This is a genomic window from Dehalococcoidales bacterium (assembly GCA_035529395.1).
Lineage (GTDB): Bacteria > Chloroflexota > Dehalococcoidia > Dehalococcoidales > Fen-1064 > DUES01.
In genome coordinates this window covers 1-42,783 of record DATKWT010000080.1, presented here as the reverse complement: position 1 = coordinate 42,783, position 42,783 = coordinate 1, and the positions used below count along the sequence as shown (strand labels likewise).

Sequence of the window (42,783 nt, the reverse complement as noted above, 5' to 3'; positions counted from 1 at the left end):
CACCATCTGCACTTCCCCGCCGGATAGTGTCCGGGCGTTCCGTTTTCTGTCGGCGGTAAGCCCCACCATCTCCAGGACACGGTCAACCCGGATGCGGATGTCGCTCCGGGACATTCCTCTCCATCTCAGGCCATAGGCGATGTTATCATAGACGGTGGTGTTGAATACCACCGGTTTCTGGAGCACGAAAGCCATCCGCCGCCGCGCTTCCAGCCGGAGTCCGTCCGATTCGGTAACATCGGTACCGTCGAAGCAGAGCTGCCCGCGGTCCGGCGTGTCAATGAGGTCCAGCAGCCGCAGCAGTGTAGTTTTGCCGGAACCGGTCGGGCCGATGAGGGCAAAGACCTCGCCCCGCTCTATCCTGATGTTGATGCTCTTCAGGATATCCCGGTCACCACGCCTCTGGCACAGGTCAACGGTTTCTATTAGAGACATCTTCACCTCTGCTGCAACCTGTTGAGGACGACGTTCACTACCAGGGCAATGAATATCAGGATTATGCCCAGGGCAAATGCCAGCTCCAGATTACCCTTGGAAGTTTCCAGTGATATTGCTGTGGTGAGCACCCGGCTCAAATCCACGATATTGCCACCAACCAGGAGGGCTATACCGACCTCTGAGATTGCCCGACCGAACCCCATGATGACGGCGGCCACTACCGCGTACCTGGCTTCCATGAAGACCACGATTGCTGTCTGAACACCGCTAGCTCCCAGAGACCGGGCGGTATCCAGCATGGTCTGGTCAATCCCTCTCAGTGCCGAAATAGTCAGACCGAGCAGTATCGGTGTGATCAGCATCATCTGGCCGATTACCATAACGGTGGGCGTGAACAGCAGGCTGAGTCCTCCCAGAGGACCGGCGCGAGAGAACAAAGCAAATACAATCAGACCGATAACGACGGTAGGGACGCTGTAGAAGGTCTGGATTATACTCACCAGCACACGTTTGCCGGGGAAGCGGTTGAAGTGAATCACGCTGGCCAGCGGCAGGCATATCAGGGTGGCAAGTACGGTCGAGGTCAGTGATATCCTCAGTGACCGTCCGGTTATCGCCAGTACCGCGGGGTCGAGGGAGATGATAAGCTCAACCGCTCTGGTCAGACCGTTCCAGATTTCAGTCAGTTTCCTGCTCCCTCTCTCATTCTGTCTTCTCTAAGGTAACTTAATCCCCGAATTCCTTTTCCCCTGTAAAAGGGGAAAAGGAACATTATCCGAATAGGCTTCAGCCTCCAAGGGCTTCCCCCGTTCAGTTGGGGATATTTCGTTTCAGTCATATTCCGAGTTGCATATGATTCTGCTTCCTCATGCAGTCAGGGTGTCCTTATGAACTTGTACTCAGTGCTATTCAGGCTCGGCGCCGGCACAGGGGGTGAACAACTGCATCCCGTACTCTTTGACACCATAGTTACCAATGAGGTCCTGAATATCCGGTGAGGTAAGGAAGGTTATCAGGTTGTTGGCCCTTTCGAGGTTAACCTCACCCACGATGTCCGGACTTACGGCAATTGCAGAGTAGACGTTGAGTAGTATTCCACCCTCGTCCACGATAGGCACCAGCTCCAGTTTGCCCTTATAGGCGAGAAAGGTACCCATATCAGTGAGGGTGTAGGCCTGCTTCTCGCTGGCCATCATCAGGGTGGCTCCCATGCCGGTACCCGCTTCGATGTACCAGGACCCGGCGCCACGGACTGCCTCGTAATCATGACCGGCGGCTGCCCAGATTGCCTTTTCCTTGGAGTGCGTTCCGGAGTCGTCACCACGGGAGACGAAGCTGGCGCTGCCGGTGTCCATCAGCTTCTCAAAGGCTTTTTCAGGGGTGAGTCCCTTGATTCCGGCGGGGTCGGTCTCCGGACCGACGATGAGGAAGTAGTTATAGGCGAAGGGGACTCGCTCCTCGCCATAGTCTTCGGCGATGAATTCCAGCTCGCGGGTTTTGGAGTGGACCGTGATGATGTGGACATCACCCCGGCGACCGTACTCCAGGGCTTTGCCGGTACCGGCGTACATGACGTCCAGTTCGACGTCGTATTTCTCCTCGAACATAGGCTCGAGGTATCCCCAGAGTCCGGTATCGTAGAGGCTGGTAGTCGTGGCCACCCTCAGCCTCTGCTGTGGTGGTTGGGGCGCTGCGGAAGATGAGGAACAGCCTGCCATTGCTGCCGTGAAGCAGAGTACCAGAGACAGTGCCGCCAGGGGTCCAGCGAATTTCCACCGGTATCTGCCGCCGGTGTGTGTCCCACGAGGCATATTCCTGTGCAGCAGGAGGCTATGCTCCGGTGGATTGGGATGTGAGTGGGGTTTGGTCTTTTCCGGGGTTGTGGCGCGGACACGCGCATACGAAGTCATGATGCTCTCTCCTTTCCAAATTCGGGAGGCGTGAGGGTTTTCCCTCACACCCTATCGTTTGCCTCTCGTAGGTGGACACCCTTAGAGATGGCAACTCGGAGACCGCTATTTAGTTAAACGGGTTCTGTTTTGCCGTAAAGCCAGTATCAATATACCCTACTGGCTGGCGGCATGTCAACTGTGCCTGCCAGCCTGTCATTGCGAGGCCGTAGGCCCTACCCTTGACCATATGAGTTATAATTAGCATTGCAGCCTGATATGCTGCAGTGATGGATTTCACTATGAATCACATCTCTCAGGAGGCTTTTTTATGGAGTACATCGGCGTTTTTATTGGAGGTCTATTTGTCGGAGCATTATTTGTATTAATACTCAACAGATTCCTCAAAAAGGATACTGAAACAACATTTTCGTCGCTGTCATTTGATGCGTTAAGTAGAAATTCCGCAGAGTTTCTGAAACTGGCTAATGAAACATTGTCGAAGCAGACTGCTACCGGGGCTGGAGAGCTTGAGAGCAAGAAGAAATTGATTGACCTGACACTTGAAGGCATAAAGGGTAACTTGCTGAAAATGGAAACCCTGGTAACAGATTTCTCTAAAGACCGGGAAAAGAAATATGGCGAGTTAAGCAGTCAATTGAAGGCCACTGCTGAGCAAACCGGGAAGCTCCAGGAAACTACAAACCAGCTTCATACAGCTCTGGCAAGCACAACGATGAGGGGTCAATGGGGCGAGAGAATGGCCGAAGATATATTACGGCTCGCCGGATTCATAGAGGATGTGAATTACAGGAAGCAGAAAACCCTGGAAACAACCGCATCCCGGCCCGACTTCACCTTCATGTTACCAAAAAACCTGATACTCAATATGGATGTGAAGTTCCCTCTAACCAACTACCTGAACTACATGAATGAGGAGTCTGAATCAGGCAAACAGAACTACAAACAGCAGTTCTTGAAGGACGTAAGACAACGTGTGAAGGAGGTGACTACCCGAGATTACATCAATCCCGAGGAAAACACTGTGGACTACGTTCTGGTATTCATTCCTAATGAACAGGTCTACTACTTCATGCACGAAAACGACAGTACCCTTATTGACGACGCACTGAAGAACAAAGTGGTTGTCTGCTCCCCACTATCACTATACGCGATACTGGCCGTTATTCATCAGGCTGTTGAAAGTTTCAACATGGAGAAGACGTCGTCCGAGATGCTGGCGCTGTTCGGGTCTTTCAATAAGCAGTGGGAGGCGTTCAAATCCAGCATGGAGAAGATAGGAAAGCGAATTGACGATGCTAAGGATGAGTATAGCCGTCTAGTGTCGACTCGTACGAACCAGTTGGAGCGGCCGTTAAGGAAGATTGACGACCTCAGGCAGCAAAAAGGAATACCAGAATTGTCCCCGGCAGAAGAAGAACAACTGCTGAATACTGCGGATGAGAGAGGCCTGCTGCTTAACCCCGAGCAAGATGAATCGGAATAGAAATCCTGGGTAACAGGAGGAATTCAAGACCTGCTCTGAGGCAAATACAGGTTTCTACCCGCCGAACATATTGGCGGCGAACTCGGCGGCCTTCATGGCGAAGCCGGGGAGGATACCGATGAAGAGGACACCGAGGCAGGTGATGGCCAGTGCCACGCGTAGCGCTCCTGAGGAGGGTACCTTCTCAGTGGAGGCAGGTTCGCCGAGCCACATTACCTTGACCACTCTCAGGTAGTAGAAGGCCGATATCACGCTGTTGATAACGGCGATAATGACCAGCCAGAGAAGGTCGCTCTGCACCGCCCCGCTGAATATGTAGAACTTGGCCATAAACCCGGCTGCCGGGGGCATGCCAATCAGTGATATCAGGCACAGAGTCAGACCGAGGGCAAGGACCGGCGCCCGCTTACTCATCCCGGAGAAGTCCGCAATGAGGTCGCTGTTAATCTTGTTGGTGATGGCAATAATGGCGATGAAGGCCCCCAGGTTAGCCATCGAGTAGCTTAACAGGAAGAACATGACCGTGCTCTGATTGAGTGTGCTCGTGGCTGCTCCGACACCCATGGCGGCAAGACCGACCAGCAGATAACCGGCCTGGGCGATGCTGGAGTAACCGAACATGCGCTTGATGTTGGTCTGGGGCAAAGCGGACATGTTACCCACCGTCATACCGATGGCTGCCAGCGAGGCGAAGACCAGACCCCAGTTCATACTCAGCCATTCCGGGGTACCGAATGCGGAGAAGAAGACCCGGAGTATGATGGCGAAACCGGCCGCTTTGCTGGCCACGGACAGGTAACCGGTTATCGGGGTTGGTGCCCCTTCGTAGACGTCGGGCACCCACATCTGGAAGGGTACCGCGGCAATCTTGAAGCCGAAGCCGGCAATCAGCAGGACCGCACCCAGCATGAGCGCCGGGTTATCGCCGACGCCCGTGGCACCGAGGTTCTGGACGGCCTGTGATATTTCGGCAAGCTGTGTGGTACCGGTCGAGCCGAAGACCAGCGCCATGCCATAGAGTAATACTGCCGAGGAGGTCGCACCCAGCAGCAGGTACTTGATTGACGACTCCGTCGATTTGGGGTCTTTGAGGAACCCGGCCAGGACGTAGAGTGAGATACTGGCCAGCTCGAGGGCGATGTAGATGGTGATAAGCTCGGCACTGGCCGCCATGAGCATCATGCCCAGTGCGGAAAGGATTATCAGTGCGTGGTATTCACCCTGGAAGCGACTGAACTTGGGTGCGTAGTCGACAGAGGCCAGGATAACCAGAGCGGCAATCCCCAGGAAGAGAAGTTTGAAGAAGAGGGCAAAGTTGTCCACGGACAGCATGCCGTTGAATGCGGCCTCGGAGGTGCCCCAGAGAGCGATGGCGAACCCGGCGGATACCGCCAGACCGATAATGCTGAGAACCGCCAGCACCCCTTTTTTCTCGATAAAGAGGTCAATCAGTATCAGCACTACTGCGGTTGCTGCCAGGCTTAGTTCTGGTGCCAACAGCTCAAGATTCAAGGCCTACTCCTTAGAAACATACGCTATTTTCGCAATCCGGAGGAGCTTCCTGGTGTCTTCGTGCAGTTCCTCCCATATCTCGGGGATCTGCTCCCTGGTAACCCATCTGGCCTCACCGATATCACTGTCCGGTCTCAATGTACCTCCGGTCACCCTGGCCAGGTAGTCAATGTAGATGACGTGTAATGTAACCCTGCCGTCTTCCGACCTGACAATCCGGTCAAACGGGTGAAGTGGTGCAACCAGACTGATATCGAGATGGGTCTCCTCCTTTACCTCCCTCTTGATTGCTTCCTTTATCGTTTCCCCCGGCTCCAGCCTGCCGCCGGGGCATATCCACTTACCCTGCCAGTATCCGCCCCTCTCCGGGCGGTGCTTCACCAGCAGTATTCTGCCGGCATCATCCTCAATTATCGCCCCCGCCCCGATCATTATCGGCTCTGCCATCCAGACTCACCGCTCTAACCACCTATCAGGCCCACTATCGGCGAGATACCGAGCCTGATTATGTCTGTCATTATCGCCGGATAGATGCCGATTAGCATTATCAGGATGACAAAGGCGAACATGTAGACTTTCTCCATGTTGTCGGCATCTTTGACACCGTTGTATTGCTCCAGCACCGGGCCGTAAAACGTCCGTTGCAGCATCCACAGGATATAACCGGCGGCGAGTACTACGCCCAGCACTGCCAGGATAGTAAAGACCTCTGCGCCCCCAACGACGGTGCTGGAGAAGCTGCCGATGAAGGTGATGAACTCGGCGGCAAAGCCACTGGTCAGCGGCAGACCCAGCGAGCCGAGACCGGCGATAGAAAACACGATGGCAATGACCGGCATCTGCCTGGCCAGTCCGCCCAGTTTCCTGAGGTCACGCTCCTCGACATTGTGTATCATCAGACCGGCCATGGCGAAGAGCAACCCGGTGAGCAGGCCGTGGCTGAGCATTTGCAGACCCGCTCCGGTCAGGCTCACTTCATTGAGGGCAAAGATGCCGAGCAGCACGTAGCCCATGTGGCTCACGCTGCTGTAGGCAATCATCCGCTTGAGGTCGGTCTGCCTCAGAGTCAGCGCCGCGCCGTATAGTATGCTGATTACGGCCAGCGTCAGTAACATCGGTGCGAAGTTGCGGGCTACGTCCGGGAAGATGCTCACGCAAACGCGTATCATCCCGTAGCCGCCCATCTTGATTAGCGCCCCGGCAAGCATCACGCTACCGGCAGTCGGTGCGTCGGTATGGGCGTCCGGGAGCCAGGTGTGCAGCGGGAACACCGGCAGTTTGATAGCAAAGGCGATGATAAGAAGCCAGAAGATTGAAGCCGCCGGCATGATGGACTGCACCATGCCAAGCCCGCCCTCGGAGATATCCACCATACTCAGACTGCCGGTGGTGAAATACAGGCTCAGGATACCGGCCAGCATGAAGGCACTGCCGAAAAGCGTGTAGAGAACGTACTTGATGGACGAGTACTCTTTTCGGCCCGTCCCCCAGATGGATATCAGGAAGTACATCGGGATGACTTCTATCTCCCAGAAGATGAAGAAAAGCAGCAGGTCAAGCGAGCAGAATACGCCCAGGATGCTCGCCTCAAGGAGAAGCAACCAGGCGAAGTACTCGCGGACTCTCACGTGGACCTTCCACGAGATAAGTACCACCATGAAGCCGAGGAAGGATGTCAGTGCTACCAGCGGCAGGCTCAGGCCGTCGACCCCCAGGTGGTAGTTGGCACTGATTGCCTGAATCCAGGAGGCCTTCTCCTCGAACTGGATGCCGCCGAGTGCGCGGTCGTACCCGGCAAAGATGATAATCGCCAGCACGAAGGAGGCAAGAGTAAGGACCGCAGATATACGCCGTATCCACCGTTCCGATATTCCGGGCACAAAGGCAACCACTACCGCCCCGAGTGCCGGGAGAAGGATGATGGCCGTAAGATAGTTAAACTCCAAGCCTGCTGACTCCTATCAAATCCTTTAGCCTATAAATACTCATCCGAAGATATACAGGACAATGGCAATCGCGGCTGCCCCCAGGGCAATGGACAGCGCGTACAGTTGAAACTGTCCCGTCTGTATCTTGCGGACCACGTCCCCGCTGGACATTATAGCATTGGCTGCTCCATTCACAACCCCGTCAATACCTTTGGTATCCATCTTCTGAAGTCCGGCGAAGAACCCACCGAGCAGTGCCTTTCGTACGATCAGGTCTTCGTACAGTTCGTCCATCCAGTACTTCCGCGAGAACATGACGTATAGCGCCTGGAACCTGGCACCAATGCGTTCCGCGGAAATCTGTTTGGTATTGTACATCAGGTAGGCAAGCAGAATACCGCCCAGCGCCAGCAGTAGCGATATAATCGGCCACGGCGAGTGGGTGAATATACCGAAGAACCCCTCGATGAAGCCCTTGGTATGACCGTGCCCCATGAGCTCTCCGAAGTGCCCGAAGGCATTCCAGAAACCGGCGATGACGGCCAGGACGGCCAGGAAGACCAGGGGAGCCACCATGACCTTCGGTGATTCGTGCGGGTGACCGTGTGCCTCAGGGTCTCCGCCGCGGTACTTCCCGTGGAAGGTCATGTAGATAACGCGGAACATGTAGAAGGCGGTCATGAACACAGTTATCATTGCCAGGATAAAGAGTACCGCGTTACCGTCCAGCGCTGTTATCAGGATTTCGTCCTTGCTCCAGAAACCAGCCAGGGGCCAGACTCCTGCCAGGCTCAGAGAGCCGAGGAGGAAGGTGATATACGTCCAGGGCATTATCTTGCGCAGGCCGCCCATCAGCCGCATATCGAATGTACCGGTGGCATGGTTAACGCTACCTGCTCCAAGGAACAGGAGCGACTTGAAGAAGGCGTGGGTGGCTAAGTGGAAGATACCGAAGGTGGTGGCGGCCTTGGCCGCCTCTACTGTAACGTTTCCTTCATGGAAAAGTATGATACCGGCCGCCCCCAGCCCGAGCATCATGTAGCCAAGCTGGCTGATGGTGGAATAGGCAAGCACGCGCTTGATATCGTTCATTACCAGGCCCATTGAGGCCGCAAAGATGGCCGTAAACCCTCCGATGGTCGCCACCACGGTTACTGCCTCAAGTGAGTGGGCGAATATCGGGAAGGTGCGGGCCACCAGGAACACGCCCGCCGAGACCATCGTCGCGGAATGGATAAGGGCGCTGACCGGTGTCGGGCCTTCCATAGCATCCGGCAGCCAGATGTGGAGCGGGAACTGGGCTGATTTACCCATTGCCCCGGCGAAGATACCGATAGCCACCCAGGTGAGGGTGGCGCCGGCGAGTGCACCCGCTGCCGCCAGGCCGCTTAGTTCCGCAGTGTCAAACGTCCCCGTGTTGGCGTAGAGGGCCAGTATTGCTACCAGGAAACCGAAATCACCGAACCGGGTGACGATGAAGGCCTTCTTGGCGGCATTGGCCGCGGACGGTTTGTGGAACCAGAAACCGATGAGCAGATACGAGCACAGACCGACCATCTCCCAGAAGACGAACATCATGAGGAGGTTGTTAGCGATGACCAAACCCAGCATGGAGGCGGTGAAAAGGGACATCCAGGCATAGTACCGGGTGTAGCCCGCTTCATCATGCTGCATGTAGCCCAGCGAGTATATCTGCACCATCAGGCTGACGATGGTGACCACGACCAGCATCACGGCGGTCAGCGAGTCCATTATTATGCCCAGATTGATTGTGAAGGTGTTGCCAATGGCTACCCAGGAGATGTCCGGGATAGCAATCTCGTGGTTCGGTGCTCCCATCACTTCGGTCAGTGCCCAGATGGAAAGTACAGCCGAAGCACCAATGGCCGTAATAGCTATCAAGCCCGATACGCTTGATTTGGAGTTAACGAACGGTCTGATAAAGAGGCTTATCAGCCCAAACGAAATCACGGGCAGCAGGAATATGAACCAGTATGCTTGGTCCGGCATCAGAGTTTCCTTAACACCTCGCTAATCACGTGCTCCTTATCCTGAGGTACCAGGATGCGGTAGGTGGTCGCTTCCTGGCCTATCGGCAGGCCAGACTCAGGCATAAGCCGGGTGGGTATACCCTCACCCTCGAAGAGCTCTTTCCACATTTCCGCCATCATTAGATTAGGCGCTTTCTTAATCTCAACCCACATTGTCTGTTACCGTTTCATCAGGTTTATTTCCGTGGAATCGACGGTCCCACGCTGGCGATAGAGCGCAATGATTATCGCCAGACCAACGGCGGCTTCGGCTGCCGCTACCGCCATGATGAATATCACGAAGACCTGCCCGGTCAGCTCTGCCGGTGCGATGTACCGGGAGAAGGCTACCATGGCGATATTCACCGCATTCAGCATTATCTCAATACACAGCAGGATAGCTATCATGTTACGCTTAGCAAGTACCCCGTAGAGCCCTATGGCGAACAGGACTGCCGAAAGCACCAGGTAGTGTTCCAGACCTACAGACATCTTGCTTACTTCTCCCTGACCAGGACGATAGCCCCGAGAATCGCCGCCAGCAACAGCACGGCGGTAATTTCCACGGACAATATATAGCCATTCTCACCGAAGAGCTTGCCCGCCAGTTCCGTAGTGGTCGGTTCCAGTGGTGCCACTGCGGATATCTGCCACGGGGTATTGAACACGGCAAAGCATACCGTTCCCAGGAATACCATGGCGGCAGCTACCGCGGGAATACGCAATTTATTGGCCGGATTGCCCCGCTGGATATCGCGGGTGAGCATGATGCCCAGGATTAGAAGTATCGAAATGGCACCGACATAGACCAGGATTTGCACTGCCGCCAGGAAGTCGGCACTCAGTGTAATGTAGAGTCCGGCCACAGTTATAAAGCACAGCACCAGGGAAAGCGCTGCCCGGAAGACGTCACGCAGCAGGACTACCGCCAGCGCAGCGGCCACGCCGACAACGGCCAACAGCCAGAATGCAACATCCAGTGGCATCAGTGCCTACTCCTTCCTGTCAATCAACAGGGTCTGCTCCGGCAGCGTCTCATCGAGCTCGGGACGGAAATAGCTGCTGGGTATCCTGCCATCCGCCTCAAGCTGGTCCCTGGTGAGCACCAGGGCACCCCGCTGGTATTTTGCCAGTTCAAAAGCGTAGCCCATGAACAGGGCGTTGTACGGGCAGGCCTCCACACAAAGGCCGCAGGATATGCAGTATCCCGTGTCCACTTCAAACTTTTCAACCGTGTAGTTGTTCTCCTCACCCGGGGACGTCTCGATATGGATGACCCCCTGAGGGCAGGTCTTGGCGCAGGTAGCGCAACCGGTGCACTTCTCCTTGTCCCAGACAAGCTCATTACCACGGGTCCGGCGAGCAACCACCAGCCTCTGTTCCGGGTACTGAGTGGTGACCCGACGCCGGACCAGGTTCCTGAGGGTAACCCTCATACCCTTGGCTATGCCGATTCCGTATCGCTCAAACTTCAACTCTACCCCATCCTACCTTGAACAACTTGGACCCCAGTAGTATCAGGGCCGCCGTTATGGCGAAATTAAGCGGGATAATGTACAGCGGCAGGTCTCCAGGCCACGCCAGGATTTCCAGTGCCGTAACCAGCAGGTTAATCAGCGCCAGCGGGAAGAGGAACTTCCAGGCAAACGCCATCAGCTGGTCTATCCTGACACGCGGTAACGTAGCCCGTGTCCACACCATGGTAAAGAAAACGATGAGTATCTTGACAATCAGCCAGAGCCAGGGTGGCAAGACCGGACCCTGCCAACCACCAAGAAACAGCGTGGCGATAATGGTAGACATCACCACTGCCTCGCCGTACTCTCCCAGGTAAAACATGGCAAATTTCATGCCGGAATACTCGGTGTGGAAACCGGCGGTAAGCTCAGAATCCGCCTCCATGAGGTCGAATGGACTGCGGTTTATCTCCGCGCACCCACCAATGAAAAGGAGCAGGAAACCGAGGGGCTGCATAACGATGAAGGGCACTCTCTCCTGTGCCAGTACGATGTCATTCAACGAAAGCGAACCGGCCAGCAGCACGACTCCGGCGATAGAGAGGACAACAGGCATCTCGTAGCTGACAACGGCAGCCACGTTTCGCATCGCACCTAGCAGGGAGTATTTGTTGCTCGAACTCCAGCCGGCCATAAACACGCCGATAGTGGATATCGAACTGATGGCGATAACGAAGAGGACGCCGATGTTCAGGTCAGCCATCATGGCACCATTCTGGAAAGGCACTACGGCAAATATCATTATCGTCGGGGCGAAGACCACCGCCGGCGCCAACCAGTAGACCAGCTTATCGGCATTGGACGGCGTGATATTTTCCTTGAGCAGTACCTTGATGGCATCCGCTATTGCCTGGAGCACACCGAAGGGGCCGGTCCGGTTGGGGCCGACCCTGGCGGCAAAGAATGCTATACCCCTACGCTCAACATAGATGACGACGATAATCATCACCAGCACAAAGGCAATGCAGATGACGGTGAAAACCAGCCAGTGCCACCACTCGTTTCCCGGCCAGTCCGGGGGCACGGCATCCAGGTGGCGCATAGCGCCGGAGAAAGCAGCATCAACCGCGGTCACTATCTGTCAACCTCACCCATAGTAATAGCAAAACTCCCAAAAATAACAATCAGGTCCTGTATCTTCCAGCCAATTATCATATCACGCAAGGCTGTCAGATTCATCAGGCTGGGTGCCCTGATATGGCACCGATACGGTGCGATGGAGCCATCAGACACCACATGGAAACCCACCTCTCCCGTGGGTGCTTCGACGTGGGCATAGGCTTCACCAACCGGAGGACGGATGAGATGGGGTACATCAGCCCGCACCTCTCCCGCGGGTATCTGCGCCACTGCCTGCTCAAGGATACGCAGACTCTGTCTCATCTCTTCTATTCTGACCCGGTAGCGGTCGTAGCAGTCGCCCTGGATACCGGTGGGAATATCGAATTCAAATCGGTCGTAGATGGAGTAAGGGTCTGCCTTACGTATGTCCCACTTCATTCCGCTGCCGCGAAGCACCGGCCCACTGGCGCCGATATTAATTGCGAGGTCGCGCGGCAGGATGCCCACGCCCTTGGTGCGAGCCAGCAGTATCTCATTCTCCTTGAGATACTGGTCATACTCATCTATACGTCCACGGATGTGTGGGATTATGCGTTTCAGCGCTGGCATGAACTCATCAGGAATGTCCTGGCTGACACCGCCGATACGCATGTAGTTATAGAGCAGGCGCTGTCCGCATACCATGTCAAAGAGGTCGCAGATGTTCTCCCGTTCGCGGTACATGTAGAGGAACGGGGTGAAATAGGCACCGCAGTCGTTGAAGAATGAACCGACGGATACCAGGTGAGCGGCGATACGCTGTAGCTCGGACATGATGACCCGGAGGTATTCGGCCCGCTCCGGAACGGAGATACCGGCCAGCTTCTCCACGGTGAGGACATAGGCCAGGTTGTTGGTCATCGAAGCCACGTAGTCGAGGCGGTCCGTCAGCGGGATAACCCCGCCATAGGTGCGCTCCTCGGCCAGCTTTTCAATGCCCCGGTGCAGGTAGCCAAAGACCGGGTCCAGGTCAAGAACGACCTCTCCGTCGAGGGTGGCCCTCATCCGGAATACGCCGTGCGTACTCGGATGCACCGGTCCGATATTGAGAACAAACGGTTCTGTTCTCAGTTCCATCTACATGAAGTCCTTTCGCTGCGGGTGTCCTTGAAAGTCCGACCAGAGGACGATACGTTTCATGTTCGGGTGGCCTTCAAACGTAATTCCCATAAGGTCGTAGATTTCCCGTTCCTGGTGGTCGGCACTCCGCCAGAGGCCGACAAGTGACGGCAGTGTGAGGTTGTCGCGACCCTGGCAGCGGGTTTTAATGACCAGGCTGTGGTTGTGTTCCATGGAAACGAACAGGTAAACAACCTCGAAGTACTGGTAGTAGTCAACCGCCGTGATTGTGGTCAGGTAGTCGAAATCGAGCCCCGGGGTATTCTTGAGAAAGGCGCCCACATCCAGCAAGGAGTTGCTGTTAACGAGAATAGCAGTGCCAGCAGCGTCAATGACTGCATCCGGCAGTCGTTCGCTAATTTGTCCGGCAATCTCCCGGGTGGATAGAGAAGTAGTCATCTGCCTTTCTTATCGGATAGTGCTTTTTATATTTTCTCCAGCTCGGCTTCAGGAAAAGCCATGTTGTAGCCGGTGCTGTCCGCCTTCATGATGACATAATCGGCGGGGTCTTCCTTTACTTCAACAATTTCGCCTTCCCAATTGGCGATTTTGTATCCTCCGGGCCAACCCGGCCTATCCAGGACCCTGGCCCTGTCACCCACACTGAACTTGTCCATCGCCTCCCCTCCTCGTTCTAAGGTTAGTATGCGGCAGGCTATTCCTTGATGATATTGGTTCTCTTGGCTATCTTCTCCTGCAGCATCTGTATGCCGTGCAGCAGGGCTTCGGGACGCGGCGGGCAACCGGGCACGTAGACATCAACCGGAATTATACGATTATACCCTGGTACTACGTTGTAGGAAGAGCGGAAGATACCGCCGCTGATGCCGCAGGCACCCATGGCGATAACCCATTTCGGCTCCGCCATCTGGTTATATATCCGTCTTACGTTGGGTGCCATCTTCCAGGTCAGCGTGCCCGCGGTAATCAATACGTCTGCCTGACGCGGCGAGGCACGCAGGATTTCCATACCAAAACGGGACATGTCGAAACGGGGGCCCATCACGGAAATAAACTCAAAGGCGCAGCAGGCCGGGAAGCAGATGACCGGCCACAGCGAGGAACGCCGCCCCCAGTTGATTAACCAGTCGGCGGTTGTCAGCAGTATATTCTGGCTCAGTTCTTCGTCCAGCCAGGCATCAGGGTCCGAGAGCGGCTCCGTGGCACCGGCCTTCAGTTCTTCAATGACCTTGCTCTCGGACTGGTCGAGCTCCGAATCCGAATAGACGTAGTCCCTGGCTCTGCTTACTTCCATTCTAGAACTCTCTTCCTCCAGGCGTAAAGGTAGCCAACAACAATGAGGGCGATGAAGATAAGTACTGCGGTGAAACCGGAAGTCCCGAGGTCCCTCACGTTGACCGCCCACGGATAGATAAACGCAACGAGTACATCCAGGGCCAGGAAAATCAGGGCATAGAAGTAGTAGCGGAAGTTAAACTGCACCCACGTCTTCCCGATGGTTTCCATGCCGCACTCAAACGTGGCGTTCTTGACAGCGTTGGGATGGTGAGGGACTAGCTTGAGGTACCTGAATACAACGGGGAGAATAATTAAAAGGAGACTAAAAAGAACGGCAACGATGATGAAGAGCCCGACGAAACCGTAATCAGAGAGCAACTGTTACCCCCCTTTGTTACAAGCCAACAGTGAGTATACCACACGCGATTTAGTAAAAGCAAGATGGTTTCGGTAACAGTTTCTTTTAACGCAACACGGGGGCTTACCTGGTGTTTTTTGGACTGGATGAACTGTAGTCAGTAGCACGGAATCTTGCCGGTTGTTTGGATTACTTCACTGTCTATTCGCTCCGGCCCATAATTTAATCCTGGAACGATAGGCGGTATTTATGTGAAATGTCACCGTAATATTGGCCCAGTACACCTACTTGATAAATCGGTGAACTCGGGTTATAGTGGTGAAGTATTATGAGCGGGCTGCCGCGAGACTCTTCATGGTAGCCTGTTGACCAGGAATGATAGCCGGATGATGGGATTGAAGTCTGGCGAAGAAGTCAAGGAAGGCTTCTTCGATACCAAAATAGATACCGGGGTCGGGTCACTACTGGGCGCGGTGGGCAACCTTCTTAACGAGCGGGGGGTTCAGGCGTACCTGGTGGGCGGTTTTGTTCGTGACGCACTACTGCACCGTCGTACCGCTGATATCGACATTGCCGTGGCCTCTGATGCGCTGGCGATTGCCCGGGTGGTGGCTGGTGCACTGGGTGGCAGGTTTGTTACACTGGATGAAGAAAACGGGGTAGCACGAATAATACTGGTGGGTGGTGATGTATTCCCGGGCGAAAACCAGTGGCAGGTAGATTTCTCCACATTCCGTGGTAGTATCGAGGAGGACCTGGCACGACGTGATTTTACGGTAGATGCGATGGCAGTTGAACTCAACCAGATAACTACAACCGACCGAGCAGTACGGCTGGTGGACCCCTTCGGTGGTCGGGAGGACATCAAGAGCGGTGTCATCCGGAGTGTTTCCGAGGCCGCCTTTGAGTCTGATGCCGTTCGTCTGCTGCGAGCCGTGCGTCTGGCTGCCGAGCTTGGCTTCAGTATCGATAGCGTTACCGAAGCCCAGGTCCAGCACCATGCCGGCCTCATCGCCGGTGTTGCCGGGGAACGTATCAGGGAAGAGCTGCTGCGCCTCCTGGCCGTTCCCGGCAGTGGGCGTTTCCTGGTCTACCTGGACAGTCTGTGTCTGCTTACAGCACTGATTCCGGAACTGGTCGCCGCCAGAGGAGTGGAACAGCCCAGGGAACACTTCTGGGACATCTTCGAGCATTCTCTGAAGACCGTGCTCGCAGTCGACTTCTTGCTGCAGGAAGGGTCCTGGGAGTATGGCGATGATGTACTTTTGGCAACGGTCCCGTGGTCATCGGAACTGGCCGCACACTTTAGCCCGGAGGTCGGCAGCGGGAGCACCGGAAGGTCGCTCCTGAAGCTGGCGGCACTACTGCATGATATTGCCAAGCCGCAGACCAGAAACATCGATGAAGACGGGCGGATGCGCTTTCTGGGGCACGCCGGAGAGGGGGCCTCAGTAGCTGCCGGTGTCCTGGAGCGACTGAGGTTCAGCAACCGGGAGATAAAATTCGTGGAAGCAATAGTGCTGCACCACCTGCGCCCGATGCAGATGAGTCATGGCGGGCTTCCCAGCCGGCGGGCGGTCTACCGTTATTTCCGTGATACCGGGGATGCTGCTATGGAGATACTCTTCCTTAGCCTGGCTGACCATCTTGCCACGCGGGGCCCGCACCTAGAGATGGCTGGCTGGCAGGAGCATATCGATATTGTGAAATACGTTCTCGCTCAGCATTTCGAGCAGGAGAGCCGACCGCAGCCGGTTAAGCTGATAGATGGTCATGACCTGATAAACACCTTCGGCATGAGTCCTGGAATCAGGCTTGGCAAACTCCTCGAGGCGGTAAGGGAGGCCCATGCCGCCGGGGAAGTAACCACACGACAGGAAGCACTGGAATTCGTCGGCAGCCATTTGTCTACTGAGGAAAGAGGATAGATGCTCAGAAGAAACACCTGGGTTCTCATCACCATTATAGTAGTGTTCGCTCTGGCCCTCTGGGTGTTGCTCCCTATCGAGGGAGAAAGGTTCGGGCGTCAGGGAATCCAGTTCGGGCTTGACCTTAAGGGGGGCGTCCGTCTTGTCTACCAGGCCGATTTATCAGGAGTGACGCCGGGTACTGAGGGCGAGATAATGGACGGTGTGCTGGCTGTTATTGCCAACCGCATCAATCCGCTGGGTGTCACCGAGCCTGACTTCCACAGACGCGGTGATGACCAGATAGTGGTTGAACTCCCCGGGACTGACATTACCGATATCCAGAAGGAACGCATCGGACGTACCGCGTTACTTGGGTTCCGCGAGTGGGTACAGGTGCCCGTCGGGGGTGAGGAAGTAGAGGTTGAAGTGGGGACTGAGGAGGAGGCGTCTGAGGAAGGTGAGGAACCGGTTGACAGCGGAGAAGAGGAACAGGCCGAAGAAGGTGAAGGCGATGTAGAAGAGCCGGTTGATGAGGAAGAGGAAAGAGAGCCGGTAACGATAGGGATGTGGGTACCGGCTATGGGCACGGTTAACGGTGAGGAGAAGGCACTCAACAGCAGCTACTTCAAGGAGAACACCTATATCGACCGCGGACAGTTCGGTGAGATAGAGCTGCACTTTGAGTGGAACGAGGAGGGAATAGAACTATCCGAGCAAATTACCGGTCGGCTGGTGGTAGGCAATCAGCCACTGGGTATCTTCGAGGGGGACCAGCCGCTACTCGGTGATGACGGCCAGCCGATTGCTCCCAGAGTCCAGGCGGTAATCACAGATAGAGGCATCATTACAGGGTTGAGCATGACGGAAGCCACGGAACTTTCCAAGCAGTTAAACGCCGGGCGTCTGCCGGTACCACTTACCAGAGTGGGAGAAATGACGGTCAAGCCCAAGCTCGGGGAGGATTTCGTTGACCTCAGTGTCCGGGCAGGCTTAATTGGCATTGTTCTGGTGATGCTCTTCATGATTGCGTACTACCGTATCCCCGGACTCATGGCCAGCCTGGCCCTAGTCTTCTATGGGGCGATAGTATTGGCGCTATTTAAGCTGCTGGGGGTTACACTTACCCTGGCGGGTATCGGTGGTTTCGTCCTGTCCATTGGTATGGCTGTGGATGCCAATGTGCTCATCTTCGAACGAATGAAGGAGGAGTTCCGGATGGGCCGGGCATTAGGTGCCGCCACTGAAGCCGGGTTCAACCGTGCCTGGACGGCGATAAGAGACAGCAATATCACTACAATGATTGTCTGCGGTATTCTCATCTGGGTGGGTGGGTCTATTGCCTTCGGCGGCTCGGTGCAGGGTTTCGGTGTGACTCTACTGATTGGCGTGACAGTCAGCATGATTACGGCCATCGTCGCAACCAGGACGTTGCTGCGGCTTTTTATAGGAACCAATCTGGCAAAGCAAACACGTCTGTTCACCATATACTCAGGAAAGAAAAATGTTTGATATCGTCGGTAAGAGGCCAGTTTTCTTCGCCATTTCTGCGGTTCTCCTTGCAGGTAGTGTCATCGCCCTGCTGGTGCTGGGACTGAACCCGGGGATAGACTTCAGCAGTGGCTCAATCACGACGCTGAGCTTCGAGCAGGCCGTGGACCCCACCGAAGCGGAAGAGGAACTAGCCGCTCTGGGATTCAGCGGCCGGATCGATGAGTGGCAGGGTGACTTGGTTATCCACACGGTTCAGTTGACTGCCGGGGAAAAGACCAGTCTCAGGGAAGGCCTTGAGGAGAAGTTCGGACCTGCTGAAGAGATGGGTTTTGAAAGTGTCGACCCGGTGATTGCCGAAGAGACGGCAGGAACCGCCGGTATCGCTGTGTCCGTGTCGGCGGTAGGGATACTACTCTATCTCACCTGGGCCTTCCGCCGCATGCCGAGACCATTGCACTATGGTGCCTGTGCCATCATAGCGCTGATTCATGATGTCGTCATTGTGCTCGGAGTGTTCGCCATCCTCGGCGGCATATTCGGCTGGGAAATCAACCTGATGTTCATCACCGGCATACTCGCCGTGATTGGTTACAGCGTGAATAATACCGTGGTAGTCTTTGACCGGATACGGGAAAACCTGCAGCGGGGAGTCAGCCCGGACTTTGAGGTGGTAGTCAACAGCAGCCTGGTGGAAACCATGAGCCGCTCGTTGAATACCAGCCTGACGACACTGGTGGTGGTGATGGCCCTGGTGCTGTTTGTCGGTGTATCAATACAGAACTTTGCTGTGGTCCTGCTAATTGGTGTTATTGCCGGGACTTATAGTTCTCTCTTTGTAGCGCCCCAGTTGCTCGCGGTCTGGCACAAGGGGAAGTGGCGGGGCTTCGTGCAAGGCCCGACCCTGACAACACGATAGGTCCGGGAGGGAGGACGCCCCGGGGAGGAACAAGGCCGTATGTTCTCCACGAGAAGTGGTGCTGCCAGACTCGCCCTCGGGACTATCATTGTCCTGATTGCCGCTAAGGCGATTGTGGCGATGGTAACCGGCAGCATCAGCATTACCGCCCAGGCGACAGACAGCTTCCTTGACCTGATTGCCGTAGTTATCACCCTCTTCGCGGTCCGCATTGCCGTGATGCCCGCTGATAAAGACCACCCTTTCGGTCACGGTAAGATTGAGGGTATTGCTGCCATTGTACAGGCGGTGCTGATTGTCGGCGCCGGTGGCTTCATCGTCTATTCTGCAGTCAGGCGGATAGTAGACGGTGCCACGGTGGAAATGACTGAGGCCGGCATCGGTGTTATGCTCTTCTCCACGGTCGTCAGTATTTTCCTGGCGCGTCATCTGTCCCGGGTATCAAGGTCCACCAGGTCGTTAGCGCTGGAAGCGTCTGCCCGCAATATCACCGCCGACATCTATTCCGCCGCCGGTGTCCTGCTGGCGATGGTGTTGATACGCCTCACCGGACTGGCCATTCTTGACCCTATCATTGCCCTCGGCGTTGCTATCCTGATATTCAAGTCCGCCTATGATGTCATCCGGAAGTCTGTAAGCGAGCTGGCTGATGCCCGGCTGCCGGAGGAAGAGGAAAAAACACTGACCGCCACTATCATCGAGCACCGTGGCCAACTGGCCGGTTTCCACGCGATACGAAGTCGGAGGGCAGGGAACCAGCGCTTCATTGACCTGCACCTAGTAATGCCCCGGAATGCCAGCCTGGAAGAGGCGCACGCTATGTGTGACCACATCGAAGAGGACATCAAGACCAGGCTGCCCGGTACCAGTGTCACCATCCATTGTGAGCCCTGCCAGGTGGAGTGCGCAGAGTGCCGCGTACTCGGTTGCAGTCTCCGGCAGTACTAGCCTACACCCTACGGCAGTAGGAGCCTACACCGCCTGCTGGATACCGGACACGATGAACCAGCCCCCGAAGCCCACCAGCAGCAGGCTGCACGCGATAAACAACCCTTCCTGGAACCGTTTCCCCCACAGCGCCTGTGTCCTGTATATCAGGACGGACACGATAGACAGCCACACCAGGTCGCATGACCAGTGTACCGCGGTGAACGCCACCAGTCCGGCAGCACCATAGTCGACCACCTTCATGATGAGCATACTGCCCACGGTCGCCCACCAGAGCAGAAAGAACGGGTTGAGGGCGCTGAGGACGATGCCGGCAGTGATTGCATTGTAGGACAGGTCCCGGCCCTGGTGGACCACCTCGGTGCGGGCGCGGAACATGCCGATGCCGAGCCAGATAATCATCACTCCCCCGGCTATGCTCAGCACGAGTTGCACCGTGGTGTTCTCAAAGAACCGGGCAAAGCCGAAGTATATCAGCAGTATCAGAGGGACTTCTATCACGGCGTGGCCGATGGCTATCAGCGGCCCTGCCCAGGGGCTGCGGTAGCTCTTGGCCACGGTGATAGCAAACATCGGTCCGGGCATCATCACGCCGGACAACGAGATTACGGCTACACTCAGCAGGACTGGCAGCAAGGCGACACCCCTCCCAGATTGTAACATACTGACTTTATTTCACACACTGAAGTTATACGTTCTCCTTGAGTTCACCGGCCTGATTCACTATACTTTCGGTATAGTACGGGTTGGCATTCCTTGGGGGTGGCCGATATGTCCCTGGACCTTACGAAGCTCATTTCCCAGGTGGGCGATATGGTGGCCCGGCTGAAGGCCAGAGGCCGGGAGCGTCAGGAACGCCTTGAGCATGCCCGGGAGGCCCTCGGCAGGTACGCCGGTGACGTGGAAGCCCTCAAAAATAAGATTGATGCCAGCCGGACGACCTGGCTGGTGGCCGGTCTGGTGGACGGGCTTGACGGACATCACGAGGCGCCTGCAACACCTGCCGACTTCACCGTGGTTGCCACTGACGGCTCCCATATTGACGTTGACCGGCACCGTGCTGCCCGGTGCTACCTGATAAACATCGGCTCGGTGGTGCTGCGCTACGGTACCAGTCCGGCGGCCGTTCTGGACAGCCAGCCCAGCCTCTATTCCGGGGATGAAGACCTGGTGATTGCCGCACCCGGAGTGCGTGGTCGTGAGCAGGTGATTGAAGGCGCGCTCCTGGGCATGAAGCGTGCCGTCGATGAAGCCCGCCGGTTGTCCGAGCTGGCGGCCGAGGCGTCAACGGATAGCCCGACCGTGGCACTGCTCGACGGCTCTCTGATACTCTGGGGGCTGGAGCCATACCCTGAGTTCGTCACCGAGGAGTTGCTGGACAAAGGGTTCCTGAGGTGTCTGGAGGGGCTGCGCAAGCTGAGCGGGGAGAGACAGCTTGCTGTGGCGAGCTACATCAGCTTTCCCCGCAGTATGGATGTCGTCAATGCCCTGCGGGTGGCGCTCTGCCCCCGGGAGACAGTCGACAGCGACCACTGTCCAGCGTGTGAGACCAGGGAGTGTGATGCCGTGGCCGGTGTGCGCGACCGCGAGCTTTTTGCCGGGCTGCTTGAGCCGGGGGAGAGGTCGGACACCTTCATCAGCTCTTCCAAAATCCAGAGTCGGTACGGCCCCCACCAGGTGCACTTCTTCTACCTGAACCTGGATGACGAGGTTGCCCGGGTCGAGGTGCCTTACTGGGTGGCCAACAACGACAGTCTGCTTGGCCTGGCCCACAGCCTTATCCTTGACCAGTGCCGGCGCGGGCATGGTTACCCGGTGGCGCTGAGTGAGGCCCACGAGAAGGCGGTCGTCACCGGCGCCGATGCCGCCGGCTTCTGGCGGCTGGTGGAATTGTCCCTGGTGGAGGAGAAATTACCCACTACCGGCTCGGCAAAGAGCTGGAGCAAGAGAACAAGGTGGGTATAGATGGCTTCTACACCGTGTGTCATTGCGAGGAGCGTGCCGACTTTTCGTCGGCCTGTCGCCAGGCCGCTGGTTTCAGCGGCACGCAATCTACAAAGATGAGATTGCTTCAGCTTCGGCCTGCTAGCAAAGCCAGTAGATAAGCTCGCAATGACAGGGGGTCTGGCCGGAACAAGAGAACGAGGTGGATCTAGCCATTACTTACGGAAGTACATCTTCGTAGTAAGGAGAAAACGGCTGTGGACGACTTGAAGAATCTCATGCCGGTGGGAAAGTCAGGAGTAAAACCTGCGGCCCGGGTTCTATCCCGTGCGTTTCAGGATTCCCCGATATTTACCCATCTGCTTCCGGACCCTGTGGAAAGGAAGAACAAGCTGCACTACCTTTTCGAAATAGTGGTCCGCGATAGTATTCGCTATGGAGAGGTTTACGCGACTTCTCAGAACCTGGAAGGTGTAGCCGTGTGGATACCATCGGAAAGGGGCGAGAATATGTCCCAGTGGAGAATGATACGGGCTGGCGCATTGTCTCTCCCATTCAGATATAGCAGAGACTTCCTGTCAAGGCAGAGCCCCGTTACCGGTTTCATAGATGCGGCGCACAAACGTCATGCGCCTTTCCTCCACTGGTTTCTCCAGGCTATCGGTGTGGACCCCGCTTATCAGGGAAAGGGGTATGCCAGTAGACTGTTGAAACCCATGCTTGCCAGAATAGACAGGGAGAATCTGCCCTGCTATCTTGATACCGAAGAGGAGAAGAATGTTTCCATTTACCAGCATTACAACTTCAAGGTACTTGAGGAAGGGGAAATCCCGAGCACCGATATTGTTCTCCGGGCCATGTTGAGGGAGAAGTCCCGTCAGCAATAGCACCCTGTTGCACCGGTCGACCGTGTGGGTATAGAATACGCAGACACCACCTACTTTGTTGTAGAATATCGTGGATTATACCAACTGTAGTCACAGAGCGCACCAACAGGGAGTCGAAGAGGGGCGCAGCCCCTCTTACATAAATCCTTCCCTTCCCCTTGAAGGGGAAGGGAAAGGCGGCCCACCTGGGCCGCACGGGGATGGGGTCCCCGGAATCATAAATTCTACCGGGAGGTAACAATGGGCACCAAGGGCAGAAAGAACGTCAAGAAATCCAAGCAGAAAAAGGAGAAGAAGGAAGAGAAGAAGAAGTAGAGAACCGGGAATGACTGAATCAGCGGAAAGAGTCGGTGAGGTAATCGAGGCCAGTACCACCCAGCTCGTCGCCGAGTGCTACGAGCTCTACCAGCCGCCGCCATTGGGCAGCCTGGTGCAGGTGGGCGATGTCGGAGAAGAGCTTCTCGGCGTTGTCTATTATGCCGCCACGGCCAGCCTGGAGCCGGGACGGCGTCCCATCGCCCGCGGCAAGGATGAAGCTACCGAGGAGGCGGTCTACCAGGCCAGCCCCCAGCTTGAGAAGCTGCTCCGTAGTGAGTTCAGCGCGTTAGTAGTGGGACATGCCGAGGGGGGCAAGCTGCTCCAGTACCTTCCGGCACGGCCGGCCCGCATCCACAGCTTCGTCTACCGGTGCCCCCCGGACAGCGTCAGGGACTTCAGCACTTCATTTGATTTCCTGAGCCTGCTGCTCGGCACAGCGCTACCGGTAGCGGTGGAGGAACTGGTTGCGGCAACCCTGCGCCAAATGAGCGAGGCCCACGAGGACAACCGGGGCTTCCTCGTTGCGGCGGGGAAGGAACTGGCGACGCTTCTCAGTGGCGAGTACGGCCGGCTCAGGGCGATTCTGGAAAGGATTGTGCCGCCGGAATAGGAGTGCTGTCTGTAATGAACGATTTCAGGTTCAATGACTACGGAGTACTGACTGACGGCGAGATAGAGATCGTTGTCAGTCAGAAACGGCCTGCCAATCCACAGAAGGAGTATCTACCGGTGTACGAGTTTGATATTCACCTGTCGGGTAAGCCCGGGGCGATTGGCGGCGTCAGCCTGCGGATTGGGAATACGGAACACGTGATAAAGTATGCCGGTCACATCGGGTACGGGATTAACGAGAGATACCGGGGCAACCGCTATGCCGCCAAGGCTTGCAATCTCGTCAGGCAGGTTGCTCTAGACCACGGCCTCAACGTATTGTGGATAACCTGCGACCCTGAGAACCATCCGTCGCGCAGGACGTGCGAAATACTTGACTGTGAGTTTGTTGAGATTGTTGACCTGCCGGAGGATACCGACATGTATCGGGAGGGTGAAAGGCAGAAGTGCCGCTACAGATGGGACCTGGAGGAGTAGGTAGTGACTGAAGAGAATATCAATCAGCGACTCGGTATCGTTGTTTCCGGTTCGGTAGACAAAGGCACTGAGGTCAGGCTGGATAGCGCGGCTTCGGTAGAGGATATGGTGGTCGGGCGCTATGTCACCATCGAGGGACGACAGCGGCGCTTCTTCGGCATGATTACCGATATCAGCCTCGGTGTGACCGACCCCGAGCTTACCGTTGCCCCGCCCCGTGAAGGCGATTCTTTCCTGTCCGAGGTGCTTAACGGGACGGCCACCTACGGGGCTCTCCACGTCCTGCCCATGCTGACGATGGGTATCGAGGGGCCGGAGCCGGTGAAGACCGTTCCCAGCCATTTCTCGGCGGTGAACCTGGCTTCGGACACGGATATGGAGCTTATCTTCGGTGAAGAGGACGATACTCGCTTCAACGTCGGCAACCCGCTGGACATGGAGACCAAACTGTGCCTCGACCTGCCGGAATTTGTCAAGCGCTCCAACGGCATCTTCGGCAAGAGCGGCACCGGCAAGACCTTCCTCACCCGGATTCTGCTCATCGGTATGCTCCAGAAGAGCAAGGCGGTCAATCTGATATTCGACATGCACAACGAGTACGGCTGGGAGGGGAGCAGCGAGGAGGGCCATCGTAAGGTCAAGGCATTGAAGCAGCTATTCCCGGACCAGGTGGCCGTGTTCACCCTGGACGAAGAGAACTCGCGACACCGGGGTGTGAGTACCGACTTCGTGGTCAGAATAGGGTATGACGAGATTGAGCCGGAAGACATTGTATTACTCCGCCAGACACTGAACCTTACCGAGCCGGCGGTTGAGGCAGTCTATCAACTGCATCGCAGGTTCCGTGGTGAGTGGATAGAGAGGACGCTTGCCCTGCAGGACTCCGATGAAATACCGGAAGGTCTGAACATACACGAAAGCACCCTGAAGAATCTCCAGAGAGGTCTCCAGACAATCCGGCGGCTGCCCTTCATCCAGCCCCATGTACCCACCAATGCTGTCCGCACCATGCTGGAATACCTAGACCGCGGCATGAACGTCGTCCTCGAGTTCGGCCGGTATCGGGATATCACCGCCTATATGCTGGTGGCCAACATGCTCGCACGGCGCATCTATGCCCAGTACCAGGAGAGGATGGAGCGAGCGATGGGTGAGGGTCTTGCCCAGCCGAATCCCCTGGTTATCACCATTGAGGAAGCGCACAAGTTCCTCAACCGGGAGGTTGCCAGCCAGGCTATCTTCGGTACAATCGCCCGTGAGATGCGCAAGTATAATGTCAGTCTGCTGGTAATCGACCAGAGACCGAGCGGCATCGACGAAGAGGTTATGTCCCAGATGGGCACCAAGATAACCTGCCTGCTCGACAACGAGAGGGATATCGACAGCGTGCTTGCCGGTGTTGCCGGGAAGAATGAGCTGAAGTCGGTGCTCTCCAAGCTGGCCCCGAAGCGGCAGGCGCTCATCTTCGGCCACGCCGTGCCGATGCCGGTGGCGTTCCAGCCCCTGGAGTACGGCTCGGCGGAGTCTTACAAGCGCTTTATGCCGGCCGGAGATACCGGCCAGCGGGCGCAGAAGGACATCGAGGAGCTCTGGGACTGAAATGTCTCCCCCTGGTTTCGAGTGCATCGAGCTTGTGGGGGACAGGGTCCGGCTTCGTCCCGCGCAGCCCACTGATACTGCGGACGCCTACCGTCTCGTGTCCGACGAAGAGGTGCTATCACGCCTGTTGTGGGAGGGCCCGGCGGACGAAGCAGAGATGTCCGACGTCTTCCGCCGCTATCAGGCAGGACTGGAGACCGGCGAAGGCTGCAACCTGGCCATTGAGCGTACCGACCACCCCGGACTGATAGGATGCATCGGCTCTCGCCTGAAAGAGCACCCTTTGCAGGCCAACGTCGGCTACTGGCTGGGTGCGCCCTACTGGAACCGGGGCTACATGACCGAGGCGATTCGCCTTGTCTGCCACTTCTCCTTTGAGTATCTCGGTGTAGTGCGCGCGCATGCGGGTGTATTTGTCGGGAATGTGGGCAGCAGACGGGCGCTGGAGAAGAACGGTTTTTCCCTGGACGGTACCTTGAGAAGCGACGTCATCAAGCGTGGGGAGTGGCGGGATGAATGGTTTCTCAGCCTGCTGCGCTCCGAATGGGAAAGGGACCGGGAGAGGTTCCGACCCCGACACGAGGATGTTGTCGTAATGAGGAGCGGCGAATGACTCCTGCCAGTCGTCCTCGACCGGAAAGGGAATCGCTTCTTGTGCAGACCAGACGGTTGCTGCGTCATGCCGGTCTGCGAGCAAGAAAGGGACTGGGACAGCACTTCCTCGTCGATGAAAGTGTACTGCGGCTGATTATCGAGTCTGCCGAGCTTGCTTCGACCGATGTTGTTGTTGAGATTGGCCCTGGGCTGGGCGTCCTGACCCGTAAGTTGGTCGAAAGGGCCGGCCGGGTGGTTGCCGTCGAGCTGGATGACAGGCTTGCCGCAGTCCTGAAGGAGTCCCTGGCTGCTTTCGATAATATTACCATCATCAATGGAGATATCCTTAAGATAGACCCGGCAGTCCTTCTGCGGGAAGCCGGGGGGCCTGAGTACAAGGTAGTGGCCAATCTGCCCTACTACATCACCTCGCCGGTACTGCGACACTTCCTGGAGGCTTCGACAAGACCGAGGACTATGGTGGTGATGGTGCAGAAGGAGGTGGCTGAAGTCATTGCCGCAAAACCGGGCCGGATGAGCCTGCTCAGCGTGGGCGTGCAGCTCTACGGAGAGCCGGAGATTGTCGGCCACGTACCGGCAGAGTGCTTCTATCCGGTGCCGGATGTTGATTCCGCAATACTAAAGATAAGCGTGTCCACCGAACCGATGGTGGCGGTGAGTGACGAGGCGGGTTTCTTCAGTGTGGTGCGGGCCGGGTTCAGCGCTTCCCGCAAGCAACTGGTCAACTCCCTGGTGCGGGGACTGGGGTTACCCAGAGCAGAGGTGCTACGTATGCTGGAAGAGTCCGGAATCGAACCGAAGCGGCGGGCGGAGACCCTGTCCCTTGAGGAGTGGGGGCGACTGTGGAAAGTATATTCCGGAACTTACTACTGAAGCTATCCGAAAAAGGAGGGCGGCAATGCATAATGTTTGGAAGAGACTCTTCATAGTAGCAGTAATTCTACTGGTTACGTGCGCTGCTCTCTGTGGTTCCTTCTGGTATCAGTTAGAAGATACCAAAGCCCAACTTGTGAATACCAGGGTTGAATTAGATATTTCCAACAAACAACTTGCTGAAACTAAAACCTTGCTGGATAATACTGAGGTTCAGTTAGTGGATACTGAGGCTCAGTTAGTGGATATTAAAGCTCAGCTGGATACCACCGAAACAGAGTTGGATGTCACCAAAAATCAGCTGGTTAATATCACAGCCCAGCTGCATTCCACTAAGAACGAACTTACTTCAACTCAAAGTAATTTAGGGACAGAAAAGAACAAGAACAGTCAAATGGCAAATCAGTACAGCAGCATTAGAGACGAAATTAATGTTCGGCTGGGATTAACACCACAAGACGAGCAAAGCTTTATAACCCCTGACAACTTGTTAGTATCGGCAAAAGTGCAGGAAATTGCTGGCGGTTATTCTGAGAACGTAAATGAGTATTGGAGCGATTGCGAGCGATTGTATCGCTGGGTAGTAAACAACATATCATATGCTAAAGACAGCTACATACCGTTCCTTCCGGAAATCATATCCGGTGAATTATCATGGCGCAACGAGTGTTGGCGAACGCCGGAGGAGACTCTTGAAGATGAGACCGGTGACTGTGAAGATATGGCAGTGCTACTCGCAAGCATGCTACGGAGTTATAACGAAGGAGAATATGACATCTGGGTTTTAACAATTCATTCTAGTGTTCCTGAAGTCCAGGGCCATGCAGCGGTTGCTTTCCCGGTTGCTGGCGGTAAACTCACTATTCTTGACCCGGCGGGGAATTACTATACCGGCTATCAATACGGAACTCTCCGGTCTGAGAGTGTCTCTATTGCCATCAACCAGTGGTTATCCTACTGGGAGAATGACATTCCGGGAGCAGAAATAGTCACAGCTTTCTCAGAGACTGACCATCAACAGTTTTCCAGCACAGCGGAGTTCATAACGTGGACAGAAGAGTAACCTCCGTGTAAATCTGGAGCTTGGATAAGAAGATATTTGCACGAGTGGAATCACCATGCTGACTTTACTGGCACCGGCCAAGCTGAACCTGACTCTTGAGGTCGTCGGCAAACGTGATGACGGCTATCACGAAATCCGCAGCGTCGTCCAGACGATAGGATTGTGCGACCGTCTCCTCTTTCAAGCCAGCCGACAAACGGAATACAGTTCGAACATGCCGGAGTGGCTCCCTGAGCAGAGCCTGGTACCGAGGGCAGTCGACCTGGTTCGTGAGGCTACCGGGTGCAATCTGGGAGTGGAGATTCAGGTCGAAAAGTACATCCCGCTGATGTCCGGTCTGGGCGGGGACAGCAGTGATGCCGCCGCCGTACTTCGCGGACTCAACGGGTTGTGGGAGCTCAACCTGTCTCAGGAGAAGCTGCGGGAGCTGGCATCAAGACTGGGCTCCGACGTAGCCCTGTTCCTGTACGGAGGGACGGTAATGATAGAGGGCCGGGGGGAGAAGGTCACCCCGCTGCCGTCGTTGTCGACAATGTGGGTTGTCCTGGTGTTGCCGGAAGTGCCACGGGAGCCAGGGAAGACCGGTCGTGCCTATGCGAACCTGCAAGAGGCGGACTACACAGATGGTAGAGCCACCGAACGGCTGGTGGAGACACTGAAGACCGGCAGGGACTTCGCTCCGTCGCGGCTATTCAATACCTTCGAGCGCAGCGCTTATACCAGTTCCTCGGAACTGGTGGCTTGCCGGGAGCGGATGCTCGCTGCCGGTGCTGATAACGTCCACCTCACCGGGTCAGGACCGGCGCTGTTTACGCTGATAAAAGATAGGACCGAAGCTGAGGGACTGCACGACCGGTTAAGCCGGCCGGGGATGGAGGTGTATCTGGCGGAGATGCTGGCGACCGGAGAGTGGCTAAACTAGTTCAGCGGCTAGAATAAACCACCCGCACCAGCTATAATTGACTACAGGAGAGAGTTCGCGCAGACGCGCAGAGAGTTCGCGCAGACACGTTAAAGGAGTATGATATGACCGATACTGAGAAAAACCTGCATGTTGCCTTTGCCGGAGAGAGCCAGGCTAACCGCCGCTACATTTTCTTCGCGGAGAAGGCGCAAAAAGAGGGCCACTCGCAGATAGCCAGGCTGTTCCGAGCCGCTGCCGAGGCAGAGACAATTCACGCCCGCAATCACTTCAATGCCATGGACGGCATCGGCTCAACCAGGGATAACCTGACCGCCGGCGTTATCGGCGAGCACCGTGAGTTCACCGGGATGTACCCTTCGTTCATAGAGCAGGCCAGGATTGACGACTACAAGCGGGCGGAGAGAACTTTCGACCTGGCCAACCAGGTGGAAGAGGTCCACTACAACCTGTTCCAGGAGGCGCTGAAGGCCTTGGAGTCCGAGCAGGAGATAAAGGACGAGCCTGTTTTCGTCTGCCAGGTATGCGGCTACACCGTGGCCGGAGAAGCCCCGGAAAAGTGTCCGGTCTGTGGCGCGCCGGCGAAGTCATTCACGCGGGTGGAGTAGCGGACGTTAACCGGGCGACTGGTCTTGCCAAGTCTGGTACCATCGTGTACCTTCCACCCTCCAAGGAAAGGCCGGGGCACGGCGAAGCTCAGTCTCGCCATGTTCGTCGAATTGATATGCCTGAATGTACTGGAAGTCCTTACCCGACGTGTACTTGGTAGACTCTTCGACGTCGATGAGAATGAGTAAGAGAGGCCATTTTGCATCTTCCCATTGTGATTGGACGTAATCGCAAACTTTCTTTACGTTAGGTGGGTGAGTGTAGGTTACGAGAACCGCGTATCTCAGGGGCCTTTTGTCGTCTCCGCTCTCTTTGCTCCATACGTGGTGCTCTCGCAACTTTTTGATTTCGTTCGCCCCCCAAACGCCTTCCCACTCCCATTCGATATCGATTTCATCGCCCGCAGTGCTTCTAAGCACTGCGTCCTTTCTCCCGCCACTCTCGAATCTGGTTACCAATCCCATCAGGTCAGCCACGTTACGAACCACGATCCCGACATGAATGGTCCAGTCGCTACGCTTCCCGCCCCTGGATATCTCGTCTATGGGGAAATCACGGTACCATAAGTACTGGAATAGTGTGGCGAAGTCCTGCAGGGAGGCCCAGTCTACGCTAAGTGGCATGCCCTACTCCAGCTTCCCATGCCCGTGCGACAGCAGGTAATCCTCTATCGCCGCCAGTCTCGCGTCCTCGGAGAGGTCTTTCGTGTCTTCCAGCAACTGGTCGATTTCCTCTTCGGGGACGAGTATTGTCCCCAAGTATCTGATAGGGGAGCTGGTAAAGGAACCCAGCAGACCACCGATAAGGAAAATTCCCCTGGTCCGCTCTATCTGTTCCAGCCGGCTCAGGACGAAGTCCGCGTTTGCACTTATCCTTATGTCTACCGGCCGGAAGTCGTAGACACTTTCAGTACCGGATACCGGGAGGGTGAGTGTCAGCTTGAAGTCATCCACTTCGTCGGGCACCGCGTAAGCAATATAGCCCGTTTTGGACTCACCGCTTGCCAGTGTCGTTTGCCAGAGCTCATTATCAAGGGACTTGAGGGGAACAGGATCGAAGAAGTCGTCACCGCTTGCCAGCACTATCTGTTCGTTCCACTGCCGCTGAGCATCCCTCTGGCTATGAAGGTTTTCAACCTCGTACTTGATGATGAGAAAGGTATTCCCCTCGCCCGGTGTATCCCCATCAAGCTTGTCGATAATCTGTGCGCTGTGCAGCAGGAAAGCGTGGGCTTCGTCGCTGGTCCGGTCGCCGCGGGTAAGACCCGATGAACAGGCCGTGGCCGTTGCCAGGACCGTTATCATTGCCACCAGGAGTATCTTTGTCATCTTCGTCGTTCTTTCCGGTCCGTCAGTCAGACCTGCCCCGGTCTGGCGAAAGCCCCACTTACCGTAGAATACACCCAGGCAGGCCTGATAATCAACCGCGCTCCCGTAGCCACTCCGTAACCATCTCCCGTTCTCCCTGCCGGGTGGTCACCTCTCCGTCAAGCCTGGCGGCGCGCAGACGTTCGAGGAATTCCTTCACTCCGGGGCCGGGTGCCACGCCCATCTGTATCAGACAGTTACCGGTCAGGGACGGTTTGACGTAACGCAGCCAGCCATAGAACAGCCCGATGTTCCGGCTGACTGTCGTGGAGTCGGTGGCTACCGCGCTGACGAGCAGCGCCACCGGGGCATAACCCTGAAGAGCGGTATAGACACGGCTCGGGGCGAGATTGGCAGTGGCCAGAAGCTTGAGTTTGGTCTTGAGGTTCTGGCTGTCCCGCATGATCTTGGCCGACCTTCCGGGTACTCTGAGGAGTGAGATGAAGTCCTCCACCTCCTTGTCGGTCAGAGGGTAGGTCAGCAAAGCCAGGTAGACGCTGGCTAGTCGCGACTCCGATGAAGCCAGTTCGCTGGCAAGTCGCGACTCCGATGAAGCCAGTTCGCTGGCCAGTTGCGACTCCGGTGAAACCACCTCGCGGGCCCGTTGGAACCTTGCCGAGAGAGTGTGACCGGCCTTCAGCGCGGGGTGGAGTCGGGATAGCACCTTCAATTCCTTCGCCCGCCGGAGCACTTTCTCCGGCTGTGCCTCTTTCAGAACCAGGTCCAACTCGTGCCGTATGCGGTCACTGCTGATGGTGTCCAGCATGGGTATATCCCGGGCAAGCAGCCTGCGGGTATCCGTTTCCAGATGGAAATCCAGCCGCTGCTCATAACGCAGGGCGCGCCAGATGCGGGTGGCGTCGTCGGTGAAGCTCTTCTCGTGGAGTACGCGGATGTACTTTTTCTCCAGGTCTGCCCGGCCACCATATATGTCAATAACCTCGCCGTAGCAGCCGGGATTGAGGTTAATGGCCATTGCGTTGATGGTGAAGTCGCGACGGAAGAGGTCCTCGCTCAGGGAGCCGGGGGTTACCCGTGGCAGGGCACCCGGTCGGTCGTAGGTCTCGGAGCGTGCCCGGACGAAGTCGATGCTCCATTTGCCCCAGCGAAGCCTGGCGGTGCCGAAGCGACGGTACACGGTGAGTTTTCCCTGCGTGACGCTGGCTGCCTGTTGTGCCAGGGCCAAGGCATCGCCTTCAACCACGAGGTCGAGGTCAAGGTTGCTGCGGTCGAGGAGAAGGTCGCGCACAACACCGCCAACAAGGTAAAGGTGGTGTCCCTGGTAAGCGGCAATAGCGCCAACCGCCTGCACAAAGTTGACCAGCTCCGACGGCAGGTACTCTTTAATTCTGCTCGACAGGTTCCTCGTTTCTGACATTCTCCGCTTTTATCCGACGTAATCTTGCCCGAATTATAACACACGTTCCGGCTCCGTTTATTCTGGTTGTGTGCCATACACAAAGCTGATAGGATGGATTGTATATACTGTCGGGCGATATCGTGCGTCGCCCGACAAGTCTGTTTTGTGGAAAGACCAGTGGAACCTGAGAACCCCGGACAACTACAGGATACTACCGAGCGTCTCGGCACGGAGCGGCTGAGCAAGCTGCTGCTGCGTTTGAGCCTGCCCAGTATTGCCTCTATGCTCACAATATCGCTCTACCACCTTACGGATACCTTCTGGCTGGGCCAGCTTAGCTATCAGGCGATTGCCGCAGTGACGGTTACCTTCCCCTTTTTTATCCTGGTCATCGCTGCTGGTGTCGGCACCGGCGTGGGGGCCAACGCACTTGCTTCGCGGTGCTTCGGCGAGAAGGATATTGAGACTACCAACCGCGTCGCGGGGCAGTTGTTTCCACTGACTGCGGTCCTTGGTATCTTACTTGTGGTGGTAAGCTCGTTTCTTGCCCGGCCGATTGCGACCCTGCTGGGCGCTGGCGAGGATATCGCGGACATGGCGGCCGACTACATATTCTTCTTTGGGTTTGGCACGCCTTTCATGCTCTTCCGCCTGATGACGCGCAACGTTTTTCAGGCTTCGGGGGATGCCATCAAACCAATGATGTTCACAATTGCCGGCGCCATCGTTAATGTGGTACTGGACCCGTTCCTCATCTTTGGCTGGGGACCGTTTCCGGAGATGGGTGTCGGTGGGGCGGCACTGGCAACATCGATTGCCGGCGTGGTCGGCGCCGCGTTTAGCTTCTACTATCTGGTGGGTAACCGCTCCGTATATCGCCTCAAACTGCACCATCTCAAGCCGGATTTTTCCATAATAGCGCAGATATACCGGGTGGGCTTACCTTCAATGATGATGGAGCTCACCGAGACTATTACCTTCGCTTTCTTCAACCGGATTGTCGCCGGGTTCGGCTCGGTGGCACTGGCAGCACTGGGGATAGCGATAAGGATATCGGACCTTGCCTTCATGCCCATTATCGGCGTGGGGCACGGATTGCTGCCGATTGTCGGTTACTGTTTCGGGGCCGGCCTCTGGAAACGGCTCTGGGCAGCGGTGCGACTGGCTTCACTGAGCCTGGCGGTACTGCTGGGCCTCGCCACGGTATTCCTGGAGATATTCACCCCGCAGGCAATCGGTATATTCAATAACGACCCGGAACTGATGAGTGTCGCCGTGCCGGGGATGCGCCTCTTTATCTCCACCCTTATCCTGATAGGCCCATCGATTATGTTTATCACTACCTTCCAGGGACTGTCAAAAGGGAAAACGGCGATGGTGATGTCGCTGGCACGTCAGCTTCTCTTCTTCATTCCGGCCTTACTGCTGCTGCCGAGGTACATCGGTATTAACGGCGTCTGGTTGTCGATACCGATATCAGACGGACTCGGCAGCATTGTGTCTGCTGTCTGGTTGTATCACGAGTACCGACATCAGCAGCGGAGTGGGGTGTGGGATGTTGCGCCGGTAACCGAGATTGTCCCGGAATCAGTGCCAAGGGGTCGGGCCACCCTGGATTGACGGTAACCAGCCAAGCTGATAGCATGGGCTGGAAACCCACACACGGAGGGTTCATGGCCATTATCGTCACCCGCAATCTGTCCAAGAAGTTCAAGGACCTGCTGGCGGTCGACAAAGTCGACCTGGAGGTGGAGGAGGGGGAGTGCTTTGGCCTGCTGGGGCCGAACGGCGCGGGCAAGACCTCACTCATCCGCATGATCACCGCCGTCTCGCCACCGCTCAGCGGCGACATCTGGGTCGATGGTATGGACGTCAGGAGGCATCCGCGGCAGGTGAAGGCCGTCCTCGGTGTGGTGCCCCAGATGGACAACCTGGACGAAGACCTGACCGTCCTCCAGAACCTGACCACCTTCGCCCGGTACTTTGGCATAACCAAGGCGGAGGCGAATGCCCGGGGGCTGATTAATCAGCCGCGAATCGCCATCCTGGACGAACCGACGGTAGGTCTTGACCCGCAGACCCGGCACCTAGTCTGGCAGCAGCTACGCGAGCTTCGGGCGCGGGGGGTCACGCAGCTTCTCTGCACCCAGAACATGTAGGAGGCGGCCGTCCTCTGCGACCGCGTGGCCGTAATGCACCAGGGACGCATACTGAGCCTGGATTCACCGCGGGCCCTGGTCCTGGAGCACGTCGGCGACCGGGTGGTGGAGATAGCGGTGGACTCGGGGAGCCGGGACCGTACCGTGGAGGCGCTTACCCGGACCGGGCTGGAATTCCTGGACCTGGGCAACTCGCTTCAGGTGCTGGACGTTGACCACGAGCAATTGCCGGAAGGACTGACCGTGGAGCCGGAGCAGTTGAGGGAGAGACCGGCCACCCTGGAGGACGTGTTCTTCAGACTCACCGGCAAGACACTGGACGCGGAATGAGGATGTTTAGCTGGCGTTTCTGGCGCATGTGGCAACGCAACCGTGACGTCTTCCTGCGACTGTGGCACACGGAGGCGCCGGGCACGATAGTCGAGCCGATTATCGTCATACTGGCGATGGGTCTCGGTCTGGGGGCCTACGTGGGACTGGTCGGCGGGCAGGACTACATGGAATTCATCATCCCAGGAATCGTAGCTTCCTATGCCATGTTCACTGTCTTCGGCGAGTGTACCTACGGCACTTTCTTCCGCATGGAGGAGCGCAAGACGTTCGATGCCATTATCGCTACCCCGCTCAATGTCGAGGACGTTGTTGCCGGGGAGATATTCTGAGGGGCGACACGCGCCCTGATGACCGGCACCGTCATTCTGGTGATTGCTGTTGCTTTTCAGCTGATGGACTCGTGGTGGACACTGCTGGTACCGGCACTTTCCTGTCTCCAGGGGCTGATGTTCGCCGCCATCGCCGTGCTCGTGACCTCCCTGGTGCCTTCGTTCTATACCTTCAACCACCTCTTCACCCTGTTCATCACACCGATGTTCTTCTTCAGCGGGGTGTTCTTCCCGCTTTCGCGTTTTCCGGTGGTGGTGCAGAACCTCAGCTGGATTGCCCCGCTGATACCGGTGGTTACCCTTACCAGGGCGCTCTTTCACGGGTAGTTCCACGCGGTCCATCTGGCCGCTCTGGGGTACATCGTGGTCGTGGCGGCAGTCTTCTTCGCCCTGGCCCTGTTCACCATGCGCCGCCGACTGACGGTATGAGGCCGACCGGCCTCGCGAGACCGGGGCAGGGAGCCTGAGTTAACTCAGGCCTTTGCTTTCCGCCAGGGCACTTGCCTATAATGGTGACGTATGAAGGTTGTTTCTGTCGTAGGTATGGCCGGAGCGGGTAAGTCAGAGGTAGCCCGCCTGTTTGCGCGAAATGGATTCGTCAGGATAAGGTTCGGCGACGTTACGGATGAGGAGGTCAGGAAGCGGGGGCTGGTGCTGAACGAGGCCAACGAGCGCTCCGTCCGGGAACTGCTGCGCAAGGAGCACGGGATGGCGACCTATGCCGAACTGAACCTGCCCCGGATTGAAACCGCCCTGAAGACGTCGGATGTGGTCATTGACGGCCTCTACTCCTGGGAGGAGTATATTCACCTCAAGAACCACTTTGGCGAAGATATGTGCCTGGTGGCAGTCTGGGCGTCACCGGCTACCCGGTACGCTCGGCTGGGCAGGAGACGCGAGCGGCCGTTGACCCCTGAAGAGGCGACCGGCCGGGACCGCGCCGAGATAGAGAACCTCAACAAGGGCGGCCCCATCGCAGTCGCGGACTTCCTGGTTATCAACGAGTCCGGTCTGGACGACCTTGCCCGGCAAACAGAGCGCATCATATCCGTTGTGGGGGTCTGAGTTGGAGCGACTGAGCATAGACGATTATTTCCTGAAGATAGCCTCGGTGGTGGCGGAACGTGCCACCTGCCTCCGGCACCACATGGGGGCGATCGCCGTCCGGGACAAGCATATCCTGACCACCGGCTATAACGGTGCCGCCGCCGGCCTCAAAGACTGCCTGGAGCTGGGTTGCCTGCGGGATGAGCAGGACATTCCTTCCGGGGAGAGGCACGAGATTTGCCGCGCCATTCACGCCGAACAGAACGTCATCATCCAGGCAGCGCTACACGGTGTCAGCCTGGGGGGGTGCACGATTTACTGCACCCATACGCCCTGTGTGCTCTGCGCCAAGATGCTGGTCAACGCCCGGATAAAGCGGTTCGTCAGCTTCGGGGAGTACAGTGATGACGCCTTCCGGGAGCTGTTCCGTGAAGCCGGAGTAGAGGTAGAGATAAGGGAAAGGCCGTCCGACCGTATCGGGTTTCTGGACTGACTGCAGGAGACGATGGTATGCCGGGCAACATACGCATAATTGAGGCGACGGAGTCAGACCTGCCCGCGATCGTTGCCCTGCTGTCTGAACTCGTCGATACCGTGGACAGCAGGGAAGGCCTGGACACGGCGGTCGTCACGGAGAACGTTTCTACCCTCCTGCACAGTCCCGCCTGCTATCTGCTGGTGGCGAAGGACGGAGGCGACGTCGTCGGTTGCATCAACTTCGCGGTGCGCCGTACGGCCCTGCACGATGGCCTGAGCGGACTGATTGATGAGATGTTCGTCCGCCGGAGTTCCCGCGGGTCGGGCGTCGGCCTCCAGCTGGTCCAGGCTGCCGTCGAGACGTGCCGTCACCTTGGCTGTATCGAGCTTGAGGTCAGCACCGAGAAGACCAATCGCGCCGCGCGACGATTCTACCGCAAATGCGGGTTCAAAGAGGACGCCGTCCAGCTCGAAATGCAGCTGTGAGGCCTTGTCCCCTACTGCAGGTTCTCCCCCTGGTAGGTTCCGGAGTACCCTTCCGTCTCTCCGGTCAACCGCATGAAGATAAGCTGGACGACTGCTGCGTTCCTCTGGAGTCGAAAGCCGCGCGGATTATGCACCACCATCAGCGTGCGGGAGCGGCCGGAGTAACCGGCGTCCCAGACGGCACCATGTACCGTAACCCCGCTCCTGAGGAGACTGGAGCGCGGCCGGGACAAAGCCATGACGTTGTTGGGCAGGTTTACCACTTCATTGTAGGTGATGATGTAAGCACCGGGCATCAACTCCAGAAAGCCCAGCCCATCGAAGACCAGCGGCGCCAGGTCGGACACCAGTCTCTGGTTGTTGCTGACGGCAATCCGGCCCTGTGTCTGGGGCAGGGCGATATCCCGCACCGTGAAGTCGAACCCGTTGGGCTGTAGCTGGGACTCCAGGTCGCGGTAACCCTCGACCAGCGGCGGGTCTGCCTCCAGCAGCTTGCGGATATCTTCTCTTGACAGGACGGCGGTCATGATAATCAAGTATAGTACTATCGGCTGTGATGGTGTCAAGGAGTAGCTGGTAGCGCGTATGCTATAATCGGGGGGTCTGTGGAGAGAAAATTAGCTACGGATACATTCGACCGAATAGCTCCCGGCTGGTACAACTTCCGGCACTGGTCGATATTCCGCAACGAGCTGGAGACCCTGGCGCAGAGGTGGCGGAGCGGTCGGTTGCTGAACCTCGGTTGTGCTCACGGCCCCGACTTCCTGCCGTTTGCCGCCGATTTCGACCTGCACGGCGTGGACTTCTCCGGGGAGATGCTGCGGCAGGGGCAGAAGTACGCACTCAAGTTCAGCTTCAACCCCGGCTTGGTGATGGCGGATGTTGCCCGCCTGCCCTTCGCTGCGGAGACCTTTGACTGGGCGCTCTCGGTGGCTACCTACCACCACCTGAAACGGGATGGCGCAGCGATAGCCCTTGGTGAACTCTACCGAGTCCTCAAACCGGGCGGCGAGGCATTTATCACTGTCTGGAACCGGTGGCAGTCCAGATTCCGGCTGAGGGGGAGGGAGGCGGCTGTTCCATGGCGAACCGGCAACGAGGTCCTGTACCGCTACTACTACCTGTTCACCTATCCGGAGCTGGAGGGGCTGGTGAAGAGGGCTGGTTTTCGGATACTGAAGTCCTTCCCGGAAAGCTCCTACCGTTTTCCGCTGAAGTTCTTCTCCCGGAACATCTGCCTGCTGGTGGGGAAGGAGTGACCCCGCCGTCTCCTGCCTGTTCCTGTGCTGCCCCCGGAACGGCTATTGACAAATCACGCCATCAGTAATAGCATTTGTTAGAAGAGGTACAAGAACTACAGTATCATGCCGGGGAGGTGGTGCGGCTATGATGATGAAAATTAACTGTCCGGAATGCGGTATAGAAGGCAGCTTCTCTCTGTCCAACGCGAACTACGAGGGACCGTACCGGTGCTGGAAATGCCGCGCGCTTTTCACCGTCAAGATTGCGGGTAGCACACTGGAGTCCTGTGAGCCACTGAGCCAGGAGGAGTTCGACCGGCAGCAGGAGGCCCAGTCCATGAGAGACAGGTTCAAGCGGTAGGGGCATCCTGCCCCTTGGCACCATCCCTGCAGGGTAGTGGAGTTTTCTTCTTGTGGGGGGAAACAGCATCGGCTGTACTGGACACCGCACAACACCGTGTTGACAAAACCCCGCTACCCGAGCTACGATGTGCCTGCTCGTAGAATCCGCCCGGGAGGCTGTTATGCCGGTTGTTATCATTGAGATGTGGGAAGGTCGCACTATCGACCAGAAGAAGAAACTGGTCGAGGGGATAACCGAGTCCTTCGTCCAGATAGGTGTACCGCGGGAAGCGGTGCAGGTCATTGTGAAAGACAATCCCAAGCACAACTGGTCGATTGCGGGTAAGCTGGCTTCAGAGCCAGCACCGTAAACATAGAGTCAGGTGTGCCCGGACAAGTCTGCCCGGGGTTGTATTTATAGACAGACGACAGGTAATGTGGTTTAATCTACGTGTGGTTAAGACCACCTGGTGTACTTGAGATAAGGAGGCGGTGATGGACTTCGGGGCTCTGGGTGTCGTTCTTACGATAATTGTAATAGTGGTGCTGTTTTCCTTTTTCAGGGGACGTGGCGGCGTCGCGCATCGTCCGGAAGTAATTCAGTTCCTGCTTTATGACGTGAAGCTGAACCAGGTACTGGTGGATACTTTCCATCAGCGAGAGAAGCCCAGGAGACTGGAGAAGACGAACTGGGAAATCAACAAGTCAAAGATTAGTTTTCTCGGTGAGTCATTGAAAGAGACCCTGAAGTTGACCTTCGATATGGTCGAAGAAGTCAACCAGGACTTAAAGATGACCAGGAAGAACAAGTCGCTTAGCTACCAGGATATCAATGTTTCCAGGTTGGAGGAACCGTTGGCCAGGTGCCGTGAGGGACTTGAGGAGTGGCTGATGGACACCATTGGCACGACCGAGGTCTCCCCGAGGTATCCATCCATCAGCGGTTTTCTGTTTGGCGAACGCTGATACCCTGTTGTAATGTCGTTCGGGACACGCCACGATGTCATGTCAAACTTCCCGGACCAGGGATTAGTGCGCCAGTTGATAGCGGTCCGTTCCCCATTTCGCCTGGTAGGTCTGCTTCAGCTCCCGGACATGTGCCCGGAATGCCGCCGAATGGATACTATCGGTTGTCATCACGAAGGCATCTTCCCGGTTATCGGTATAGTAGCCTCGCCGCAGACCCACCTGGTTGAAGCCGTACCTGGCATAGAGGCCCTGAGCAACGATATTGGAAACGCGGACTTCCAGGGTAACCATACGGGCCTTCTTTCCGGCAGCCAGGTCGATAACGGACTGCAGCATCAGTTCCCCGATGCCCTGTCGACGGTATACTTCCCGGGTTGCGATACTGGTTATGTGGGCCTCGTCAACCAAGACCCAGAAACCGGCAAAGCCGGTAATGACCTCGTCACCCCGCGCTGAAGGCTCTTTGTCTGGCAGCCTGTTGTTACCGAAGAGCTTCCGTACCCGATATATCAGGCCGGCAAAGCTTTTCTCCGGTGGGTCTGACTTCCGGATTGCCTCAACCAGATCCGGAATGTTTCCGGCCTCGGCCCGGCAGGCCACTATGTAGCAGGCCAGACGGTTGTCGAGTTCCCGCTCGAAGTTGGGTGGCGGCCATTCCGTGGGGAAGGCCTCACGGTCAATTTCAAGCACCCGGTCGATATCTTCACGGCGCATCTGGCGAACATAGTCAGGCACAGGCTCATTCTCCGGCAGGGACTCATATTTATGGATAATTGTAGCACATTTACTCCGTACCGGTACGACCGTGCATCGTGGTGAAGGGGCGGCACTGATGCCCCGCGCCATTTTTCCACAAGCATCCGTGGAATGGGCATGATGTCTCTTTCATCGCCTATCCTTTTTTCGCTTATTGCGTTATAGATAGTGTGCCCGATGACCGCCGGATTGGTGCTACGTCTGCGCAGGATGTAGAATGAACGTGAGCATCTGCATGAACGGGGGTTATCTGGTGCAGGATGAACAGGACCTTGTCCACCGCGCACAGAACGGAGACAAGGAGGCTTTTACCGAGTTATACGAGACCTATTTCGGCAAGCTCTATCGCTATGTGGTTGCCCGCATAGGGAACAGGGCGGAGGCTGAGGACATGACCCAGCAGGTCTTCGTGAAGGCTTATAAGTCCATCTCCTCTTACAGGTGGAGGGGGGTGCCTTTCTCTGCCTGGCTGTTTCGTATCGCCCACAACCTTGTCGTCGACTTCTTCAGGAAAGAGAGCAAGAGACCGACAGTCCCGCTCGAGGAATCGCTGGTGGCCAGTAATGACAACGTGCAGCAGGTTGTTGAGCGGCGGCTGGATATCGAGCGCGTGATGGCAGCAACCCGGCAGTTGACCGCGGCGCAGCGTGAGGTGGTCAGCCTGCGCTTTGCCGGTGGGCTGGCTATTGCTGAGGTCGCCAGAGTCATGGGCAAGAGTGAGGGAGCGGTTAAGGCGTTACAACACAGTGCGATAGCAGCCCTGCGTAGAATACTTCTCGTGGGAGAGAACGGTGTCAAAGGATAGGGAGTTCAACAATATCCTCGACGAGTGCCTGGAGCGATTGCTCACCAGCGGAGAGACCGTGGAGCAGTGCCTGGAAAGGTACCCTGAGTATGCCACCGAACTTGAACCGCTATTGCGGACGGCTATGGTTACCCGTGAGACGTTAACCATTGAGCCGAGCGTGGAGTTCAGGGCCAGAGCGCGGTACCAGTTGCACTCGGAGATGGATAAATCGGCAGTAAGAAGGTGGCGGCCTATCCTGACCTGGCAGCCCCGCTGGGTGATGGTAGCCGCCGTTGTCATGGTGGTGATGCTTGCCGGAGGTGGCACCGTCGTGGCTGCCGATTCCAGTATGCCGGGTACTCCACTCTACGGGGTGAAGCTGGCTACGGAGAACGTCAGGTTGACACTGAGTTCTTCTGATGTTGACAAGGCGGAACTGTATGCTACTCTGGCCGACCGCAGGATTGCCGAGATAGCCTACGCCATTGAGAAGGGCAAGCTCCAACAGGTAGAGAAGGTTACCAAACGTCTCAACAATCATCTGGCGATGATGTCCCACCTGTCCCTGGCTGTCGAGAAGATAGAGGTTGTTGCCACGGAAAAGGCCCCGGCTCCGGCAAAAGACAAAGCGGCGGAGGCGAAGCCCATAAGCGAGACAGCGCCGCAGAAATCGGCAGCGAATCAGCCTTCAGCGACGACAGCACGTCCCACGGTTGCTGCCGAAGACAATCAGGGTCCATCGGCGCGGGCGATGTCTGAGAATGCTGCCGGAATCAAGGAGCGGGCTAAACTCAGGATATTGCTGGGGCAGTATGCAGTCAACCAGCCGGAACAGCTCCGCGCCCTGCTGGAGCAGGCTCCGGAATCGGCAAGGCCCGCGATACTACAGGCGATAGCGATATCAGTGGCCAGCTATAAGAAAGTCCTTGAGGAGTTGAATAACCAGTCCGATGATTCTCCGGCAGATGAAGACACTCACCGGGACCGGTCCGGCAACTCTCCGGCGAATGGTGACTCCAATCAGGACCAGTCCGATGACCCTCCAGCGAATGGTGACTCCAATCAGGACCAGTCCGGTGACCCTCCAGAGAGTAATCGTATTCACCGGGGCCAATCCACCAAACCTGTGTCAGATAGTGGTGCTCTCCACTGACCTGTCATCACTCTTTGACGTTATTGATTGCTCGGAAAAGCTACCAGAAACAAATCGAGCGTAACAGGCTCGATTTGTTTCTCTAGTTATGTCAAGACCTATTCTTCTGGGGACCGCTTCCTCCTTACCGGCCAGAAGAGCCCTCCTACCGAGGA

General features: G+C 56.6%; 53 protein-coding genes and 1 riboswitch. Of the genes, 30 read left to right on the top strand and 23 right to left on the bottom strand.

Translation table 11 applies throughout. The features are described from left to right. Positions 1-435, bottom strand: a 435-nt coding sequence (locus tag VMW13_05120; protein HUV44197.1) for an ATP-binding cassette domain-containing protein, incomplete at its 3' end; no start/stop codon positions are given. Between the two features lie 2 nt (positions 436-437). Beyond that, positions 438-986 (bottom strand): ABC transporter permease, encoded by a 549-nt coding sequence (locus tag VMW13_05115; GenBank protein ID HUV44196.1) that lies wholly within the window; start codon positions 984-986, stop codon positions 438-440. A gap of 16 nt (positions 987-1,002) precedes the next feature. On the opposite strand from VMW13_05115, the gene VMW13_05110 reads away from it, so the two are divergent. Further along, the gene (locus tag VMW13_05110) at positions 1,003-1,158 is read left to right on the top strand and encodes a hypothetical protein (GenBank protein HUV44195.1); all 156 of its coding nucleotides are present in this window, start codon (positions 1,003-1,005) and stop codon (positions 1,156-1,158) included. Between the two features lie 185 nt (positions 1,159-1,343). Here the strand turns inward: VMW13_05110 and VMW13_05105 are convergent, their stop codons facing one another. Beyond that, a complete protein-coding gene (locus tag VMW13_05105) occupies positions 1,344-2,348 on the bottom strand; it encodes a substrate-binding domain-containing protein (GenBank protein ID HUV44194.1) in 1,005 nt (334 codons plus the stop codon). Next, a riboswitch (molybdenum cofactor riboswitch) is annotated at positions 2,341-2,461 on the bottom strand. Its footprint overlaps the gene before it by 8 nt. Positions 2,462-2,658: 197 nt before the next feature. Here VMW13_05105 and VMW13_05100 point away from each other — a divergent pair. After that, positions 2,659-3,834, top strand: a complete 1,176-nt coding sequence (locus VMW13_05100) for a DNA recombination protein RmuC (GenBank protein ID HUV44193.1) — start codon at positions 2,659-2,661, stop codon at positions 3,832-3,834. Positions 3,835-3,888: 54 nt separating this feature from the next. Here VMW13_05100 and VMW13_05095 read toward each other — a convergent pair whose 3' ends face one another. From VMW13_05095 to VMW13_05030, 14 genes are read right to left on the bottom strand one after another with little or no spacing between them, the layout of a single operon-like run. Beyond that, entirely contained in the window at positions 3,889-5,346 is a 1,458-nt protein-coding gene (locus tag VMW13_05095; GenBank protein HUV44192.1) for an NADH-quinone oxidoreductase subunit N, read from the bottom strand. Between the two features lie 3 nt (positions 5,347-5,349). Beyond that, on the bottom strand, positions 5,350-5,793 hold the full coding sequence (locus tag VMW13_05090; GenBank protein HUV44191.1) for an NUDIX domain-containing protein: 444 nt from the start codon (positions 5,791-5,793) through the stop codon (positions 5,350-5,352). Positions 5,794-5,807: 14 nt separating this feature from the next. After that, a complete protein-coding gene (locus VMW13_05085) occupies positions 5,808-7,292 on the bottom strand; it encodes an NADH-quinone oxidoreductase subunit M (protein ID HUV44190.1) in 1,485 nt (494 codons plus the stop codon). Between the two features lie 39 nt (positions 7,293-7,331). Beyond that, complete coding sequence (gene nuoL, locus VMW13_05080) at positions 7,332-9,284, bottom strand: NADH-quinone oxidoreductase subunit L (protein ID HUV44189.1); 1,953 nt, start codon at positions 9,282-9,284, stop codon at positions 7,332-7,334. Then, a complete protein-coding gene (locus tag VMW13_05075) occupies positions 9,284-9,478 on the bottom strand; it encodes a hypothetical protein (protein HUV44188.1) in 195 nt (64 codons plus the stop codon). The genes nuoL and VMW13_05075 overlap by 1 nt, the downstream gene beginning before the upstream one ends. 6 nt (positions 9,479-9,484) lie before the next feature. Continuing rightward, positions 9,485-9,796: an NADH-quinone oxidoreductase subunit NuoK gene (nuoK, locus tag VMW13_05070; protein HUV44187.1), complete on the bottom strand. Its 312-nt coding sequence runs from the start codon at positions 9,794-9,796 to the stop codon at positions 9,485-9,487. 5 nt (positions 9,797-9,801) lie between these two features. Further along, positions 9,802-10,290 carry an NADH-quinone oxidoreductase subunit J gene (locus VMW13_05065; protein ID HUV44186.1) on the bottom strand — a complete coding sequence of 163 codons (489 nt, stop codon included), beginning with the start codon at positions 10,288-10,290 and terminating at the stop codon, positions 9,802-9,804. A 6-nt stretch (positions 10,291-10,296) separates the two neighbouring features. Next, the gene (locus VMW13_05060) at positions 10,297-10,779 is read right to left on the bottom strand and encodes an NADH-quinone oxidoreductase subunit I (protein HUV44185.1); all 483 of its coding nucleotides are present in this window, start codon (positions 10,777-10,779) and stop codon (positions 10,297-10,299) included. Beyond that, the gene (nuoH, locus tag VMW13_05055) at positions 10,769-11,863 is read right to left on the bottom strand and encodes an NADH-quinone oxidoreductase subunit NuoH (protein HUV44184.1); all 1,095 of its coding nucleotides are present in this window, start codon (positions 11,861-11,863) and stop codon (positions 10,769-10,771) included. The genes VMW13_05060 and nuoH overlap by 11 nt, the downstream gene beginning before the upstream one ends. Positions 11,864-11,895: 32 nt before the next feature. Beyond that, the gene (locus VMW13_05050) at positions 11,896-12,999 is read right to left on the bottom strand and encodes an NADH-quinone oxidoreductase subunit D (protein HUV44183.1); all 1,104 of its coding nucleotides are present in this window, start codon (positions 12,997-12,999) and stop codon (positions 11,896-11,898) included. Continuing rightward, positions 13,000-13,440 (bottom strand): NADH-quinone oxidoreductase subunit C, encoded by a 441-nt coding sequence (locus VMW13_05045; protein ID HUV44182.1) that lies wholly within the window; start codon positions 13,438-13,440, stop codon positions 13,000-13,002. 26 nt (positions 13,441-13,466) lie between these two features. Further along, on the bottom strand, positions 13,467-13,658 hold the full coding sequence (locus tag VMW13_05040) for a hypothetical protein (protein HUV44181.1): 192 nt from the start codon (positions 13,656-13,658) through the stop codon (positions 13,467-13,469). Between the two features lie 38 nt (positions 13,659-13,696). Beyond that, a complete protein-coding gene (locus VMW13_05035; protein ID HUV44180.1) occupies positions 13,697-14,296 on the bottom strand; it encodes an NADH-quinone oxidoreductase subunit B family protein in 600 nt (199 codons plus the stop codon). Next, a complete protein-coding gene (locus VMW13_05030) occupies positions 14,287-14,658 on the bottom strand; it encodes an NADH-quinone oxidoreductase subunit A (protein HUV44179.1) in 372 nt (123 codons plus the stop codon). Before VMW13_05030 ends, VMW13_05035 begins: the two co-directional genes overlap by 10 nt. A gap of 345 nt (positions 14,659-15,003) precedes the next feature. Here VMW13_05030 and VMW13_05025 point away from each other — a divergent pair, with 345 nt between their 5' ends. From VMW13_05025 to VMW13_05010, 4 genes are read left to right on the top strand one after another with little or no spacing between them, the layout of a single operon-like run. After that, positions 15,004-16,566, top strand: coding sequence for an HD domain-containing protein (locus VMW13_05025; GenBank protein HUV44178.1), 1,563 nt, complete (start codon positions 15,004-15,006; stop codon positions 16,564-16,566). Beyond that, positions 16,567-18,057 (top strand): protein translocase subunit SecD, encoded by a 1,491-nt coding sequence (secD, locus tag VMW13_05020; protein ID HUV44177.1) that lies wholly within the window; start codon positions 16,567-16,569, stop codon positions 18,055-18,057. It abuts the gene before it with no gap. Beyond that, on the top strand, positions 18,050-18,955 hold the full coding sequence (gene secF, locus VMW13_05015) for a protein translocase subunit SecF (protein ID HUV44176.1): 906 nt from the start codon (positions 18,050-18,052) through the stop codon (positions 18,953-18,955). Before secD ends, secF begins: the two co-directional genes overlap by 8 nt. Positions 18,956-18,994: 39 nt before the next feature. After that, a complete protein-coding gene (locus VMW13_05010; GenBank protein ID HUV44175.1) occupies positions 18,995-19,903 on the top strand; it encodes a cation diffusion facilitator family transporter in 909 nt (302 codons plus the stop codon). 24 nt (positions 19,904-19,927) lie between these two features. On the opposite strand, the gene VMW13_05005 is transcribed toward VMW13_05010, so the two are convergent. Then, positions 19,928-20,539, bottom strand: a complete 612-nt coding sequence (locus tag VMW13_05005) for a LysE family transporter (GenBank protein HUV44174.1) — start codon at positions 20,537-20,539, stop codon at positions 19,928-19,930. Between the two features lie 135 nt (positions 20,540-20,674). Here VMW13_05005 and VMW13_05000 point away from each other — a divergent pair, with 135 nt between their 5' ends. The 10 genes from VMW13_05000 to VMW13_04955 all read left to right on the top strand — a co-directional run bounded on the left by VMW13_05000 (position 20,675) and on the right by VMW13_04955 (position 29,821). Then, a complete protein-coding gene (locus VMW13_05000; GenBank protein HUV44173.1) occupies positions 20,675-21,868 on the top strand; it encodes a DNA double-strand break repair nuclease NurA in 1,194 nt (397 codons plus the stop codon). 236 nt (positions 21,869-22,104) lie between these two features. Continuing rightward, a complete protein-coding gene (locus tag VMW13_04995) occupies positions 22,105-22,734 on the top strand; it encodes a GNAT family N-acetyltransferase (protein ID HUV44172.1) in 630 nt (209 codons plus the stop codon). 325 nt (positions 22,735-23,059) lie between these two features. Beyond that, entirely contained in the window at positions 23,060-23,662 is a 603-nt protein-coding gene (locus tag VMW13_04990) for a hypothetical protein (protein ID HUV44171.1), read from the top strand. Positions 23,663-23,676: 14 nt separating this feature from the next. Further along, positions 23,677-24,141, top strand: a complete 465-nt coding sequence (locus VMW13_04985; protein HUV44170.1) for a GNAT family N-acetyltransferase — start codon at positions 23,677-23,679, stop codon at positions 24,139-24,141. 3 nt (positions 24,142-24,144) lie between these two features. Next, the gene (locus tag VMW13_04980; protein ID HUV44169.1) at positions 24,145-25,740 is read left to right on the top strand and encodes an ATP-binding protein; all 1,596 of its coding nucleotides are present in this window, start codon (positions 24,145-24,147) and stop codon (positions 25,738-25,740) included. Between the two features lies 1 nt (position 25,741). Continuing rightward, complete coding sequence (locus VMW13_04975; protein HUV44168.1) at positions 25,742-26,353, top strand: GNAT family protein; 612 nt, start codon at positions 25,742-25,744, stop codon at positions 26,351-26,353. Further along, a complete protein-coding gene (gene rsmA, locus VMW13_04970) occupies positions 26,350-27,228 on the top strand; it encodes a 16S rRNA (adenine(1518)-N(6)/adenine(1519)-N(6))-dimethyltransferase RsmA (GenBank protein HUV44167.1) in 879 nt (292 codons plus the stop codon). Before VMW13_04975 ends, rsmA begins: the two co-directional genes overlap by 4 nt. A 25-nt stretch (positions 27,229-27,253) precedes the next feature. Continuing rightward, complete coding sequence (locus VMW13_04965) at positions 27,254-28,291, top strand: transglutaminase-like domain-containing protein (protein ID HUV44166.1); 1,038 nt, start codon at positions 27,254-27,256, stop codon at positions 28,289-28,291. Positions 28,292-28,346: 55 nt separating this feature from the next. Continuing rightward, positions 28,347-29,213 carry a 4-(cytidine 5'-diphospho)-2-C-methyl-D-erythritol kinase gene (gene ispE / locus VMW13_04960; GenBank protein ID HUV44165.1) on the top strand — a complete coding sequence of 289 codons (867 nt, stop codon included), beginning with the start codon at positions 28,347-28,349 and terminating at the stop codon, positions 29,211-29,213. A gap of 104 nt (positions 29,214-29,317) precedes the next feature. Then, a complete protein-coding gene (locus tag VMW13_04955; GenBank protein HUV44164.1) occupies positions 29,318-29,821 on the top strand; it encodes a rubrerythrin family protein in 504 nt (167 codons plus the stop codon). Positions 29,822-29,827: 6 nt separating this feature from the next. Here VMW13_04955 and VMW13_04950 read toward each other — a convergent pair whose 3' ends face one another. The 3 genes from VMW13_04950 to VMW13_04940 all read right to left on the bottom strand — a co-directional run bounded on the left by VMW13_04950 (position 29,828) and on the right by VMW13_04940 (position 32,567). Further along, positions 29,828-30,445, bottom strand: coding sequence for a hypothetical protein (locus VMW13_04950; protein HUV44163.1), 618 nt, complete (start codon positions 30,443-30,445; stop codon positions 29,828-29,830). A 3-nt stretch (positions 30,446-30,448) separates the two neighbouring features. Further along, the gene (locus VMW13_04945; protein HUV44162.1) at positions 30,449-31,150 is read right to left on the bottom strand and encodes a DUF4352 domain-containing protein; all 702 of its coding nucleotides are present in this window, start codon (positions 31,148-31,150) and stop codon (positions 30,449-30,451) included. A gap of 91 nt (positions 31,151-31,241) precedes the next feature. Next, positions 31,242-32,567 carry a hypothetical protein gene (locus VMW13_04940; protein HUV44161.1) on the bottom strand — a complete coding sequence of 442 codons (1,326 nt, stop codon included), beginning with the start codon at positions 32,565-32,567 and terminating at the stop codon, positions 31,242-31,244. A 159-nt stretch (positions 32,568-32,726) separates the two neighbouring features. On the opposite strand from VMW13_04940, the gene VMW13_04935 reads away from it, so the two are divergent. From VMW13_04935 to VMW13_04900, 8 genes are all read left to right on the top strand, one after another. Further along, on the top strand, positions 32,727-34,169 hold the full coding sequence (locus VMW13_04935) for an MATE family efflux transporter (GenBank protein ID HUV44160.1): 1,443 nt from the start codon (positions 32,727-32,729) through the stop codon (positions 34,167-34,169). Between the two features lie 53 nt (positions 34,170-34,222). Then, complete coding sequence (locus VMW13_04930) at positions 34,223-34,708, top strand: ATP-binding cassette domain-containing protein (GenBank protein ID HUV44159.1); 486 nt, start codon at positions 34,223-34,225, stop codon at positions 34,706-34,708. A 33-nt stretch (positions 34,709-34,741) separates the two neighbouring features. Then, complete coding sequence (locus VMW13_04925) at positions 34,742-35,038, top strand: hypothetical protein (GenBank protein ID HUV44158.1); 297 nt, start codon at positions 34,742-34,744, stop codon at positions 35,036-35,038. Beyond that, entirely contained in the window at positions 35,035-35,370 is a 336-nt protein-coding gene (locus VMW13_04920) for a hypothetical protein (GenBank protein ID HUV44157.1), read from the top strand. Before VMW13_04925 ends, VMW13_04920 begins: the two co-directional genes overlap by 4 nt. An 18-nt stretch (positions 35,371-35,388) precedes the next feature. Beyond that, positions 35,389-35,697: an ABC transporter permease gene (locus tag VMW13_04915; protein ID HUV44156.1), complete on the top strand. Its 309-nt coding sequence runs from the start codon at positions 35,389-35,391 to the stop codon at positions 35,695-35,697. A gap of 192 nt (positions 35,698-35,889) precedes the next feature. Further along, positions 35,890-36,435 (top strand): AAA family ATPase, encoded by a 546-nt coding sequence (locus tag VMW13_04910; protein HUV44155.1) that lies wholly within the window; start codon positions 35,890-35,892, stop codon positions 36,433-36,435. 1 nt (position 36,436) lies between these two features. Beyond that, a complete protein-coding gene (locus tag VMW13_04905; GenBank protein HUV44154.1) occupies positions 36,437-36,910 on the top strand; it encodes a cytidine/deoxycytidylate deaminase family protein in 474 nt (157 codons plus the stop codon). Positions 36,911-36,927: 17 nt separating this feature from the next. Continuing rightward, positions 36,928-37,380, top strand: a complete 453-nt coding sequence (locus VMW13_04900) for a GNAT family N-acetyltransferase (protein HUV44153.1) — start codon at positions 36,928-36,930, stop codon at positions 37,378-37,380. An 11-nt stretch (positions 37,381-37,391) separates the two neighbouring features. Here the strand turns inward: VMW13_04900 and VMW13_04895 are convergent, their stop codons facing one another. Then, entirely contained in the window at positions 37,392-37,907 is a 516-nt protein-coding gene (locus tag VMW13_04895; GenBank protein HUV44152.1) for a deoxyuridine 5'-triphosphate nucleotidohydrolase, read from the bottom strand. 78 nt (positions 37,908-37,985) lie between these two features. On the opposite strand from VMW13_04895, the gene VMW13_04890 reads away from it, so the two are divergent. From VMW13_04890 to VMW13_04875, 4 genes are all read left to right on the top strand, one after another. Beyond that, positions 37,986-38,639: a class I SAM-dependent methyltransferase gene (locus VMW13_04890; protein HUV44151.1), complete on the top strand. Its 654-nt coding sequence runs from the start codon at positions 37,986-37,988 to the stop codon at positions 38,637-38,639. Between the two features lie 127 nt (positions 38,640-38,766). Beyond that, the gene (locus tag VMW13_04885) at positions 38,767-38,982 is read left to right on the top strand and encodes a hypothetical protein (GenBank protein HUV44150.1); all 216 of its coding nucleotides are present in this window, start codon (positions 38,767-38,769) and stop codon (positions 38,980-38,982) included. Positions 38,983-39,109: 127 nt separating this feature from the next. Further along, positions 39,110-39,334: a tautomerase family protein gene (locus tag VMW13_04880; GenBank protein HUV44149.1), complete on the top strand. Its 225-nt coding sequence runs from the start codon at positions 39,110-39,112 to the stop codon at positions 39,332-39,334. Positions 39,335-39,458: 124 nt separating this feature from the next. Then, the gene (locus tag VMW13_04875; protein HUV44148.1) at positions 39,459-39,929 is read left to right on the top strand and encodes a hypothetical protein; all 471 of its coding nucleotides are present in this window, start codon (positions 39,459-39,461) and stop codon (positions 39,927-39,929) included. Positions 39,930-39,992: 63 nt separating this feature from the next. On the opposite strand, the gene rimI is transcribed toward VMW13_04875, so the two are convergent. Then, positions 39,993-40,667 carry a ribosomal protein S18-alanine N-acetyltransferase gene (gene rimI / locus VMW13_04870; protein HUV44147.1) on the bottom strand — a complete coding sequence of 225 codons (675 nt, stop codon included), beginning with the start codon at positions 40,665-40,667 and terminating at the stop codon, positions 39,993-39,995. Between the two features lie 238 nt (positions 40,668-40,905). Between rimI and VMW13_04865 the strand changes: the two genes are divergently transcribed. Together VMW13_04865 and VMW13_04860 are read left to right on the top strand one after the other, a co-directional pair. Next, positions 40,906-41,493, top strand: coding sequence for a sigma-70 family RNA polymerase sigma factor (locus tag VMW13_04865; protein HUV44146.1), 588 nt, complete (start codon positions 40,906-40,908; stop codon positions 41,491-41,493). After that, entirely contained in the window at positions 41,480-42,628 is a 1,149-nt protein-coding gene (locus tag VMW13_04860; protein ID HUV44145.1) for a DUF5667 domain-containing protein, read from the top strand. Before VMW13_04865 ends, VMW13_04860 begins: the two co-directional genes overlap by 14 nt. The last annotated feature ends 155 nt before the right edge of the window (positions 42,629-42,783 follow it).

What these genes read in the sequence shown, in the direction of transcription:
- VMW13_05010 (HUV44175.1), top strand. Translation starts at nt 18,995, where the DNA reads ATGTTCTCCACGAGAAGTGGTGCTGCCAGACTCGCCCTCGGGACTATC.
- VMW13_04900 (HUV44153.1), top strand. Translation starts at nt 36,928, where the DNA reads ATGCCGGGCAACATACGCATAATTGAGGCGACGGAGTCAGACCTGCCC.
- VMW13_04910 (HUV44155.1), top strand. Translation starts at nt 35,890, where the DNA reads ATGAAGGTTGTTTCTGTCGTAGGTATGGCCGGAGCGGGTAAGTCAGAG.
- nuoK (HUV44187.1), bottom strand. Translation starts at nt 9,796, where the DNA reads ATGTCTGTAGGTCTGGAACACTACCTGGTGCTTTCGGCAGTCCTGTTC.
- VMW13_05000 (HUV44173.1), top strand. Translation starts at nt 20,675, where the DNA reads ATGTCCCTGGACCTTACGAAGCTCATTTCCCAGGTGGGCGATATGGTG.
- VMW13_04880 (HUV44149.1), top strand. Translation starts at nt 39,110, where the DNA reads ATGTGCCTGCTCGTAGAATCCGCCCGGGAGGCTGTTATGCCGGTTGTT.
- VMW13_05050 (HUV44183.1), bottom strand. Translation starts at nt 12,999, where the DNA reads ATGGAACTGAGAACAGAACCGTTTGTTCTCAATATCGGACCGGTGCAT.
- VMW13_04975 (HUV44168.1), top strand. Translation starts at nt 25,742, where the DNA reads ATGTCTCCCCCTGGTTTCGAGTGCATCGAGCTTGTGGGGGACAGGGTC.
- VMW13_05035 (HUV44180.1), bottom strand. Translation starts at nt 14,296, where the DNA reads ATGGAAGTAAGCAGAGCCAGGGACTACGTCTATTCGGATTCGGAGCTC.
- VMW13_05105 (HUV44194.1), bottom strand. Translation starts at nt 2,348, where the DNA reads ATGACTTCGTATGCGCGTGTCCGCGCCACAACCCCGGAAAAGACCAAA.
- nuoL (HUV44189.1), bottom strand. Translation starts at nt 9,284, where the DNA reads ATGCCGGACCAAGCATACTGGTTCATATTCCTGCTGCCCGTGATTTCG.
- VMW13_04930 (HUV44159.1), top strand. Translation starts at nt 34,223, where the DNA reads ATGGCCATTATCGTCACCCGCAATCTGTCCAAGAAGTTCAAGGACCTG.
- rsmA (HUV44167.1), top strand. Translation starts at nt 26,350, where the DNA reads ATGACTCCTGCCAGTCGTCCTCGACCGGAAAGGGAATCGCTTCTTGTG.
- VMW13_04950 (HUV44163.1), bottom strand. Translation starts at nt 30,445, where the DNA reads ATGCCACTTAGCGTAGACTGGGCCTCCCTGCAGGACTTCGCCACACTA.
- nuoH (HUV44184.1), bottom strand. Translation starts at nt 11,863, where the DNA reads ATGCGCCACCTGGATGCCGTGCCCCCGGACTGGCCGGGAAACGAGTGG.
- VMW13_04915 (HUV44156.1), top strand. Translation starts at nt 35,389, where the DNA reads ATGACCGGCACCGTCATTCTGGTGATTGCTGTTGCTTTTCAGCTGATG.
- VMW13_04895 (HUV44152.1), bottom strand. Translation starts at nt 37,907, where the DNA reads ATGACCGCCGTCCTGTCAAGAGAAGATATCCGCAAGCTGCTGGAGGCA.
- VMW13_04965 (HUV44166.1), top strand. Translation starts at nt 27,254, where the DNA reads ATGCATAATGTTTGGAAGAGACTCTTCATAGTAGCAGTAATTCTACTG.
- VMW13_05065 (HUV44186.1), bottom strand. Translation starts at nt 10,290, where the DNA reads ATGCCACTGGATGTTGCATTCTGGCTGTTGGCCGTTGTCGGCGTGGCC.
- VMW13_05090 (HUV44191.1), bottom strand. Translation starts at nt 5,793, where the DNA reads ATGGCAGAGCCGATAATGATCGGGGCGGGGGCGATAATTGAGGATGAT.
- VMW13_04885 (HUV44150.1), top strand. Translation starts at nt 38,767, where the DNA reads ATGATGATGAAAATTAACTGTCCGGAATGCGGTATAGAAGGCAGCTTC.
- secD (HUV44177.1), top strand. Translation starts at nt 16,567, where the DNA reads ATGCTCAGAAGAAACACCTGGGTTCTCATCACCATTATAGTAGTGTTC.
- VMW13_05040 (HUV44181.1), bottom strand. Translation starts at nt 13,658, where the DNA reads ATGGACAAGTTCAGTGTGGGTGACAGGGCCAGGGTCCTGGATAGGCCG.
- secF (HUV44176.1), top strand. Translation starts at nt 18,050, where the DNA reads ATGTTTGATATCGTCGGTAAGAGGCCAGTTTTCTTCGCCATTTCTGCG.
- VMW13_05100 (HUV44193.1), top strand. Translation starts at nt 2,659, where the DNA reads ATGGAGTACATCGGCGTTTTTATTGGAGGTCTATTTGTCGGAGCATTA.
- VMW13_04990 (HUV44171.1), top strand. Translation starts at nt 23,060, where the DNA reads ATGACTGAATCAGCGGAAAGAGTCGGTGAGGTAATCGAGGCCAGTACC.
- VMW13_04945 (HUV44162.1), bottom strand. Translation starts at nt 31,150, where the DNA reads ATGACAAAGATACTCCTGGTGGCAATGATAACGGTCCTGGCAACGGCC.
- VMW13_04925 (HUV44158.1), top strand. Translation starts at nt 34,742, where the DNA reads ATGCACCAGGGACGCATACTGAGCCTGGATTCACCGCGGGCCCTGGTC.
- VMW13_04875 (HUV44148.1), top strand. Translation starts at nt 39,459, where the DNA reads ATGGACTTCGGGGCTCTGGGTGTCGTTCTTACGATAATTGTAATAGTG.
- VMW13_05075 (HUV44188.1), bottom strand. Translation starts at nt 9,478, where the DNA reads ATGTGGGTTGAGATTAAGAAAGCGCCTAATCTAATGATGGCGGAAATG.
- VMW13_04985 (HUV44170.1), top strand. Translation starts at nt 23,677, where the DNA reads ATGAACGATTTCAGGTTCAATGACTACGGAGTACTGACTGACGGCGAG.
- VMW13_05045 (HUV44182.1), bottom strand. Translation starts at nt 13,440, where the DNA reads ATGACTACTTCTCTATCCACCCGGGAGATTGCCGGACAAATTAGCGAA.
- VMW13_04920 (HUV44157.1), top strand. Translation starts at nt 35,035, where the DNA reads ATGAGGATGTTTAGCTGGCGTTTCTGGCGCATGTGGCAACGCAACCGT.
- VMW13_04955 (HUV44164.1), top strand. Translation starts at nt 29,318, where the DNA reads ATGACCGATACTGAGAAAAACCTGCATGTTGCCTTTGCCGGAGAGAGC.
- VMW13_04865 (HUV44146.1), top strand. Translation starts at nt 40,906, where the DNA reads ATGAACGTGAGCATCTGCATGAACGGGGGTTATCTGGTGCAGGATGAA.
- ispE (HUV44165.1), top strand. Translation starts at nt 28,347, where the DNA reads ATGCTGACTTTACTGGCACCGGCCAAGCTGAACCTGACTCTTGAGGTC.
- VMW13_04940 (HUV44161.1), bottom strand. Translation starts at nt 32,567, where the DNA reads ATGTCAGAAACGAGGAACCTGTCGAGCAGAATTAAAGAGTACCTGCCG.